Raw genomic sequence first — 57,671 nt, 5'->3', positions numbered from 1 at the left:
CGAAATGCCTTCGGCGACAACCGACAGGCCGAGTTCATGCGCCATGTTGACCATGGATTTGAGCAGCACCGCACGTTTCGGCGTCGCGTCGTCGACGAAGCTCTTGTCGATCTTGATAGTGTCGAACGGAAAGCGCGTCAGATAGGCCAGCGATGAATAGCCGGTGCCGAAATCATCCAGCGACAGGCCGATGCCAAGCTGCTTCAACTTGGTCAGCACATGGGCGGTCTGCTCGGGATTGTCCATCACCAGCGATTCGGTGAGTTCGAGCCGGAAGCAGCGCGGTTTCAGGTTGGCTCGCGCGATCACCGAGCGGACGTCGCTGACCAGGTCGCGGCGGATGAGCTGGCGGCTGGACAGATTGACCGAGACCGACAGCGGCGCATCGCCGATCTGCTTTTGCCATCCCGCCAGGTCTTCGGCAGCCTGCTGCATGGCAAACAGCCCAAGCTGCACGATGAGGCCGCAGTTTTCGGCAACCGGAATGAAATCCGCCGGCGGGATCATGCCGCGCCGCGGATGGTCCCAGCGCAGCAGCGCTTCGAAGCCTGCGACGCTGCCGTCCTCCAGCCGCACGATCGGCTGGTAGGCAAGCGTGAATTCGCGTCGTTCGATGGCGCGGCGCAGATCGGACTCGAACTGCAGCCGGTCGGTGCCGACGGTGCGGAAGGCGGGACGGAACGGCTCGATCCGGTCGCCGCCGAAGCGCTTGGCCTGATGCATGGCAAGCTCGGCATCCTTGACCATGTCCTCGGCCGAGGTCTGCGTGGCGGTCCAGGTGATCAGCCCGATCGAGGCCGTCAGCACGATCTCGCGCTTGGCGAAGGTGATCGGGTTGTTGATGGCGTGCTTGATGGCATCGGCAATGGCCGCGATGCGGGCCGGATCCTGCTCCGACAAAAGCATCAGCGCGAACTGGTCGCCGGCAAAGCGCGACAGCGAATCCTTCGGCTTGAGCAGTCGGTGCAGCCGCCGCGCGATAGTCAAAAGGATGGTATCGCCGGCCGAGATGCCGAGCCCGTCATTGACCTGCTTGAACCGGTCTATGTCGATGACGAAGACGGTCGGGCGCACCTTCTCTTCGGTGCGGGCAATCGAAATGATCGCCTCCAGCCGGTTCATGAACAGCTCGCGGTTGGGCAGGCCGGTCAGATTGTCGTGCACGGCGTCATGCAGCAGCCGTTCCTCGGATTTCTTCTGCTCCGTCACGTCGACCATGGTGCCGACGCAGCGGATGACCTCGCCGTCCGAGCCGATCACCGGCCGGGCGCGCAACGAAAACCAGTGATAGTGCCCGTCGGCGCCGCGCAGGCGAAAGTTTTGCGACACCCGGCCGCGCCGGTGCTCGAGCACCACGTCGAGTGTCGTGCGAAACGTGTCGCGGTCGTCGGCATGCAGCACCGGCAGCCAGTTGCGGGCAGGGCCGCCGAGGCTGTTGGGGGCAAGACCGAGCTGAATGCTGACGTCGGGACGAGTGACGACGCGGTCGCGCAGCACGTCCCAGTCCCACACAGTATCGCCCGATCCGGCAACCGCCAGCGCCTGCCGCTCAAGGTCGGAGAACAGGCCCTGATGCAGCGCGCCGCCGGCAAAAGCGTGCTGCATCACGGTGAAGCCGATCAGCAGGATGATGAGGATCAGCCCACCGCCCAGCGCCGGCTGAGCGATATCGTTGTCCAGCATGCCGGTGATTGCCATCCACGATCCGCATAGCCACAGCAGAACCATCACCCAACTGGGCACCAGCATGATGGCGCGGTCGTAACCGCGGATACCGAGGAAGATGATCAGGCCGAGCCCGGTCAGCGCGGTGGCGGCGAAGGACAGCCTGGCAATGCCGGCGGCAACCGCCGGATCGATGATGGCGACACCGGCGATCAGCACCAGCCCGAGAATCCAGACCAGTGCGCCGTAGCTGAAATGGCCGTGCCACCGGTTGAGGTTGAGATAGGCAAACAGGAACACCACGAAGGTCGCCGCGAGCGCCACCTCCGTTCCGGCGCGCCACATCTGCTCATTGCCCGGTGAGATCTCTATGATCTTGTTGAGAAAGCCGAAATCGACGCAGATATAGGCAAGCACCGCCCAGGCTAGGGCCGCCGTTGCCGGGAACATCGAGGTCCCCTTGACGACGAAAAGAATGGTCAGGAACAGCGCCAGCAGGCCGGCGATGCCGATGACGATGCCACGAAACAGCGTGTAGGAATTGACCGAGTCCTTGTAGGATTCAGGATCCCACAGATAGACCTGCGGCAGCTTGGGCGAGGCGAGCTCGGCGATGAAGGTAATCACCGTTCCGGGGTTCAACGTCACCCGGAACACGTCGGCGTCGGGGCTGGTCTGACGGTCGAGCGCAAAGCCTTCGCTGGGCGTGATCGCAGCGATACGGGTCGAGCCGAGATCCGGCCAGAACAGGCCGGAATTCACCAGCCGGAAATGCGGTGCGACAATCAGCCTGTCGAGCTGCTGGTCGGTGGTATTAGCGAGCGCGAACACCGCCCAGTCACCGGTCGAGCGCGCATCATTTGCCTCGACCTCGATGCGCCGCACGATGCCGTCCGGGCCTGGCGCGGTCGACACCTGAAAATTCTCGCCCTGGTTCCGGTAGATCGAGACGGCCCCCGAAAGATCGAGCGCAACGTCGTCGCGGGCGATCTTGATCGGTTCTACGGCAAACGCCGAGGATGCCGCGCAGAGCGTGACGATTGCCGCCAGCATAAAGGCAAGCAGCGACCCCTTGCGCAGAAAATTCGTCAAAATCAGTCCTTTGTTCCAACGCCCGGCGGATCGTCCGCGATTCGGGCGTATAGGTAATGGTCCTGCCAGATGCCGTTGATCCTGAGATAGGATCGTAGCAGTCCTTCGCGCCGGAATCCGGCTTTTTCAAGCACGCGGATCGACCGGGCGTTGTCGGGAATACAGGCAGCTTCGATCCGGTGCAATCGCAGCGTTTCGAAGGCGAAACGCGTCACCACCTTGACGGCATCGGTCATCAGGCCGCGTCCGCTGAAGCGCTCGCCGATCCAGTAGCCGATATGGCCGCTTTGGGCGACCCCGTGGCGGATATTGCCGAGGGTGATACCGCCGGCCAGCCTGCCGCTGCTTTTCTCGAAGATGAAGAAGGCGATCGCCGTCCCCTGCGCGTAGTCCTCGCGGTAGCGCCCGATACGATGCCGCCACGCCGTGCGGTCGAGTTCGTCAGGGGTCCATCGCGGCTCCCACGGCTCAAGAAAAGCGCGGCTTTCACTGCGCAGCACCGACCACTCGCGATAGTCGTTGGTCAGCGGTACGCGCAGCGTGACAAGCTCGCCCTTCAGTGCCGGCAGGTCGCGGCGAAAGAAAGGGAGCGCGAACACGACGCTCGAATAGGCTTAGACGGCAAGCTTACGGGCAGTGGTCTGCGTGCCCGAAAGCGAATCGAGGATTGCCTCATAGGGCGCGAGCGTACCCACCGGCCCGACGGCTGTAAGCGTCGGCTTGGTCGAAAAAAGCCGGGACGACAGATCCGTCAGCCGCTCGACAGTCAACGCCGCCAGCCGCTCCATCAGCTCTTCCTTGGCGATCGGCCTGCCGAACAGAAGCAACTGCCTGGCGATCTGGGAGGCGCGGCTGGCCGGGCTCTCGGCCGACATGATCAGCCCGGCGCGGTATTGGGCACGCGCCCGGTCAAGCTCCTCCTGCAGGATGTTTTCACCGGCCTTTTGCAGCTCGTCAATGATCACAGGCACCAGCTCGGCAATATCGCTTTGTCCGGTCGCCGCATGGACCCCGAAGACGCCGGTGTCGGAAAAACCCCAATGGAAGGCATAGACCGAATAGCACAGGCCGCGTTTTTCGCGGACTTCCTGGAAAAGTCGCGACGACATGCCGCCGCCCAGGATCATCGACAGGACCTGGGAGGCATAGAAATCGCGGACGTGATAGGCGCGGCCCTCGAAACCCAGCACGATCTGGGCGTCCATCAGGTCGCGGTCCTCGCGAAAATCGCCGCCGACATACTGCGCATATTGCGGGATGGTGCCGTCGGCCTTGCCGCGGAAGCTGCCGAGACGCTTTTCGACTTCCCGCACGAAATCGTCGTGCTTGATATCGCCGGCCGCCACCATCACCATGTTCTCGGCACCGTACTGTCGTTCGATGAAGTCGTGCAGCTGCTTCGAAGTGAAGGATTTGACGGTTTCCGGCGTGCCAAGAATCGAGCGGCCGATAGTCTGGTGGCGGAAGGCGGTCTCGGTAAAGTGATCGAAAACGACGTCGTCGGGCGTATCGTGCGCGGCGCCGATCTCCTGCAGAATCACATGCTGCTCTCGTTCCAACTCCTGCGGATCGAATTCGGATTCCTGCAGGATGTCGGAAAGGATATCGACGGCCAGCGGCACGTCGTCGCTCAGAACCCTTGCATAATAGGAGGTCGTCTCGACGCTGGTGGCGGCATTGATCTCGCCGCCGACGTCCTCGATCTCCGAGGCAATCTCGAAGGCGCTTCGCCGCCTGGTGCCCTTGAAAGCCATGTGCTCGAGCAAGTGCGCCATTCCGTGCTCTTCGTCACGCTCGTTGCGTGCGCCCGATTTGACCCAGGCGCCAAGGGCAACAGATTCGAGGCTTGGAAGGGTTTCGGTGGCGACTGTCAGGCCGTTCGACAGACGGCTTACCTCAACACCCATATGGCAATTACTCCCTAACGCGCCGCCCGCGTGTGGCGGCCGAGATAATCTTCCACCATTTTCAGGTCGGATGGAAGTACCGTGTATTTTTCCTCGGCGCTCATCAACCCGCCTAGCCATGCAGGCAGGGCAGGCGACACGCCGCTGGCGGCTTCGACGGCGGCGGGAAACTTTGCCGGGTGCGCAGTGCCCAGCACCACCATCGGCACCTCACCCGCAGCCTTGCCGGCGGCCACATGCACGGCCGCGGCCGTATGCGGGTCGAGCAGATAGCCGCTCGCCGCAAGTGTGGTGCGGATGGTGGCGGCGACCTCGTCCATGGTGGCGCGGCCGGCGTCGAATTCGGAGCGGATCCTGGCGATTTCCCCGGCCTCGATGGTGAAGGCGCCGGACTGCTTGAGCCCGTCCATGTAGCGCCGCACGGTCGAGGCATCGCGGCCGGACGCCTCGAACAGCAAGCGTTCGAAGTTCGAAGACACCTGGATGTCCATCGAGGGCGACGTGGTCGAAAAGACCCCCTTCATGCGGTATTCGCCGGTCGCCAGCGTGCGCGCCAGAATATCGTTGTCGTTGGTGGCGATGATCAGCCGTTCGATCGGCAGCCCCATCTTCTTGGCGGCATAGCCGGCGAAGATGTCGCCGAAATTGCCGGTCGGCACGGTGAAGGAAACCGGCCTGTCGGGCGCGCCGAGCGACAGGCCGGACGAGAAATAATAGACGATCTGGGCCATGATGCGGGCCCAGTTGATCGAGTTGACGCCGGACAGCGATACCCGGTCGCGAAAACCGTGGTCGTTGAACATGGCCTTTACCAGGCCCTGGCAGTCGTCGAAATTGCCTTCGATCGCCAACGCATGGACGTTTGCGGCGGTCGAGGTCGTCATCTGCCGCTGCTGTACCGGCGAGACGCGGCCGTGCGGGAAAAGCACGAAGATGTCGGTGCGGTTGCGCCCGGCAAAGGCATCGATGGCGGCCCCTCCGGTGTCGCCGGAGGTGGCACCGACAATGGTGGCGCGCTGGTCGCGCTCGGCCAGCACATGGTCCATCAGCCGCGCAAGAAGCTGCATCGCCACGTCCTTGAACGCGAGCGTCGGGCCGTGGAACAGCTCGAGCACGAAGCTGTTCGGCCCGGTCTGCACGAGCGGGCAGACGGCCTCATGGCGGAAGGTCGCATAGGCTTCGCGCACCAGCCGTTCGAACACCGGCGCCGCGATCTCGCCGCCGAGGAACGGCGACAGCACACGGATGGCAAGATCGGGATAGGCAAGGCCGCGCATGGCGCGGATCTCGGCTGCGGAAAAATGCGGCCAGGCGCTCGGCAGGTAGAGCCCGCCGTCGCGCGCCAGTCCGGCCAGCACCGCGTCGGAAAATCCAAGCGCGGGCGCTTCCCCGCGGGTACTCACATATTGCATCGTCACGTTTCCATTGCTGCCGGGAATTTTCGCCCGCCGCGAGGTGGTGGATTTCTGCGCAGGCTCAGTCGCATTTTTGCCGCGCGGTTGATATACGTCACCGGCTTTGCGAGAGGGAAGTGCAGTTCATGGCGTTTCATTCATTCAACGGTCGTTTTGTCGCGGGTCTGGCGCTCGCCGGCTTTATGCTTGCCGCCGCAGGTTGCCAATCGAGCGACAATGGAATTCTCGGCTTCGGCAAAAAGGATACGACACCGCCACCGCCACCCGATCCCAAGGTGCTTTCCAGCCAGCTGCAGGCCTATTGCCCGAAAGTGACGTTGCGTGACGGCACTGCCTTCTTCAATACCTACGCCAAGAGCGGTCCGAAGCCGAAGAAAAAAACCGATGTTGCCGCCGAGGAAGCCGCCCAGCCGGCAGCGGACGCGGCTGGCGCCGATCAGCCGGACGATTCCGCCAAGATCATCTATCAGGCTTCGATCACCGATGTGACCCGCGACTGCAGCCGCGCCAACGGCTCCTTGTCGATGAAGATAGCCGTCGCCGGCAAGGTCGTGCCTGGCCCGATGTTCACCCCCGGCACCATCACCATGCCGATCCGCATCGCGGTGATGCACGGCACCGAAGTTCTCTATTCGCAGCTTCACTCCTATCAGGTCCAGGTTACCGATCCTTCGAGTGCCACGCAGTTCGTCTTCACCGATTCCAACGTCGTCGTTCCGGAGCCGACGGCGAAGGACTACCAGGCATATGCCGGGTATGACGAGGGCGCTCCGAAAGTAGCGACAGACAAGCCGAGGAAGAAGAAAGCCGCCGCGACCAACTGAGCCGCTGCATTCGCGCCACGGCGGTTGGAGGCGGCCTCTCAGGCGTCCGCCGACCATTCCGACAGCGCGGCGATCACGCTTTTCAGTTCCGCCCAGCGGCGGATGACCGTTTCCGCGCCGGCCTCGGTCAGCGCATCGGCGTGGCCGGGATAGCTGTGCGCCGCGCCGGTGAAGCCGATGACGCGCATTCCCGCCGTCTTGGCGCCGGTGACGCCATGCACCGAATCCTCGATGACAAAGGTGTTCGCAGGATCGGCCTTGAGCTTTTCCGCGGCGAACCGAAACACGTCCGGCGCCGGCTTGGATTTCCCGGTCGGGGTTTCCAGCGAGGAAAAGATACGGCCGGCAAAGAACGGCAAAAGCTGCACCTTCTCCAGCATGAATTCGATTCGCTCCGAACGCGAATTCGAACAGACGCAGCGCGGCACTGCTACCGCGGCGACAGCCTCGTGCGCCCCGTCGATGGCACGCACGTCGCTGCGCAGCCGACGATCGACCAGCTGTTCCTCCTTGTCGATCAGCGAGGCCTGGAACGGGATCCGGGACTTTTCCTCGACCCGCATCATGATGTCCTTGAAAGTCAACCCGGCATAGACCTCGGAAATCTCCTCGGCCGATATCTCGTAGCCGGCCGAGGTCAACAGCTCGGCATCGATCCGCGCGGCGATGATTTCGGAATCGACGAGCACGCCGTCGCAATCGAAGATGACAAGGTCTGGCTGGGGCATGGTGATCCGGAAAGCGGGATGAGGGGAATGCCGAGGGCCCTTTGGTCCAAACGGCTCAGGCGGCGCGGCATACACCAACAGGCCGGGCTTCGCAAATTCGGCGGGCTGCTTCACTGAATATTTACGCTGATCGGTAACCATAACGGACAGTAAACAGTAACGCGTGCCTTGGGTGTCACAATGTCTGCCGTGCGTCTTCTCGACGAGCTTTCCGATGCTCCCCAGCAATCCGAGTGGCTGGATACGATCCTGAAGGGCGACTGCGTCGCCGCGCTCGAACGGCTGCCGGAAAAGTCGATCGACGTGATCTTCGCCGATCCGCCCTATAATTTGCAGCTCGATGGCGATCTGCACCGGCCCGACCAATCCAAGGTCGATGCCGTCGACGACCATTGGGACCAGTTCGACAGTTTTGAGGCCTACGACGCCTTCACCCGCGCCTGGCTGCTGGCGGCGCGCCGTGTGTTGAAGCCCAACGGCACGATCTGGGTTATCGGCTCCTACCACAATATTTTCAGGGTCGGGGCAAAGATGCAGGACCTGGGCTTCTGGATCCTCAACGACGTCGTCTGGCGCAAGACCAATCCAATGCCCAATTTCCGTGGCCGCCGTTTCCAGAACGCGCATGAGACGATGATCTGGGCATCGCGCGACCAGAAGGGCAAGGGCTACACTTTCAACTACGAGGCGCTGAAGGCATCGAACGACGACGTCCAGATGCGCTCGGACTGGCTGTTTCCGATCTGCACCGGCGGCGAGCGCCTGAAGAACGACAATGGTGACAAATTGCATCCGACGCAGAAGCCGGAAGCGTTGCTTGCCCGCGTCATGACGGCATCGACCAGGCCGGGCGACATCGTGCTCGACCCGTTCTTCGGTTCAGGAACCACCGGGGCTGTGGCCAAGCGGCTTGGCCGCCACTTCGTCGGCATCGAGCGCGAACAAACCTATATCGATGCCGCCATGGAACGTATCGATGCGGTCCGGCCGCTGGAAGGCGCCAATTTGACGGTACTGACCGGCAAGCGCGCTGAGCCGCGCGTCGCCTTCGTCACGCTTCTCGACAATGGCCTGGTGGCGCCAGGCGCCACGCTTTACGACGCCAAGAAGCGCTGGGCGGCAAAAGTGCGCGCCGACGGCACGCTGGCGATCGGCGACAGTGCCGGGTCGATCCACAAGATCGGCGCCGAGGTGCAGGGGCTGGACGCCTGCAACGGATGGACCTTCTGGCATTATGAGCGCAGCGGCGGCCTGACCCCGATCGACGAGCTTCGCCGCATTGCTCGGCTAGGCATGGAGCGGGCGGGCGCCTGACGGCTTCCGAGTTGCGACAGATCGGTTAATGCGAAGGCTCAACCAACTCCTGGAACCGATTCAAATCACACTTTGATCCCAAGGCGCTCAAGGTCCGCCCTGAGCGTCTTTGCATCGGTGAACAGCACCGACTGCCAGCCCGCCGCCTTGGCGCCGTCGACGTTCTTCTGGCTGTCGTCGATGAACAGCGTCGCTGACGGTTCGAGGCTGAACGCGGCGACGTGGTGGTCATAGATGGCGCGATCCGGCTTGATCTGGCGGATGTCGCCGGAAACGGTGACGCCGCGCGGCCGATTGAGGAAATCGAAGCGCTCGCGGGCCTCGGCGAGCGTATCCGCAGCGAAATTGGTGAGCATCGTCACGTCATGGCCGCTGTCGATCAGGCCGATCATGATGGCGACGCTGTCCTCATAGGCGTGAGGCACCATCTCGTGCCAGTGCCGGCGGAAATTGCGGATATTTTCGGCGTGCTCGGGATATTGCGCGATCGCCAGCGCTTCGGCCTCTTCCCAACTGCGGCCGCGATCCTGCTCGATGTTCCAATCATGCGTGCAGACATTGTCGAAGAACCATTTCCGTTCGTCGGGATCGGGGATCAAGCGACTGAAGGGCAGGTCCGGATCATAGTGGATCAGCACTTTGCCGATGTCGAAAACGATGTGGCGGATTTCAGTCATTCTTCTCTCTTTCAACGCGGCCGCTGCTTTTTCGTCGCGCCCGGCATCGCCGCTTCGATTACCTTTTTCATGACGCTCGGCAGCGCTTCCCCGGAAATTTCATGGGCCAGCGACCAGAAATGCCCGACCGGGGCGGCAACGTCGGTCTCCGCCTTGAACACGTCGAGTTCAAGCGCAAAATGGGTAAAGATATGGCCGATGCGTCCGGCCTGCTGCCAGTTGCCGGGGAGCGGGGCCGCCGCTTCCGTGGTGGCGCCGTCTATGCGCGCCGTCCAGCCGGTCGTCGGCACCTCAGTCATGCCGCCGAGCAGGCCTTTGTCCGCGCGCTTGCGCAGAAGGATGGCGCCGTCGCACCTGACGGCAACGAAGGCGGCACCGCGGCGTAAGGGTCTTTCGGCCTTGGGCAGGCGGACCGGAAAGCGTTCGGGGTCGCCCGAGATCGTGGCGCTGCAGTCCACGCGAACGGGGCACAGAATGCAGCGGGGCCGGCGCGGCGTGCAGATCGTCGCGCCCAGGTCCATCATCGCCTGCGCGAAGTCGCCGGGCCTTGTCAGGGGAACCATGCGTTCGACCTGGCCGCGTATCTCGCCCTTGGCTTCGCCCAGCGGCGTGGCGATCGAAAACAGCCGTGAGACGACCCGTTCGACATTGCCGTCGACGACCGCGGCTGGTCGGTCGAAGGCGATCGCTGCGATCGCCGCCGCCGTATAGGCGCCGATGCCGGGCAGTTCCTTCAAGCCGGACTCGCTGTCCGGAAAGCGGCCGCCTTGCCGCGCGACGAGATCGGCACAGGCTTTGAGGTTACGGGCGCGGGAATAATAGCCGAGCCCGGCCCAGGCCTTCATGACGTCTTGGGTCGGTGCCGCCGCCAGCGCCTGGACCGTTGGCCATTTCTGCATGAACGCCTGAAAATAGGATTTTACCGCCTCGACCGTGGTTTGCTGCAGCATCACCTCGGAAAGCCAGACCAGATAGGGATCGGGCCGCGCCCCGCCCGCCAGCGCGCGCGGCGAAACGCGCCAGGGCAGGTCGCGGTGATGCGCGTCGTACCAGGCAAGCAGCCGGGAGGCGATCTCGACATTGTCTCCGGATACGGCCTTGCGGGTCTGGTCGTGCAGTGCCATTGATCGAGGGTCGGCCCTAATCCATTGGTGCTGAAGCTGGAGAACGCACATGGCAGGGAAAAGGCCCTTCGGCAATCCCGTTCCGGTGAGCGATCTCGCAACCGAGATCCTCGACCCGGTGCTGCGCAAGCGGGCCGGTATGTCGATCGGACTGGTCCAGTCATGGGAAGAAATTGCCGGGCCGCGGCTTGCCGGCCGCTCGCGCCCGGAAAAGATCCAGTGGCCGCGCCGCATGCATGAGGACGATCCTTTCGAACCGGCGGTGCTGGTGATTGCCTGCGAGGGTGTAGCGGCACTGCATCTGCAGCACGAGACCGGCGAGATCATCAACCGGGTCAATGCCTTCCTCGGTTTCAATGCGATCGGCCGGATCAGGATCGTGCAGAAGCCGGTAATGGCGGGCAAGGACAAGCCGAAACCCAGTTTGCGGCCGCTGACTGCGGCCGAGAAAGCGAAGCTGTCGGGCACCGTTGGTTTGATCGAGGACGGCGGGCTGCGCGCCTCGCTGGAGCGGCTTGGCGCCACCATTCTCGGTCAAAAGAAACCGTGATCTCGCGCTATCGTGATGGTATGCCCGGATTTGGCGATTGGAATAGGGGCGGTAATGCCTTAATTCGCGCCAACTCTCGCTTTTTGTAGACTTTGCATTGCAAAATCCAACTATTGCCAGGTGATTCGTATGATCCGTTCCTTGTCCCGCAGAAACCTTTTGACTTCGCTGGCCGCAATACCAGCGGTGGCGCTGCTTGCCGCCTGCAGCGACTCGGGCGAGAAAGCCGAGGCGCAGGATGTGAAGCCTGCGGCTCCGGAACCTGCGAAGCCGGCCGCTCCGGCCGCCGCGGCGGCGCCGGAGGCTCAGGGCACGGTCGATATGGCGGCACTGCTGAAGCCCGGCGCATTGCCCGACATGCAGCTCGGCAAGCACGATGCAAAGGTCACTATCGTCGAATATGCATCGATGACCTGCCCGCATTGCGCGCATTTCGCCGAGACCACTTTTCCGGAGCTGAAGACGAAATATATCGACACCGGCAAGGCCCGTTACATACTGCGCGAGTTTCCGTTCGATCCCAGCGCCGAGGCCGGTTTCATGCTGGCGCGCTGCTCCAAGGACAACTATTTCCCGATGGTCGACGTACTGTTCAGGCAGCAGGCGAACTGGGTTGGTGTGAACAATACCAAGGACGCACTGCTGCAAATCGCCAAGCTTGCCGGTTTTACACAGGAGTCCTTCGAGGCCTGCTTGACGGACCAGAAACTTCTGGACGATGTGAGATCTGTCCAGAAGCGCGGCGCCGACGAATTCAAGGTCGATTCCACACCGACCTTTTTCATCAACGGAAAGACCTACAAAGGGGCGATGTCGATTGCGGAAATGTCGGCCATCATCGACCCTCTGCTCTGACGTTTCGGCAGCGCCGAAGCGGCGTAGCTTCGGCGTGCGCACTTCTTTGTCTTGCCGCGGGTTCTCCTTGCAAAACCGCGGCACAGTTTTGCGAAACTTGGCTATGGGCCGGCGCGAATGAAGTTCTCGCGCCTTCGCCTCCTCGGCTTCAAATCCTTCGTCGAACCCGGCGAGTTCGTCATCGAACGCGGTCTGACCGGCATCGTCGGGCCGAACGGCTGCGGCAAGTCGAACCTGGTCGAGGCGCTGCGCTGGGTCATGGGCGAAAGCTCCTACAAGAACATGCGTGCGTCCGGCATGGACGACGTCATCTTTTCCGGCTCGGGAACGCGTCCGGCCCGCAACACCGCCGAAGTCACGCTGTTCCTCGACAATAGCGACCGCACCGCGCCGTCCGCCTTCAACGACGCCGACGAATTGCAGGTCTCGCGCCGCATCGAGCGCGAGGCCGGCTCGCTCTACCGCATCAACGGCAAGGAGGCTCGCGCCAAGGACGTTCAGCTGCTGTTCGCTGACCAGTCGACCGGCGCCCGCTCGCCCTCGATGGTCGGCCAGGGCCGCATCGGCGAGCTGATCCAGGCAAAGCCGCAGGCGCGCCGCGCGCTGCTGGAGGAGGCGGCCGGCATTTCCGGCTTGCACACACGGCGCCACGAAGCCGAGCTGCGGCTGAAGGCGGCGGAACAGAACCTCGAAAGGCTGGACGACGTCGTCGGCGAGCTGGAGGGTCAGATCGAAAGCCTGAAACGCCAGGCCCGCCAGGCCTCGCGCTTCAAGAACCTGTCGGCCGACATCCGCAAGGCCGAAGCGACGCTGCTGCATCTGCGCTGGACGCTGGCCAAGACGCAGGAAGGCGAAGCGCGTTCGGCGCTGGCGATTGCCACCGCGCTGGTCGGCGACCGTGCCGCCGCCCAGATGGCTGCCGCCAGGGAACAAGGCATCAACGCCCACCGGCTGCCGGACCTGCGCGATGCGGAAGCCGCTGCCGCCGCCGCCTTCCAGCGTCTATCGATCGCCAAGGCGCAGATCGAGGAAGAGGCAGGCCGCATCCGCGCCCGCCAGGCTGAGCTCGACCGCCGACTGCAACAGCTCGATGGCGACCTTGCCCGCGAGGAGCGCATGGTCCGCGACAATGCGGATATCCTCGAACGCCTCGCCGCCGAAGAAGCCGCGCTCAACGCCGAAAACGCCGGCGCCGCCGAGCGCGAGGCCAGCACCCGCGCGGCTTTCGAGCAGGCGGCATCGACGCTTGCCTCGAGCGAGGCCAGGCTCGCCGCGCTGACCGCCGAACGGGCGGAGGCTGCCGCCTCGCGCAACCAGATCGAACGGACGCTGCGCGACACCGCTGAGCGCCGCGACCGCTTTGCCCGCCAGCTTGCCGATGTCGACCGCGAACTGTCGGAGATCGTCTCCAGAGTCGCCGGCCTGCCCGATCCCGCCGAGAAGCGGCTGCTGGTCGATCAGGCGCTGGCGCTGCTCGAAGAGGCTGAGGCAGCCGCCATTGCCGCCGAACAGGCGGTCGCCGAGGCGCGTGCAGGCGAAAGTGCTGGCCGCCCACCGGTTCAGGACGCAAAGGCCGAGCTGGCGCGGATCGAAACCGAGGCCCGCACGCTGGCCAAGATCCTCAACGCCGCCAGCGGCGATCTATTTCCCTCGGTGCTGGAGCAGATCAGCGTCGAGCGCGGCTACGAGACGGCGCTGGGTGCCGCGCTTGGCGAAGATCTCGACGTGCCGCTCGACCGCAGTGCGCCGGTACATTGGGGCCAGAGCGAAATCCAGCCTGCCGACGCCGCATTGCCCGAAGGCATAAGGAGCCTCGCCAGCGTTGTGCGTGCGCCGGCACAGCTGGCCCGCAGGCTGGCCCAGATCGGCATTGTCGAAGCCGCCGACGGAAGACGGCTGCAGACGCTGCTTGCTCCCGGTCAACGGCTAGTCAGCCGCGAAGGCGCGCTCTGGCGTTGGGACGGCTTCACCGCCAGCGCCGATGCCCCGACCGCCGCCGCGCAGCGGCTGGCGCAGAAAAACCGGCTGGCCGAGCTCGATGCCGAAGCAGTCCATGCCACGCGCACCCTGCGCGAAGCTGAACAAGCCCTTGCCCAGGCCGAACAGGCGCTTGCCCAGGCGAGCGAGGCCGAACGCAACGCCCGACAGGCCGGGCGCGACGCCCAGCACGGGCTCGACGCTGCCCGCAATACGCTGGCCGAGGCCGAAAAAGCCGGCGGCGAGCTGTCGAGCCGGCGTGCAGCACTTGACGAGGCGCGCGCACGCATTGTCGACAGCCATGAGGAAACGGCGGCGGCATTCGTCGAGGCGGAAATGCTGCTGCAGGACGCGCCCGATCTCGGCGACCTGCAGTTGCAGCTCGAGCAGTCGGCGGCCAACGTCGCCCGCGACCGCGCCGCCCTTGCCGATGCGCGTGCCGTTCACGAGGGCCTGAGGCGGGAAGCCGAGGCACGTGCGCGTCGGCTCGATGCCATCTGCGCGGAACGGCGCAACTGGGTGGAGCGCGCCGAAAACGCCTCGACACAGATCGCGGCGCTCGGCGAACGCAAGGCAGAGGCCGAGGCCGAGCGCGAGCAACTGGCCGACGCCCCCGACGAGATCGACGCCAAGCGGCGCGCCCTGCTGTCGCAACTCGCCGAGGCCGAAAGCCTGCGCAAGGCAGCGGGCGACCGCTTGCAGGAAGCGGAGAACCGGCAGTCCGAGCTGGACAAGGCTGCGACTGCTGCCATCCAGTCGCTGGCCGAGGCGCGCGAATCCCGCGTTCGCGCCGAAGAGCGGCTGACCGCCGCCGACGAGCGTCGGCTGGAAGTCGAGGCGCGCATCCAGGAAACGCTGAACACGCCGCCGCATCTGGTGATCCGCCACACCGGCCTCGAACCCGACAGCCCGATGCCCGAAATGGCCGAGATCGAGCGTCAGCTCGACCGGCTGAAGGTCGAACGCGAACGGCTCGGTGCCGTCAATCTGCGCGCCGAGGAAGAGCAGAAGGAATTGTCGGACCGGCTGGAGGCCATCGTTTCAGAGCGCGACGACATCATCGAGGCGATCCGCAAGCTGCGGCAGGCGATCCACAGCCTGAACCGTGAAGGCCGCGAGCGGCTGCTCGCTGCCTTCGAGGTGGTCAACGGCCATTTTCAACGGCTGTTTTCGCACCTGTTCGGCGGCGGCACCGCCGAGCTGCAACTGATCGAGTCCGACGATCCGCTCGAAGCGGGGCTCGAGATCCTGGCGCGACCGCCCGGCAAGAAGCCGCAGACGATGACGCTGCTGTCCGGCGGCGAGCAGGCGTTGACGGCGATGTCGCTGATCTTCGCCGTGTTCCTGACCAACCCGGCGCCGATCTGCGTGCTCGACGAAGTCGACGCGCCGCTCGATGACCACAATGTCGAGCGTTTCTGCAATCTGATGGACGAAATGGCCGCAACCACCGAAACGCGCTTCGTCATCATCACACACAACCCGATCACCATGGCGCGCATGGACCGGCTGTTTGGGGTGACCATGGCCGAGCAAGGCGTCAGCCAACTGGTGTCGGTAGACCTGCAGGCGGCCGAAGCCATGCGCGAGGCAAGCTGACGCATCAGCTTAATGGTGGTCTCCACCTCGGCTTTCGACTATAGCACGAGAAAATGGGCCGGATCTGCCGCTCCAGATACCGGCCCGGCTATGCGCGTGGAGAAGCTTGTTGCCTATACTTGTCACCGGAGCCGCGGGGTTCATTGGCAGCCACGTTTGCCACCATCTGCTCGACCGGGGAGAAGCGGTCGTCGGCGTCGACAACATGAACGACTATTACGACCTGGCGCTCAAAAAGGGGCGGCTTGCCCGCCTTCTGCCCCACAAGGATTTTTCATTCCACCAGATCGATATTGCCGAACAGGGCACGCTTGCAGCCGCTTTGGCCGGGCAAGGCATCGTTAGGATCGTGCACCTTGCAGCGCAGGCAGGCGTGCGCCACTCACTCGACAATCCGCGGCTCTATATCCGCTCCAATGTCATGGGCCACCTCGAAGTGCTCGAATTCTGTCGCGCCGAACCGGCATTCGAGCATCTGGTCTATGCCTCGTCGAGCTCGGTGTATGGCGGCAACCGCAGCGTGCCGTTCAGCGAAGCCGATCAGGTCGACAAGCCCGTTTCGCTTTACGCTGCCACCAAGAAAACCGATGAGTTGATGAGCCACACCTACGCCCATCTGTTCGGCATACCGCAGACCGGCCTGCGGTTTTTCACGGTCTACGGTCCCTGGGGCCGTCCCGACATGGCCTATTGGATGTTCACCCAGGCGATGCTCGAGGGCAAGCCGATCCGGGTCTTCAACAATGGCGAAATGTGGCGCGATTTCACCTACATAGACGATGTTGTGAAGGCGGTTGTCGCCGTGCTCGACAAGCCGCCGGCGGCTGACGTTCCGCCGAACAGGCTCTACAATGTCGGCAACAACCGGCCGGTGCGGCTGGGCGACTTCATCGACATTCTGGAAAGGCTGCTCGAGGTCAAGGCAATCCGCCACAACGAGCCGATGCAGGCGAGCGACGTCGAGAAGACTTACGCCGACATGACCGCGCTGGAGCGGAATTTCGGCTTCAGGCCTAGCGTTTCGATAGAGGACGGGCTGAAGAAGTTTGTTGACTGGTACCGGCCGTACTCGAAGCAGTGATTTGCATCGCTCGCCGTGACGCCTTCAAGCGTGACACCTTGGAGTGGGGCGCAAGTCGGTCCGCAAAAGCACCATTTTGTCCTAACATCCTGTTAACCACATGCTTGCTGAAAAGTATCCGATTAACCTTTGAGGCGCTTATGACCGCTATGTTTCGTGGCTTGCTGTTCAGTATGAGCTGTGTGGATGTGCGGATTCGGGGGCTATTTCGGTTCAGTCCGGGATGCGGAAGCTTTGCTTGCGCGCATGACGTCTGCGATCGCCCATCGCGGGCCGGATGAACAAGGGAAATTCGTAGCGCCCGAGGCTGGGCTTGGGCATGCGCGGCTGTCGGTGATTGGAATTGGTGATGGCCAGCAGCCGATGTCCGACGAAACCGGCAATTTGACGATTGCGTTCAACGGCGAGATCTTCAACTACGTGGAATTGCGCGAAGGGCTGCTGGCCAAGGGCCGACGCTTCCGCACGTCGAGCGATACCGAAGTTCTCCTGCAGCTGTATGACGAGATGGGCGAAGACTGCCTGTCGCTCCTGAACGGTGATTTCGCCTTCGCGATTTGGGATAACCGGCGGCGGCGGATGGTGCTTGCAAGAGACCGCATGGGTGTTCGGCCGCTGTTCTACACCAGCAAGGACGGGGTGCTCTACTTTGCGTCGGAGATAAAGGCCCTGCTGAAGGTACCCGGCGTCTCGGCCGAAATCGATCCGATTGCACTCGACCAGATCTTTACGCTGTGGGCGCCGATCGCTCCACGCACGGCTTTCCGCAACATCCACGAGCTGGAGCCGGCAAGCGTGATGATCGCGACACAGGGGCAAGTCACGGTCAAACCATATTGGCACCTAGACTACCCGTATCCGGATACGCCATCGAAGATCACCAATGAGGACGACGCGGCCGAGGAACTGCAGGCCCTGTTGACCGACGCGGTGAGGCTTCGCATGCGCGCCGACGTGCCGGTCGGTTCCTACCTTTCGGGCGGGCTCGATTCATCCCTCGTTTCGGCACTCGCGGCCGGCATGACTCCTCTTAAGCTGCAGACATTTTCCGTGACGTTCGACAGCGCCGAGCATGACGAAAGCGCCTTCCAGACCGAAATGGCGTCAGCACTTGGCACGCGCCATCGAACCATTGCGTGTCGTGCCGGCGATATCGCCGGTGTGTTTCCCGAAGTCATCCGCTTTACCGAGCGGCCGATCATCCGCACCGCCCCGGCCCCCCTCTATCAATTGTCTGGCCTCGTTCGCCAGGCCGGTTTGAAAGTGGTGCTGACAGGCGAAGGCGCCGACGAGGTGTTTGCCGGTTATGATGTCTTCAAGGAAGCGCGGGTTCGCCGTTTCTGCGCGCGACAGCCGGCATCGCGCATCAGGCCACAACTGTTCCGCAAGCTTTATCCCTATCTGCCGGGCCTGCAACAGCAGTCCGTGGAGTACCTGGCTGCGTTCTTCGGAACCGGCAGCGCTGCCCTGGACGATCCGCTGTTCTCGCATCGGCCGCGTTTCAAGACCACATCAGCGGCGAAGATGTTCTTTTCCGGTGACCTGCGCGCGACATTGAAGGGGTATGACGCAGCCGAGGACCTAGCCAGCCGGTTGCCTGAGGCATTTTCCCGGTGGCATCCGCTGCATCAGGCGCAATATCTCGAAACCCGCTTTCTCTTGCCGGGCTACATCCTCTCCAGCCAGGGCGATCGCATGGCCATGGCGCACGGTATCGAAGGGCGATTCCCCTTCCTTGACCATCGCTTGGTAGAGTTTGCGGCCAGACTTCCGCCGGAGATGAAGCTGAAGGGACTGGTGGAAAAACACATATTGCGCAAAGCTGCCAAGCACCTGCTTCCGACGGCCATCCGCGAGCGCACCAAACAGCCTTACCGGGCACCGGAAGCCCGCTCCTTCGTTGGAGCGGGAGAACTGGACTACGTACGCGACTCACTGAGCGAAGCGAGCATCGCCGCCGGCGGACTATTCAACGCCAAGGCGGTGGCGAACCTGCACGAGAAATGCCGCTTGCAGCCAGCGTCCGGATTCCGCGACAATGCGGCTTTCGTCGGCATTTTGTCGACGCAACTGTGGCAGAAGATTTTCACTGGCGAAAAGGTCGGTGCAGCACGAGCGGCCTGAGAAATCGAGGGAATGAAAAATCATGGTAGCAATCAAGGACAAGGTCAAAGCCTTTATCGTCGACAACTTCCTGTTCGGGGACACGTCCTACGAGCTTGCAGACTCCATATCACTGATCGAGAACGGCATCATCGACTCGACGGCCGTGTTGGAGCTCGTGGCATTCATAGAGGATGATTTCGGCATAGCGATGGTCGATGCCGACATCGTACCGGCCAATCTGGATTCGATTGACCGCATCTCAGCCTTCATCAAGGCAAAGGCAGAAGCGCTGGCAGCGTAGGCGCCATCGGCGAGGAGCGTCCGTGCGGATCGAACATTTTCTGACGGCGAAGGCCGCTGCCCATCCAGCCAAAACGGCATTGATCACCGAGCACAAAAGGCTGTGCTATGAAGAGCTGGACGATCTTTCGAGCCGTCTGGCCGCCGCCCTTTTCATGAATGGCGTCAGTCGCGACGACCGGGTCCTGATCTTCATGGACAATTGCTGGGAGGCTGCGGTTTCGATTTTCGCAGTTCTTAAAGCAGGCGCGACTTTCAGTCCGATCAATGCATCCACCAAGGCCGAAAAGCTGGCCTACATCATCGCCGATTGCGACGCAGCTGCGATCCTCACGCAAGCAAAACTGATGCCCGTGGTCGCCGAGGCGTGCGGATCGTCCGGCAAGACCGGCATCTTCGTGGCCTCCACCGTTGGTGCCGATAACCAATGCCCGGCAGGGGCCACATCCCTGGCGGATTGCTTGACGCTCCAAGCCAGGGAGATTGACCACCGCGGCGTTGACGTCGATCTTGCGATGTTGATCTACACCTCGGGCTCGACCGGCCGGCCCAAGGGCGTGATGATGACGCACCGCAATTGCGACGCGGCGGCGGGCTCCATCATCACTTATCTGCGCAACTCCCCAGACGACATCATCTTGAATGTTCTGCCCCTCGCTTTCGATTACGGCCTCTATCAATTGCTGATGACCGTCAGGCTCGGCGCCACGCTCGTGCTCGAGAAGTCCTTCGCTTTTCCCCAGGCGGTCTTTGAACGCATCCGCCAGGAAGGCGTCACCGGGCTTCCGCTCGTGCCCACGATGGCAGCGATGATCCTGCAGATGAGGGACCTGGCGCCGGGCTTCCTGCCCAGCCTTCGCTATATTTCCAACACGGCGGCTGCCTTGCCGCCGCCTCACATAGAACGCCTTCGGTTCCTTTTCCCCGGTGTCAGGCTCTATTCGATGTATGGCCTGACGGAATGCAAGCGCTGCACCTATCTGCCGCCCGAGGAGCTCGACCGCCGGCCGGGCTCGGTCGGAATAGCCATTCCGAACACCGAAGCCTTTGTCGTCAACGACGAGGGGCAACGGGTGCCGCCGGGCGTAGCAGGTGAGCTGGTCATTCGCGGGCCGCACGTCATGCAGGGTTATTGGCGAAACGAAGCTGCGACGGCACGAGCCTTGCGCCCGGGTCCGAACCCTTGGGAGAAGGTTCTCTACACCGGCGATCTGTTCAGGGCCGATGAGGAAGGCTTTCTTTATTTCGTCGGCCGCAAGGACGACATCATAAAGTCGCGGGGAGAGAAGGTGGCGCCCAAGGAAGTGGAAGCCGTGCTTCATGCTCATCCGGGCATCGCGGAAGCGGTGGTTGTCGGTGTGCCGGATCCCGTGCTCGGGCATGCGATCGGCGCAGTTATCGTACGGTCCGACCCAGCGCTTAGCGAAAAGGATATCATACGCCACTGTGCACGCCACCTTGAGGACTTCATGGTCCCCAAGGTCATCGAGTTCCGCCGCGAGCTGCCGAAGACCGATACCGGCAAGGTCAGCCGTCGGCTTGCGGCAGAAACCATGGAGGCCGCGCAATGAATGTTCGCCCGACCGAGGATGCGCGGACCTTTCTGGCGCAGGCTCTGGCAATCGACCTGATCACTGAAACGGACCGTATCGTAACGGCCTTGCGCCAGCAGTTGCGCGGGCTTCGCAAGCGGGGCCTTGTGCTCGGTCTTTCGGGCGGGATCGATTCGAGCGTGTCGGTCGCGTTGGCGGCACGAGCCGTCGGCCCCAAGAATGTGCTTTGCCTGTTCATGCCGGAAAGCGATTCCGATCCTGAAAGTCTGCGGCTCGGCCGCCTCGTCGCCGAAACTTTCGGTGTCGAGGCTGTGACGGAGGATATCGGGCCGGCCTTGCGCGCGATGGGCTGCTACCAGCGCCGCGACGCCTTCATCCGCGAATTGGTCCCGGAATACGGCGAAGGCTGGGCCTCGAAGATCGTGATCGCGAACGCGCTCGAGGGCCAAGGCTATAATATCTCGTCGCTGGTGGTGCAGGATCCCGAAGGCAAGCAGACGAAACTGAGAATGCCGTTGCCTGTCTATCTCGGCGTCGTCGCCGCTACCAATATGAAGCAGCGCACCCGCAAGCAGATCGAATACTATCATGCTGATCGTCTGAACTTCGCCGTTCTTGGAACACCGAACCGGCTGGAATATGATCAGGGATTCTTCGTGAAGAACGGTGACGGCGCCGCGGACGTCAAGCCGATCGCCCACCTCTATAAAACGCAGGTCTATGCGCTGGCGGCCCATCTCGGTGTTCCGGAGGAAATCCTGAACCGGCCTCCGACCACCGATACCTACTCGCTGGCGCAGACCCAGGAGGAGTTCTACTTCTCGCTTCCTTATGACCGTATGGATCTTTGCCTTTACGCTCTCAACAACGGCGTGGCGGCTGAGGTAGTGGGGCAGGCCGCGGGGTTGGCCGCCACACAAGTGGAACGCGTCTGGGCCGATATCATCGCCAAACGCAAGGCGACGCGCTATCTGCACCAGCGTCCGCAACTCGTCGAGGAAGTCGAAGAACTCGGTACCTGACCTGCTTCGAGACCGGCCACGTCCCAAAAAGCGCCTTAGGGTCAAAACTCAATCAGCAGGCTGCCGCCAATGGCCGAGAGGGGCGGGAGGTTGCCGTTCGTCTCATCTGCCAGACGAGCACGTTGCGCCAGGAGCGGAAGCTTAGCAGGGGTCACGCCAGCGCCCAGTTAGCGCTACGAAGCAGACCTTCAGCCTGTGCCGGAAGCGGGGCCTGGCTTACCAAGTGGCATATCCAGGAAGCGCGTCCCCCTCCTCAGCTAGGCACCGTTTTCGGCTCTACGCTATACCTGCGCGACGAGCCCCTTCCTTAATCGCAGCGAGGGCCAGAGGATTGGTGACGGGATAGGTTCGGATGAAGTTCTCGACGGTGAACCTTGGAAACTCGACGGCAATCCGCCTGGCGATCGACTGCGCCTGCGCCGGCTCTTCGAGCAGCGCGTGACACAGGGCACGGAACATCAGAGTGACGGGAATATCCGGCGGACTTTGGCACAGCGACGACAGACTGTCGGCATAGCGACCGGCGACGAACCGCGCCCGGGCGAGCTGCGCGTAGTACCAACTCGGAGCCTGCGGATTGAGGCGAAGCGCCCGTTCGGCAAGAGCACAGCCTTCTTCCGGATTTCCACACACGAGAGCTCGGCTTGAGGCAAGCATCGACAGCACATCGGCGTCATTGGGTGCCAGGGCCAGCGCCCGGTCGTATTCCTCTGCGGCCCCGCTGATATCGCCGTCAATGGCGCGGAGAGCGCCCATGTAAAGGCGCGTCATCGGATCGGTAGGGTCGAGCGCCAGAGCCTTTTCCACGCATTTTCGCCAGCGCTCGACCGAAGCGGCTGAATCTGGCGTGAAGGCATTGAAGGCGTCGACCGCATGTGCCAATCCCAACGTCATCCAGGCCCGCGCGAAGCCGGGGTCGAGTTCCACGGCGCGGGACAGCATGCGTATAGCTTCTGCCCTCGCATCGGTCGTGAATCTGTCGTGCAGTTCCACCCCGAGTAGATAGCAGTCGTAAGCACCCAGGCTCGAGGGAGGCTTCCGCCGAGCCACCTCACGCCCGAGATTGGCGAGCTTGCCGAAAGTGCCTGCCAGGGCATTGATGACGTTCTGTGTGATGCTGTCCTGCATGAGAAAAAAATCATCGGTCGACTCGTCGAACCGCGCCGACCAAAGGTTGGCTCCGGTCCGGGTGTCGACCAGCTGCACCGCGACGCGGACACGCTGTCCGATCGCCTGGAGGGTCCCTTCCAGCAGGTAATCGGCGTTCAGTTCCCGTCCAACCGAGCGTGTGTCGCTCGCCCGTCCCCGATAGGACTGCATGGTCTGGCGCGAAATGACCGCAAGGTCGGGATAGCGCGCTAGGTCGCCGATCATGTCGGCCGACAGGCCGTCTGCCAGCCGCGTCCAGCCGTCGTCGGCGCTCAGGTTTTCGAACGGCAAAACCGCAATTACCGGCGGCTTACTGTCGTCGACGGAAGAAAGGCCTGGTTTGGCACCGACGATCTTGCCCGCAGTAGCGGGGTCGATCAAGACACGGTACACGCGAACCGGCTCGGCGATACTTTTCATTTTCTGCTCGCCGAGTGAGGCAAAGCCGATCGGCACCTTTCCCCTCACATGGTCGCAGGCGGTGGCGGAAATCGCGATTCCTCCAGGTTCCGCCAGCCCTTGCAGCCGATCGGCGATGTTCACCGCATCGCCGTGGATGTCGTCACCCTCAACGATAACATCGCCCAGATTGATGCCGATGCGGAAATCAAGCCGCCGTTCTGGCTGCGTGAGAACGTTCACCTCCGCCTTCTGTTGCTGGATTTCGACCGCGCAGCGTAGGGCGTCGACCACACTGTGGAACTCGACCAGCATCCCATCTCCCATGGTTTTCACCAGTCGACCATGGTGCGCAGCGATCCTTGGCTCGAATACTTCGTTCAGGTCGGTTCGGAAAAGCGCACGCGTACCCTCGTCGTCGATCTGGCTCAAGCGGCCATAGCCGACGACATCGGCAATCAGGACGGCTGCGAGATGACGTTCCATCCCCCCAATCCTTCGCGGATTGTTACCCGCTTTCCAAGCTTACAGCAGGTCGCAGGTTGATGCCATTGCCGCCGCCCCTGAAAGACAGCTTTTCGGGTCTGTGTACCATGCTGCATGAGAGCCCGAATGTCGGACAAGGGTCAGATCGCGTCATGCGACGCTCCCAACTGGATGACGGCAAAGGGTCGAACTCGGTCGTTCAGAGTGATTGGGTTTTGACCCAAGCATTTTGCAGCCAAGTGGAAACGCGCCTAAAATAAATAGATAGAGCGGGATGCTCGGTTCAACTTGAAAGCATCCCGCCTCAGCTGAAACGGCTGCCGATCAGCCGGCTCCACTGCTCGCCCGCAAGCCCGTTCAGGAAAACTTGCGAGTTCTTCATGGCGTCCAGAAGCTCTGGATCGCGTGAATGCACCACCGTTGAGGCAACGGTCAGGAAAGCAATGCGTCGTCCAAGCATCGCCTCCAGAAGTGCAGGTTGAATGCGTCCGCGCAGGCCGCTGACGCCGCGCGCGGCGGCGTGATCGATCAGACAGTCAATCACCGGGCCCGCCTGGCCGGGGAGGGCAAAGATCTGCAGCACGCGACCAATTTCATACTTTCGTGCGTAATAGGCGAAAGCGCCGACATTGGTGCCGACTGGCGACGTCACACAAACGTAGACAAGCTCGCCCAGATCCGGCTTTTGTGCCGCATCGGTCAGGATGTGGTCGAGTTGGCCTTCCGTCCAATCTGGGCGCAGGGCGAATTGAGCGGTAAACGGTTCGATGAGCCTGGCAAATGCGTGGCTGTCGATTTCGGATGTGCGAAACGCTCCGTGGCCTGCCCCGTCCACCGCCACACCCGACCAACGTCGTTCGCTGGACGTCATCCTTCTGCAGTAAAATCGGTCGACTGTACGCGCCAGCGGATTGAGCATTCGCGCAAGCGCCATGCGATTGGCGGAAAGGCTGAGCATGAAGGCCGCGGGGCGCATCACGCGGACCCAGTCAAGGCTGTATTGCGGCAGGACCACGCCGCGCAGCCGGGTCCACAATTTCACGGAAATATCGTTGGCCGTCTCGCTGAAGGAGATGTCCTGCGGACCATCCAGGTAAGCTTTCAGCAAGCGGGCGCCGGCCAGCGGGTCGTGCTCATGGTCCTCGACCATGAGCGAGCTACAGATGGCCGCGCGTAGTTGTCGGCCGTTGAACGTCATAGACAGGACGTGGACGCCGACAAATCCGGAGACGCGACCGGCGTCGTTGACATGGACAAGCGACCGGAGGTTGTCTGCGCAACCGGGCGCATCCAGATAAAACCGTTTCATGTATTCCACGAGAGAGGCCGGCGCTTCGGTCCTCTCCTTCAACAGCACGCGCTGAAACATGTTCGCAACTGCCGGGAGGTCGGCGCCTTGCAAGGCGCGAATGACGCTCAAGCCCGGCTCCCGCCACCAAAGTCCCATCCACCGAGCTTCCGGGCCAGGGCGACGCGAGGCACGAGAACATCGGGCGCGCGTTCCAACTCGACGCCCATGAAGCCGTGCAACCTCGGCCAGTTGCGATCGCCCCGGTGACCGAACGGAGTGCTGAATTGCTGCGGCAAGATGGAACCCTTTGCTTGACCGACGAAAAACCGGCGTCATTGCTGCTAGCAGATTCAGGTAAACCGATATTAAAGTCGTTGCTTTGAATGGTAGCGAACCGGGTTTGTCCGGCGCGCTCAGCGAATGTGGATTGATTACGCATTCCACGGCGAACCATAGCGGCTACCCAAAAGTTTCCGGCCGATCTAGCAAGAACGCTCGGGGCACCAGCATGTGTCATCGGATGTGATCGGCCATCGCAGGCGCCGTTCGGCGATGCCGAGTTGGCAAGATCACCCGTTTACATCTGACATGTTAGCGTGTTAACGCTACGCCCACATTGATTTCAACGGAGATCGCATTGGCTTCCCGCTTTGGTCTTTCGGTTGCCCTGACCACACCCTTCGACCCGTCGGGGCAGATAGCGCTCGCGCCGATGATCGCGCATGCCCGAGCCTGCCTTGGCGCCGGCTGCAGCAGCGCGACGCTGTTCGGCACCACCGGCGAAGGAGCCTCGGTCGGCACCGACGAGCGACGGATCGTCACCGAGGCCATGCTGGCGGCCGGTATTCCGCCACATCAGCTCGTCGCCGGAGTGCTGGTCGATGCAGCCGAAGATGCCGCCGATCAGGCCCGGCACGCTTTGCAGCGCGGCGTTCGCAACATTCTGCTCGCTCCGCCGAGCTACTTCAAGAATGTCGGCGAGGACGGGCTGTTCGGATGGTTTTCCGCCGTCTTCGCCGCACTCGGTCCGCTGGCGCGCGACGTGCTGCTCTATAACATCCCCTCAGTCACCATGGTGCCGCTCCCGCTTGGGCTGATCGGCCGGCTGCGCGCCGCTTTTCCCGCTGTGGTGGCCGGGGTGAAGGATTCCGGCGGGGACTGGAGCTACAGTGAGGCGCTGCTTGAGGCGCACGGCGATCTGGTGATCCTCATCGGCGACGAACGGCATCTGGCGAGAAGCGTCCGCCGCGGCGGACAGGGCGCGATTTCCGGCATGGCTAATTTTGTTACCGGCGAAATCCGGGCAATGGTCGAAAACGGGGGCGACGACCCACGCGTCGAAGACTTCGTGCTCGAATTGCTCAAATACCCGGTCACGCCGGCGGTGAAGGTCATGGTCGCGCGCAAGACCGGCGACGAGCGCTGGCTGGCGGTCCGCCCGCCCCTAGAGGCGATCGATCCACAGGGACAGCGGCAGCTTGCCGCTGCCTACGACAGGCTGTTTGCGACAGAGGCGGCCTGACCGACAAGGCCGGGCCGACCGACAAGGAAGCGAGCTGAAGTGGAAGACGGCAGCGAACCGATCACTCTCCGGGAGAAGGCCTATGCCAGCTTCACGCGGCATTTGCTGGCCCGCGATCTGCGGCCGGGGCAGTTCGTGTCACAGCGCGAACTGGTCGCTTTCACCGGGCTGCCGCTGGGTGCCATTCGCGAGATCGTCCCGCGTCTCGAGGCCGAGGGACTGCTGACCACCATCCCGCAGCGCGGCATGCAGATCGCGCATATCGATATCAATCTGATCCGCGAGGCGTTTCAGTTTCGGTTGTTCATGGAACGCGAGGCAGTGGCGCTATTCACGACCAGCGCTTCTGATGCCGAACTTGCCCGCATGCGGCGCGAACATGAAGAGATGCTGGCTCAAGCTCTCGGGCAGGCGCCGACGCCGGAAATGGAAGCCAAGGCCCAGAACATCGACTGGGCGATGCACGACACCTTCATCAATGCGCTCGGCAACGAGATTATCGCCAAGGCCTATCTGGTCAACTCGGTGAAAATCCGGCTGATCCACCAGGAGCGTTTCCGCATCGACGGTCGTGTGGTGCCGGTGATGCGCGAACATTTGGCAGTCATCGAAGCCATGGAGAGCCGCAATCCGCAAAAAGCGGTTGAAGCGATCAGTCTGCATATCGACAATGCGCGCCGGCTGGCGCTCCAGATCTGAGGAAATATAGCCGCGCCGCGGTTCGCGGCGCATCCACAACGACAGCAACCGGGAGGAAGAAATGTCGTCCAATCTGTTCAACCCAACCAGGAGGCAACTCCTTGCCGGAACCGCGGCGCTAACCGCTGCCGGCCTTGTGGGGCTTCGCCCCGGCTTTGCCGCAGGCGTTGACTGGAAACGCTTTGCCGGGACGACGCTTGACGTCAATCTGGTGAAAAGCCCGCGCAGCGACACCATCCTGAAATATCTCGCCGAGTTCGAGGAACTGACCGGCATCAAGGTCAATGCCGAGGCAACGCCCGAGCAGCAGCAGCGCCAGAAGACGGTGATCGAGTTGAGCTCGGGCAAGCCGAGCTTCGACGTCGTGCATCTGAGCTACCACGTGCAGAAGCGCCAGTTCGAGAAGGGTGGCTGGCTGGCCGATATCGCCGGCTATCTCGCCGATCCGTCGCTCACCGACCCGGCGCTGGTCGAAAGCGACTTCGCCGAAGCCGGCATGCTGTTTGCCAAGGACGGCCAGGGCGTGCTGCGCTCGCTACCGTTCTCGGTGGACTACTGGATCCTGTATTGGAACAAGGAGCTGTTCGAGGCCAAGGGCCTCAAATACCCAGAGACCTTCGAACAACTGGCGGCAGCCGCCGAAGCGCTGACCGACCCCTCGACCAATACATACGGCTTCGTCGCCCGCGGGCTCAAGAACGCAAACACGCCGGTGTGGACGTCGCTGATGCTCGGCTACGACATGACGCCGCTAGATGACAAGGGCAAGCTGCGCACCGAGGCTCCCGAGGCGATCGAGGCTGCCGCGCTCTATCAAAGATTGATGACCAAGTCCGCCCCTCCGGGCGTTACCGGGTTCAACTGGGCCGAAGCACAGTCGGCCTTCCTGCAGGGCAAGATCGGCATGTGGCTCGACGGCGTGGGTTTCGCCCCGCCGATGGAAAATCCGGAAAAATCGAGGGTGGTCGGCAAGGTCGGTTACGGCGTGATGCCCAAGGGTCCCAAGGCGCATGCCTCGGGCACCTTCGGCGACGGGATTGGCGTTACCGCCGCCAGCGAGAAGAAGGAGGCTGCCTATCTGTTCTGCCAGTGGGCGGTATCGCCAACTATGGGTGCACGGCTGTTGCAGGCCGGGGCCGGCGTTCCGTTCCGCAAATCCGTGCTGGAGGATCCCAAGGTGCGCGAAGGCGTCACCATGCCGGCAAGCTGGCTTGATGCCGTGGTCGGCTCGGGCAATATCAGTCGGCTGGCACTGCCGGTCATCATCCCGGTCACGGAATTCCGCGACATCTATGGCGTGGCGCTGACCAACATGATTGCCGGCGCCGATCCCGCCGCGGAGCTGAAGAAGGCCACCGAACAGTTCCAGCCGGTTCTCGACAGGAGCGAGCAGGGCTGATGTCGGCCACCACCCCAGAACAGACCGGGGTGACAATGCCGGTTATCGACGGGAGCCAGACGATCCGGCTGGCTCCCAACTACTGGCCTTTCGTTGTCCCCGCACTCGTCGTCGTCGGCGCCGTCATCGTTTTCCCCTGGGCTTTCACCCTGTGGATGAGCGTCAATCGCTGGACGCTCGGCCAGTCGCGGAGCTTTGCCGGGATGGAAAACTATCTCCGCCTGGCCAGCGACCCACGTTTCTGGGAATCCCTTGTTCATACGTTGACCTACACCTTCCTCTCGGTTGCAGCGCCGATGCTGCTGGGCACTCTGGCCGCCCTGATCTTCGATGCCAGGTTTCCGCTGCGCGGCTTGCTGCGCGGCGTCTTCGTCATGCCGATGATGGCGACACCCGTTGCCGTCGCACTGGTTTGGACAATGATGTTCCATCCTCAGCTTGGCGTGCTCAACTACCTGCTGTCGCTGGTCGGCATCCCGGCTCAGGAATGGATATTCAACGCCAACACGGTCATCCCGTCGCTGGTTGCGGTCGAGACCTGGCAGTGGACGCCGCTGGTCATGCTGATCGTGCTCGGCGGGCTGGCCTCGGTGCCGCGCGAGCCCTTCGAAAGCGCCGAGATCGACGGCGCCAATGCCTGGCAGCAATTCCGCTATCTCACTCTGCCGATGATCGCGCCGTTCCTGATGATCGCGGTCATCATCCGCACCATCGATGCGCTGAAGAGCTTCGACATCATCTACGCGATGACCCAGGGCGGGCCGGGCACGGCGTCGGAGACCATCAACATCTATCTCTACAACACCGCCTTCTCCTACTACGATATCGGCTACGGTTCGGCCATGGCCGTGGTGTTCTTCGTCGTCATCGTGGCCCTGTCTTTTGTCCTGCTGATGCTGCGCCAACGCTCGCAGTGGATCGATACGGAGGGCAAATAGATGAGTTCACGGCTGCTCAACCAGATCGGTCTGTTCTTCGCTGCCCTGGTTTTCGTCTCGCCGGCGATCCTGTTCTTCCTCTGGATGATCTCGCTGTCGCTGAAATTCGAGATCGACAACGGTGCCTATCCGCCGATCCTGATCCCCGAACGCTTCGCCTGGTCGAACTATGTAAAGGTGTTCGAGGAGAACAATTTCCTGCTCTATCTCTGGAATTCGGTTCTGGTGACCGGCACGGCGACCTTGCTGGCGCTGCTGATCGGCGTACCGGCCGGCTATGGCATCGCACGGCTCAAGGCTGAACGATCGGCGGTCGTCATCATGATCGCCCGCATGACGCCTGGGCTATCCTATCTCATCCCGCTGTTTCTGCTGTTCCAATGGATCGGGATACTCGGCACGCTGTGGCCGCAGATCATCATCCATCTGGTGGTGACGGTGCCGATCGTGGTGTGGGTGATGATCGGCTATTTCGAGACCACGCCGATGGAACTGGAAGAGGCGGCCAACATCGACGGCGCCAGCTCCTGGCAGGTTTTCCGGCTGGTTGCCCTGCCCATCGCCAAGCCGGGCATCGTCGTCGCCTTCATCCTGTCCGTGATCTTCTCGTGGAACAATTTCGTCTTCGGCGTGGTGCTCGCCAGCCGTGAGACGCGCACACTCCCGGTCGCCGTCTACAACATGCTGTCCTACGAGCAGGTCAGCTGGGGGCCGCTCGCCGCGGCGGCGCTGGTGGTGACGTTGCCGGTGCTGATCCTGACCATGTTCGCGCAAAGGCAGATCGTCGCGGGGCTGACCGCCGGCGCCGTCAAGGGCGGCTGAGGGCGCGTCCTGACATCACTCTTTTCCAGGAAAGATCCAATGGCATCGGTAACAATCAACAACGTGCAGAAGGCCTTCGGGGCCACCAAGATCATTCACGACGTCAGCGTCGATATCGCCGACGGAGAATTCGTCATCCTGGTCGGCCCGTCGGGATGCGGAAAATCGACGCTGCTGCGCATGATCGCAGGCCTTGAGACGATCTCCGGCGGCAAGATCGCCATCGGCGAGCGTATGGTCAACAATCTGCGGGCACGGGACAGGAACATCGCCATGGTGTTCCAGAATTATGCGCTCTATCCGCATATGACTGTGGCCGACAATATGGGCTTTGCCCTCAAGATCAAGAGAGCCGACCCGGCCGACACCGCTGGCCGGGTCCGGAAGGCAGCCGGCATCCTCGGCCTGGAAAAGCTGCTTGACCGCTATCCGCGCCAGCTTTCGGGCGGCCAGCGCCAGCGCGTCGCGATGGGCCGCGCGATCGTACGCGACCCACAGGTCTTCCTGTTCGACGAGCCGCTCTCCAACCTCGATGCCAAATTGCGCGTCCAGATGCGCGGCGAGATCAAGGCCCTGCACCAGCGGCTGGGTACCACGACGATCTATGTCACGCACGACCAGATCGAGGCCATGACGATGGCCGACAAGATCGTCGTGCTGCATGATGGCCTGGTCGAGCAGATCGGCGCGCCGCTGGACCTCTACGACCATCCGGCCAACCTCTTCGTTGCCGGTTTCATCGGCTCGCCCGCCATGAACTTCATCGCCGGCCGCATCGAGGAGGGCGTGTTCCGCAGCGCCGGCGGGTTGATCCTGCCGTTGCCGGAAGGCGCCCAGCCGGCGGATGCCGCAGGACGCGAACTCGTCTACGGCATTCGCCCGGAACATATCCGGGCGACGGGGCAAGGCGTGCCGGGCACGATCACGCTTCTCGAGGCGACAGGCTCGGAAATCTTCGCCAGGGTCGACTGCTCCGGTGAAGAAATTTCCTGCCTTTTCCGAGAAAGGCTTGCGCTCAAGCAAGGCGAAGGGGTGCGGATCGAGATCGACCGCGCATGTGCGCATCTGTTCGACGCAGCAACCGGTCGGCGCATCTGACTCGGTGGTCCGGTAATGCGTCGTCGGCCTAGGTCGGCAACGCGAATTCACCGGCGAGTTCGATGGCGCGGCCTTCGCGGGCCGATCTCTGGGCGGCAAGACCCATGACGACGGCCCACCAGCCGTCTTGCAAGGTCACTTCCACCTTGCCTTGTCCGCGCACCGCAGCGGTGAAGCGGGCGTGCTCGAAATAGGTCGAACCGTTATGGTCGCCTGCCTCGAGCAGCCGGGGGTCGACGGGAATCTCCAGCAGTCGTGGTCCAGGCGGATTGCGCGGACTAACGATCAACTGGGGCACTGGCGCAGGGCCAAGGTGGGTCGGCCAGAAACGGCCTGGTCCGGGCACCAGACATTCGATCTTTCCGTCGCCGCCGACAGCGCAGAGTTCCTCCTGGTAGCGGCTGCCCTCGGCAAACATGCACAGTTCCAGCATGGCGCGCGCGCCGCTTGCGAAATCAACCAGCACATAGCCATGGTCAAGGATATCTGGCCTCTCACCGCCATAGCGTTCGTCGAGATGGTTTACGGCCTGTCCAGCGCTCGCCATCACGCGGACGGGGTCCGATCCGAGGATCAGCCGCATCAGGTCGAAGAAGTGGCAGCACTTCTCGACGAACGTGCCGCCGGTGTTGCGGTTGAAGCGGTTCCAGTCGCCGACCTTGGCCAGAAACGGGAAGCGGTGCTCGCGGATCGTCAGCATGCGGATGCCGCCGGTGGCGTGGCGCGCCTGCTCGACGAATACGGCGACGGGGGGCATATAGCGATATTCCATGGCCACCCAGACGAGCGGAAGCCGAGCTTTCAACGCCGCGATCCGCCCCTCGTCGGCGCCCTCGGTGAAGAGCGGCTTTTCCACCAGTACCGGCAGTGGTCGAAGTGCGGCGATCTGCTCCATCTGACCGAGGTGCTGGTGGTTGGGGCTGGCAATCAAGACGCAGTCCACCTCATCCATGGCCAGCAGTTCGGCGATCGATGCCGCCGATCGCGCGCCCGACGCCGTCGCCAGCGACGCCGCCAACATGCCGGGGTCCGGCTCGACGATCGCGGCCACATGCGCATCGGGCAACAGAGCGATATTGCGGATATGCTCGCGGCCCATCATGCCGCAGCCGATGATGCCGTAGCCGATCGATGATCTGGTCACGCTGCGTCTTCCTCCGGCCTATCTGAAACGCGTGACGTACCGCGCCGCGCCCGGATCGAACCAGCTGCGGGAATATTCCGCGCTGGCGCCGTCGCCAGCCCAGGCGATACGTTCTATGAACCCCACGACCGTCCCCGGCGGTGGCCTGAATTCGAGCGGGGCCCAGTCCGGGGCGGGTGCGACGGCAACATGGTCTTCGGCGCGAACGATCGAAAAGCCGAGCGCGAGCCGGTAGTGGAGATAGAGGGATTCCGACAAATCCTGGCGCTTGAGCCGCTCGGCGCGGCTGACGTCCAGCCAGATCTCCTCGACCGCGGCCGGCTCGCCGTCGAGCCGCCGCAGCCGGCGTATACGGTGGGCTTCGCCGGAGCTGCCGAATTGCGGCAGGTCGGCGGGCTTGGGCAGCCGCTCGACGGACAGCACGTCGGCGCTCGGCAGGCCGCCACCGCCGATGCGCTCCAGGCGAAAAAAGGCATAGACCCCGAGCAAGTCGCCGCGCGCCCGCACATAGTTACCCGAGCCCTGGATGCGGTCGAGAAGGCCCTTTTCGGTCAAATCTGCCAGCGCCCTCCTGAGCGTGCCGACGGCAATCCCGAGGCTCGCGGCCATCTCGCGCTCGGGCGGCAGCCGCGCCCCGTCGGCCAGCCGTCCGGCCGCGATTTCGCGGATCAGCATTTCGCTGGTCTGCAAGTGCACAGGCAAGGGCCCACGCATCTGGCTGGATCGGTGGCCGGGGTCAGCCCTTGTCAAATGCATCCCGCGTTCCAATCACATCCCGGTTTCGGGTTCGCTCAAATTGATACAGTATTGATCTACAACAAAACGAATGCTACGCAAGCCCTATTCGCAGCTCCGGACCTCTTTGAAGAATGGCCCGGGCTTCTTTTTTGAAGAGTGGCAATGAGCATCGTCCCAATCACCTCGCCGGATCTCGATGCAGCCGAAGTCTCGTGGTTCGCCGCACTCTGCTCGGACGACTATCGCTATCTCGGTGTGCCGGACGGCGCGTTGCGCTCGAGCTGGGCGCATTGCTCCGAGATCGTGAAGACGTCCGAGGAACTAGGTTTCCGCAACATCTTGTGTCCGTCGTCCTATCAGGTCGGCCAAGACACGCTGAGCTTCGTAGCCGGCTGCGCGCCGATCACCTCGAAGATCAATCTGCTCGCCGCTGTGCGCTGCGGCGAGATGCAGCCGATCATGCTGGCGCGCACGATTGCGACGCTGGATCACATGCTGGAAGGCCGGCTGACGGTGAACATCATTTCGTCTGACTTTCCGGGCGAGACGGCCGACAGCGCCTACCGTTATCAGCGTTCGCGCGAGGTTGTGCAGATCCTGCGCCAGGCCTGGACCAGGGACAGCATCGATTTCGAGGGCGAGGTCTATCGCTACAAAGGACTCTCGACGGCGCCAGCGAAGCCCTATCAGCAAAATGGCGGCCCGCTGCTCTATTTCGGCGGTTATTCGCCCGACGCGCTCGAGCTTTGCGCCGAACAGTGCGATGTCTACCTGATGTGGCCGGAAACCAGGGAGGAACTTGCCGGCCGCATGAAGGCCGTCCACGAACGCGCCGAGCGCCATGGGCGGACGCTCGACTACGGCCTGCGCGTCCACATGATCGTGCGCGATACCGAGGCCGAGGCAAAGGAATATGCCCGGGAGCTGGTTTCGAAGCTGGACGACGAGCAGGGCAGGGCGATCCGCGAGCGCGCGCTCGACGCCCGATCGCTCGGCGTATCGCACCAAGCCAGGAACCGCCAGATCGCCGATGCCGAAGGCTATGTCGAGCCGCATCTGTGGACGGGCGTCGGGCGGGCGCGCTCTGGTTGCGGCGCGGCGCTCGTGGGCTCGGCCGATCAGGTTCTGTCGGAAATCGAGACGTATATGAAGATGGGGATCCGCGCCTTCATCTTTTCCGGCTACCCGCATCTCGACGAGGCGCGTCATTTCGGCACCAAGGTGTTGCCTCAGCTCAAGACATGCTCGCTCCCGCACGCCTATGGCCGGGTGCCGGAACGGATCCCGGCGACACCACTGGGAACGGGGGAGCGCCGCTGATGGAGCATGTCGTGTGCGATCCACGCCTTTTGCGCAATGCCTTCGGGCGCTTCGCCACCGGCGTCACGGTCGTCACCACCGGCACGGCCGACGGCCCGGTCGCAATCACTGCCAACAGCTTCTCATCCGTGTCGCTCGATCCGCCGCTGGTGCTCTGGTCTATCGGCCGCCACTCGCGCCGGTTCGAAGCCTTCGCCAATTCCGCGCACTACGCCATTCACGTGCTGGCGGAAGATCAAATCGATCTGTGCTGGCGTTTTTCGAAGTCGGGGACGGACTTTGCCGATCTTGACCTGTCGTGGAGCGAGCACGGCGTGCCATTGCTGCCGCGCGCACTGGCGCGGTTCGAATGCAGCGTCGCCGACCGCTTCCCGGCTGGCGACCATATGATCCTGCTTGGACGTGTCCTTGAACTGCAGACGCAAGAGGGTTTGCCGCTGCTCTTTGCTGGCGGCAAGTCGCGCGCTCAAGAGGCCAGTTGATGACCGCCGGCGCCGCTTCGGGCTGGTGCCGTCGACTGGCGCACCACGAGATTGCAGGCAAGTTCGACGCGACGCGGCGGCGACCCCGAATGGGCCATATCGTCGAGCAGCAGGCTAAGCGCCGCCGATCCGATCTCGCGCATGGGAATGTGCATCGCCGTCAGCGGCGGGTTGCAGAAGGCAGCGAGCGGCAAGTCGTCCATACCGACCACGGACACATCGCCAGGCACCGAATATCCGGCCTCCTGGACGCCGGCGATGGCACCAAACGCCAAGCTGTCGCCGGCCGTCAGCACGGCGGTGAAATCGAGGCCACGGGCCGCGATGCGCTCGGTCACGGCCCTGCTCGCAAGTTCCGGCAGCCAGTCCTGCACCTCAACCACGAAGTCGTCGAAGCCGGCAATTCCGGCTGTGATCAGCGCGTCGCGCCAACCTTCGTAGCGCCGCTCGATCGTGCGCCGGCCACGCCGCATCAGGAACAGGATGCGGCGGTGGCCGAGGCCGATCAGATGCTGCGCCGCAAGCATGGCGGCAGAGCGATTGCAGGGCGTCACGCTCGAATGGCGCATCGAGGGATCGTCGCCGTTGACGAGCACGATCGGCTTGGCGAATCCGGCTGTCAGCGTCAGCACATCGTCATCGTCCAGCGTCAGAAACAGGCAGCCGGCGACGCTGTCGTCGCGCTCGGATTCACGCAGCAGCGCGATTTCGTCCTCGGGCGCCGAAACCGGCCGGGTCACGAGTTCGACGCCCAGCAACCGGGCGCGCTCGTTGAGTCCATCAAGGACATGGTAGGTGAACTGATTGCGGGCACTGTCCACCATTGCCACGCTGCTTGCGGCCAGGATGACCTTGCGGCCGGCAACCGAGGCGGGAATGGCATAGTTCATCGACTTCGCCGTTTCGATGATCCTGGTGCGAAGCTCGTCCCTCACGCCGCCGACACCGCTCAGCGCACGGGAGGCGGTGCTGACCGACACGCCGCAACGCGCCGCGATCTCCTCAAGTCGAATGCGGCGGCTGGGGCGGCCGCGCTTGCCCTGGATATTCATCCGCTCGGTCACCTCCGGCAAAGTCATCCGATTAATGCAAAAAATTTTCAGATTGCGCAAGAAAAATGGCTGTGAAACAGTTCTGATGAAGCGGGAGAAACGGGAGGAGTGATGCCGCTATCGGCCGAACGCCTGAATTCCGCGCTTGCCAGCCTCGTGGCGGGCATGACCGGCTTGCGTCATGACGGGCGGTTCCATGAGCCGAATCTCGACGGCACGCCGGGCGATTATGTCAGCTTCGACAGCTGGGAATGGCCGCAAGGCGTCGGGCTCTACGGGCTGGTTCGGCTGTGGGCGCAGACCGGCGACGATCGGCTGCTGCAGACGATCGAGGCCTGGTACGACCGACGCATCGCTGCCGGTCTCCCTGCGATGAACGTCAACACCACCGCGCCCCTTTTGGCGCTAAGCGAATTGTGGCGGCGCCGGCGCCAGCCGCGCTTCGAGCCGGTGCTGCGCGAATGGGCCGAGCGCGTGGCCACCGCCTTGCCGCGGACGCCCGAAGGCGGTTTCCAGCATGATGTTTCGGACCGGGTCAATGACGACGAATTGTGGGACGACACGCTGTTCATGGTGGCGCTGTTCCTCGCATCCTACGGCCAGGCTGCCGGCCAGCGTCGCTTCGTCGAGGAAGCAGAAAGGCAATTCCTGGTCCACGCCCGTTATCTCGCTGACCCGGCATCAGGGCTGTGGTTTCACGGCTGGACGTTCGCGGGACGGCACAATTTCGCCCGCGCGCGTTGGGCGAGAGGCAATGCCTGGATTACCGTCGGCATCCTGGAACTGGTGGAGTTCGCCGAAATTGCACCTTCGGTCCGGGCCTATCTGCTCGGCGTGCTGGACACGCAGATCAACGCCCTGCTCGAGGTGCAGGCAGGTTCGGGCGCATGGCACACTCTGCTCGACGACCCGACATCTTACGAGGAGATTTCCGCCACGGCCGGCTTCGGCTACGGGTTGATGAAGGCCGCGCGGCTCGGAATCGGCTCGACAGAGTGCCGTGCCGCCGGCCTCCGCGCCTTGGAAGCCGTGGTGGCCAACATCGATGACAAAGGTGTGGTGGCGAACGTGTCCTATGGCACACGCATGGGCGCCGACCTGCAGTTCTATCGCGATATACCCATCCATCCGACGGGCTACGGGCAGGCGCTGGCCATTCTGTGCCTGACCGAAGGGGCGCGGCATCTGCAGTCGAAGGTGGAGGCGGCATGATGCGGACGCTCTATGGCGCGTCGCCGGGCGATATTGCCGGCATGGACACGGACCGGCTGAGGGCCGAGTTCCTCGTCGACGGCTTGTTCCGGCCTGGCGCGATCGAATTCGTCTACACCCATGTCGACCGCATGATCGTCGGTGGCGCGGTGCCGCTGGCCAACCCGCTGGCATTCGGCAACGGGGCCGAAGTCGGCACCCCGCTCTTCTTTGACGCGCGCGAGATGGGCATCGCCAATCTCGGCGGCAATGGCACGGTCGCGGTGGACGGCCGGCGCTTTCACGTGGCTAACCGCGACATCGTCTATGTCGGACGCGGAGCGCGTGAGGTGACGCTGGAGAGCGACGATCCGGAGAGGCCGGCACGCTTCTACATGAACTCGGTGCCGGCCGGCGCCGATGTTGCGCACCGTCTCATCGTCACCAGCGAAGCCAGGCCGCTTGTGCTCGGCGAGGAGGCCCGCGCGAACAGGCGCACGCTACGCATGTACATCCATCCCGAAGTGGCCCCGTCCTGCCTCTTGCTGATGGGGATCACCGACCTCGCGCCGGGCAGTGTGTGGAACACCATGCCGCCGCATCTGCATGAGCGGCGCATGGAAGCTTATTGCTATTTCGACCTCGCCGAGGCCGACCGTGTAATCCATCTGATGGGCCGGCCAGACAAGACGCGCCACCTGATGGTCGCTGACGGCGACGTCGTCCTGTCGCCTGCCTGGTCTATCCATATGGGTGCCGGCACCGGCCCCTATGCCTTCGTCTGGGGCATGACCGGCGAGAACCAGGCCTACACCGATGTCTATCCAGTTGCCGTGAAGGATTTGCGATGAGCGAGGCCGCGCAAAGCGTTCGGACGGATTTTACGCTGCGCCGGCCGCTCATGGCGGGGCAGCCAATCGTCTATTGGCGGCTCGGGTCTATCGCCGAGCAACGCTACGACGTGGCCGACCAGCCCATGCAAGGCGAGATGGACCCCTTCTTCTTCCTGACCAAGCACAAGAATTTCATTCCCCATGAATATCCGTGCCGCACGCAGTTCGCAGCGGAACGACGCGGCAAGCGACCACAGGTCAGCGCCGAATTCGGCGCCGAGCGCATCTGGCTGCCCTTCGCCTCGCCGCGCATCGACCTATCGGGCTTCTGGTTCCGGCCGACGGTGCTTGGAACCTGGGCCGAGACCACCATCGAGGCGGCCTCGACTGGCGAGGCGCTGGTGCGGCTGCGCACATGCGGCGGCGCCACACTCTTTGCCAATGGCGAGGAAGCCGGCTGGATGGCGCCCTACGGCCGCAATCTGGAAAGTGCAGAGCATTTCAAGATCGCGCTGAAGGCCGGCCGCAACGACGTCCGGATATGGTTCGACGATCTCGCAGAGCGCGACGCCCGCTACTATTTCCAGCTCGATTATCTATCCGGTCCGGCTGCTTCGGTGGCACTGCCGATCGAAGTCGAGAGCGGCGTTGCCGATGCGATGGAAGCAGCCCTTGACGACATGCATTTCGACCGTCCCGCCTATGACGGCGGCGAGGTGGCGCTCGTCACCGGCGTGGCCCTGCCGCGCGACGCGCAAGTCGAGATCGAGATCGAAGGCGATTTCATGTCGATCGAGACGCCGGTGCGCTTCGCCTTCGATCTGCCGGCGGGCCAGACGCGGCTGCCGATCGCCGATACCGAGCAGCTGCCGGCCGACTTTCGCCATTTCAAGGTGGCGCTGACGGTCGCAGACCATGCCGTATCGCGTGTCTTCGGCGTCGAGATATGCCACGCGCGCCGTCAGGGCGATGCGCCGGAAACGCTTACCGCGCGTATAGATGAAGCCCTGCGCGAGGTCGCCGGTCACGCCGAGGCCGATACGGTGCGCGCGCTGGCGCGCCTGGCGATCGGGCGGCAGGGCGCCGAGACCGACGCCATGATCTCCGGCACGCTGCCGGCGATCGAGGATTGTCACGATTGCGCCGACTTCATCCTGGTGCCGCTGCTGTGGTGCCGCAAGGCCTATGGCGATCGGCTGGAAGCGAGCCTGCGCGCGCGCGTCGACAACGCCATCCTCGGCTATCGCTACTGGATGGACGAGCCCGGCAATGATGTGCAGTGGTACTTCTCCGAGAACCACGCGCTGCTCTTCCACACCGCCGCCTATATTGCCGGGGGCCTGTTGCCTGATGTGCGGTTCGTGCGGTCGGGCCGCCTTGGCCGCGAACAGTCCGCGGTTGGAGCCGCGCGTGTACGCGCCTGGCTCGACCATTTCGAGGCATGGGAGATGGCCGAGTTCAACTCGGCGCCTTATTTCCCGATCGACCTCAAGGGCCTGTGCGCGCTTTACGCGCTGGCCCCGGACAAGGACATCGCCGAACGTGCCGGCAAGGCAATCATACGCCTGCTTGAAATCGTCGCCCGCTCGGCGCATCGCGGCATCCTCACCGGGGCGCAGGGCCGCTCCTATGAGCACACGCTGCGCGCCGCGCGTTCCCTGGAATTATCCGGCATCTGCCGCATGCTTTGGGGCAAGGGCAACTACGGCATGCGCTTTCACGCGCTGCCGCAGCTGGCATTGTGCCTGCGGGATCACGATTTGAGCGTTCCGGACGGGTTGGCAGCAATTGCTTCCCTCACCGACGATACGGCGTGGGAATGGACTTTTGCGCAGGGACAAGACCGCTTCGCGCGGCTCTACCACTACAAGACGCGCGACCATGCGATGGGCAGCGCCGCTGGCTACCGCTGGAACCAATGGGGTTATCAGGAGACCGTCATTCACGCCCGGCTGGGCAAGAATCCGGATGCGCAGATCTGGATCAACCACCCCGGCGAAGTGCTGCAGTCGGGATATGGCAGACCATCATATTGGGGTGGCTCAGGCACTTTGCCCCGGCTTCACCAATACCGCGACCTCGCCGTCGTCAGCTTCTTCTGCTCGGATGAACAACCCGACTTCACGCACGCCTGGTTTCCCGCACGTGCCTTCGATGCCGTGCAAGTGGGTGGCGATCGGGCGTTCGCGCAATCGGGCGACGCCTTCGTCATGCTGAAGACGGATGTTCCGCTCACGCAGGTAGTGGCCGGCCCGACGGCCGGCAACGAGTTGCGGGCGGCGGGACGCAGGACGACATGGATCATTCGCCTCGGTGACCAGAATGCCAATCGGCCGGCCCTCGACGCCTGGACTGCCGTTTTTGGGGACCTGTCGGTGCGGTCGGGTCCCGGCGGCGAGTTGATCGTCGAGGATCCGGAATACGGCACGGTGCATTTCCTCGCCGACGCAAGGATCGTGGCTGAGGGACGTACACTCGATCCGGCCAACTGGACCGTGCGCGGTGAGGCGATGCGCATGAAGCACAGAGAGTAGGGAGGAGATCGGCTGCGACGCTCAAGAGGAGGAGGGCGTAGCAGGCTTGAACCATCGGGGCGCCGCCCCGCTAAAGGAGGAGACGAAGCATGAATAAGACCCGCACTTTGCTGGCCGCGCTATCGGTCAGCCTGCTCGCATCGACCAGCGCGTTTGCCGGCGACGTGCGCATCATGTGGTATTCGGACGGTGTCGAGGGCGATGTCATCCAGGACATTCTGAACCGCTTCATGAAGGACAATCCCGACATCCACGTCACGCTCGACAACGTCGCCTACAAGGTGATCCAGGAGCAGTTGCCCATCCAGCTCGAAGCCGGCCAGGGTCCGGACATCGCCCGCGTCACAAACATCAAGGAGCTTGCCCAGCACTGGCTCGATCTCAGGCCACTGGTGGCCGATCCGAAATATTGGGAGGACAATTTCGCTGACACGCTGGACTGGATGCGCCCCGACGGCTCCAACGCCATCCCGGGTTTCATGACCCAGCTCACGCTCACCGGCGGCTTCGCCAACAAGACGCTGTTCGAACAGGCCGGCGTGCCGCTGCCCGGTGACAAGGCGACCTGGGACGACTGGGTCAAAGCCGCCGCCGAGGTGGCGAAGAGCCAGCAGCTTCCGGCTGCCTTCGCCATCGACCGTTCCGGTCACCGCATTTCGGGTCCGAATGTCTCCTTCGGAGCGAACTATATCGGCCCCGATGGCATGCCGGCGAAAGTGGACGACGGCACCAAGGCTTTCGTCGGCAAGCTCGTCGACTGGACCGCCAAGGGCCTGATGCTGAAGGATACCTGGGTTTCGGCGGCAGGCTCGACCTATCGCGCGGCCGCCGACGACTTCATCAACGCCCAGATCCCGTTTTATTATTCGGGTAGCTGGCAGGTCGCCAATCTATCGACCAAGATCGGCGATAGTTTCGACTGGGTGGCGACCGGCTCGCCTTGCGCTACCGCAGGCTGTTCGGGCGTGAAGGGCGGCGCGGCGCTGGTCGCCATCAAATACACGAAGAATCCCAAGGACGTCGCCAAGGTCATGGATTATCTGGCCCGTGAAGACGTGGTAAAAGAGTTCAGCGAGCGCACGCTGTTTCTGCCCGCGCACAAGGGCGTCGTAGACAAGGGCGGGCTGAAATGGGTCTCGGCCGACAAGAACGTCGGTCCGGCGCTCGACAAGTTCGTCAAGGCGGCGGCTGAAACCCTGCCGGCGGCCGATGCGCTGCCGCCGTGGAAGTGGGCCAACGCTTACTTCGCCGCGCTGGTGACGCGCGTCAGCCAGGTGATGGCCGGCGAGCTCAGCCTCGACGATGCCTGGGGCAGGATCGACCAGGATATCGCCGACAAGGTTGCCGAGGCGAAGTGACCGCCGCCGCGACACTGAAGGCAGGGATTGGCGCCGCCCTCGCGGCGCCGGTCGTGTGGCTGGCGTCGATCGTCAACGTGCCGCTGAAGTTCTGGCAGCGAGCGACGGGCACCGGCGGCATGGCCGCGTTCTTCCTCGCCCCAAACATGGCGATCTTCGGCATTTTCGTCCTGGTGCCGATGATCATCAACTTTTTCTATTCGGCCACGTCGGGAACGGCCTACTTCCTGCAGGACCGAACCTATGTGGGGCTCGAGCAATATCAGCGCCTGCTCGATTGCGGCAACTACCTGGACACTGCCACTTGCCACGAGGATCTCTTCTGGAAGGCCGTGCACAATACCGGCCTGTTCGTCGTCGTGCAGGTGGCGCTGATGACGGTCGTGTCGATGGCGACAGCGTTGATCCTCAACCGCGAGATCGTCGGGCGCAGCTTCTGGCGCGCGGTGTTCTTCTTTCCGGTGCTGTTGTCGCCCGTCGTCACCGGCCTGATCTGGCGTTGGATCCTGCAGCGCCAGGGCCTGCTCAACCTGATCGTCCATGATCTGGGCGGCGAGCCGCACAACTGGCTGACAGACCGTTTCTGGGCTTTCACCGCCGCGGTCAGCGTTTCGGTTTGGGCACATATGGGCTTCTATACGCTGATCTTGCTTGCCGGATTGCAGGCGATCCCGCGCGACCTTTACGAAGCGGCCGAGATGGACGGCACGAAGCCGGCGCGGGTGTTCTGGCGCATCACGCTGCCGCTGCTGATGCCGAATCTGCTTGTCGTTATCGTACTGGCGCTGATCCGCGCTGTGCAGATCTTCGACGAAGTCTATGTGCTGACGGGTGGAGGGCCGGGAACCTCGACCCTCTATATCACGCAGTACATCTATGAGATCGGCTTCGCCTCCCTGCTGCGCAACCCGGGGCTGGCTTCGGCGGCTTCGATCCTGATGGGGTTGGTGCTGGTCGTGCTCACCTTGGTTCAGCTGCAGGTCGGACGCCGGGGTGAGCGGAAAGGAGCCCGCGAATGAGCGGCGTGATGACATTCCTGACCCGCCGGCGCGGCGGTCGCGGCTGGCACTGGACGGATATCGTGAGCTGGCTGTGGCTGCTCGGCGGCGTTGTCATCATGTTCGGCCCGGCCGTCTGGCTGGTGGGTTCGTCATTCAAGACGCCGGCACAGCTCGCCGAGTTCCCGCCGACCATAATGCCTTATGTCAGCCAACACGCGAGGGTCGAAGGCTACGACAAGCCGCTGACCCTCTACAGGGTGAAGTTGCCGGATGGTTCGACCAAGGTGCTGGCCGAGGTGCGGCGCATCGGCATCGTGGCGCAAATGGTGGATCCGCAGGCGCCGAACGATATCGTGAAGGTCAACATCGCCGACCGGCAGCCGGTGCGCGAAATCGGCTTCGCGACGGAGAATTACACCGAGCCCTTCGTCCATTTCGACTTCCTGCGCTATCTGCGCAATTCGGTTTTTGTGACGGCAATGGCAACGCTGATCACGCTGCTCACCAATTCGATGGCCGCCTTCGCCTTGTCGAAATACAAGTTCCGCGGTCGCGATCTGACGATGCTTGTGATCGTCGGTACGCTGATGGTGCCGCTGTCGGTCATCCTGGTGCCGCTCTATTCGGTGGTGGGCGCCGTCGGACTGCTCGATTCGCTGTGGGGCGTGATTTTGCCGACCGTGGCGACGCCAACCGGCGTCTTCCTGCTGCGCCAATATATGCTGACCATCCCCGACGAGCTGCTCGATGCGGCGCGCATGGACAACGCTTCCGAATGGCAGATCTACTGGCGCATCGTATTGCCGCTTGCAGCACCGGCGCTCGCCGTGCTGGCGATCTTCTCGGTCGTCTGGCGCTGGAACGACTTTCTGTGGCCGCTGGTGGTGCTGTCGCGCAAGGAACTCTACACACTCCAGGTCGGCCTCAACACCTATGCCGGCCAGCTAAACGTGCAGTGGCACTACATCCTGGCGATGACCGTGGTGACGATGATCCCCGTCGTCCTCGTCTTCGTCTTCCTGCAGCGTTACATCACTTCCGGCATTGCCGGCACCGGGCTGAAGTGAGGATGTCATGGGACGGATAACGCTGACCAACATCGATCGCGCTTACGGCAAGATGAAGATCTTGCACGGCATCAACCTCGACGTCGGTGACGGCGAGATGCTGGTCCTCGTCGGCCCGTCGGGTTGCGGCAAGTCCACGCTGCTGCGGTTGATTGCCGGGCTCGATCGGCCGACCGACGGCAAGGTCGAGATCGACGGGGTCGACGTCACTAACGTTTCGGCCGCGCAACGCGGTCTGGCGATGGTGTTCCAGTCTTACGCGCTCTACCCGCACATGAGCGTGCGCCAGAACCTCGCCTTCGGGCTTGAAAACATTCGTATGCCGAAGGCCGAGATCGACGCGCGGATCACGGAAGCGACGCGCATGCTGGAAATTGCTCCCTATCTAGACCGCCGGCCCGGTCAATTGTCGGGCGGCCAGAAGCAGCGCGTGGCGATCGGCCGTGCGGTGGTGCGCAATCCGACCGCCTTTCTGCTCGATGAACCGCTGTCCAACCTCGATGCCGAACTGCGCATCACCATGCGCGCTGAACTGGCGGGCCTGCACCGGCGGCTGGCAACCACGATGGTCTACGTCACCCATGACCAGATCGAGGCGATGACGCTGGCGGACCGCATCGTGGTCATGCGCTCGGGGCGGATCGAACAGGTCGGCCGGCCGCTCGATCTCTACAACGCGCCGGCCAACCTGTTCGTCGCCGGCTTCATCGGCGCGCCGCGGATGAACCTGCTGCCGGTGAAGGTGCGTTCGGCAAGCGGCGCCGAGGTGCGTGTCGAAGGTCCAGGCGGGCTGTCGGCCTCGATCGCCGCCGACGGGGTCGCGCTGAAACCGGGAGACGACGCGACGCTTGGCATCCGGCCACACGACATCCAACTTTCGAATGGCGGCAAGGGATCGGTGGAAGCGCGGGTAACGCTGGCCGAGGCGTTGGGACCGGAAACAGTTGTCCACGCCACCATTGCCGGCGACAGCAAACTTATCGCCGTTCTCAAGCAGCAGGGCGTTGAATCGCAAGGGCCGCCGATCAACCTCGCTCTGCCGCCGGAGCGCATGCATCTCTTCGATGCCGCCGGGCTGCGTGTCGCACCGCGTTAGCCGGCGGCAAGATAGTGGGTTGCTTTTCATGAACCCTCGCAACTGCGCACAGCGAATGCGTGTTGCGCTTGTCAAAATAGGTGAACGTTAAGACAACCGAACTCTTCAAGAGGGCGCTCTCTGCGATCATTGCTGCCACAGGATGATCCGGAAACACTTCAAAGTGGATTTTCTCGTGGGCGGTCTTCGGCACTACGGAGATCCGCGCCGGCACGTTCGCGCGCCTGAATCCGGCTGACTGATAATACGACCTGTGCTGAGGTTCAGTACGAACTACCGATCAGGTTCTGTTGTCCGGCTTCGTCATCCAAAGGACCGGGATGCGCCTGATCACGCTTGCGCCATTTGGCATTCTGCTCTTCGCAGGCGCGATGTGGCTGCTGTCTGCTTCGACGAGCGGTAGCGTCTTACCTGTCCGGCTCGTATTCCCAGTGATATGTGTTGATGCATCGATCCGCGTCGCTCCTCGCGCGAGGCCATCGTAAGGGCCCCCGTAGCGGCGATATCTCCGCGCAATGCATGGATTTCCATGAGATGCAGCCGAGGCATGGCGGAACTAGATTTAGGCGGTGAGTTCGCCTGTCCAGATATTGAAAACAAGTGCTATATCAAGCGCTGACCGTCCCCAGGCTTTTTTGTCCGACAGGAGAAGCCAATGACAGCAGCGTCCAACTCACTTGGCGAAATCGACCCCGAAGCAACGCTTGCGCTGCAAATCATCGAGAGCATGCCCGGCCACGCGTGGGCAGCCGATGCCGCCGGAAGATTCACCTATGTCAGCCCAAACACCCTGGCGTTCCTCGGCAACACGCATGAGGGTCTCAACACTTCCGAAGACGACGATGAGTTCGGCTGGCGTCGAGCCGTCCATCCCGACGATTATGATCCTGTAGCCGCCAGATGGCGGCATTGCCTCGAAACCGGCGATCCCTATGATACCGAGCATCGCCTGCGGCGCGCCGATGGCGTCTATCGCTGGTTTCGAAGCTCAGGACGACCTTTTCGCGATAGCCAGGGGCGCATCATTCAATGGTACGGCACGACAATAGACATTGAGGACCAGAAGCGGGCCGAGTCAGCATTGCGCGACCGGGAGCGGGAACTCTCGCAACTCGTGGACATGGTCCCGAGTCACATCTGGCGGCTCGATCCCGACGGCGAGCCGATCTTCTTCAATGGGCGCATGGTCGACTTTCTCGGCCTCGACGTAGCGGATCTGGACCGACCGGGCATGAGCCGGCTGGCGGTGATGATACAGGCCGCCGTTCATCCGGACGACGCGGCAGCATTCGGCGATGCACTCCGTGGTTGCTTCGCTACCGGTGCGAGCTTCGCGATGCGCTATCGCCTGCGCCGTGCCGATGGCGTCTATCGCTGGATGTCGAGCCGGGCGGAGCCGATGCGCGATGACGCCGGCCGCATCGTCCAGTGGTACGGCCTCTGTCACGACATAGACGATCAGATGCACGCCGAAGCGGCGTTGCGGCAGAGCGAGCAGCAACTTCAGCACATGATCGACGCGGTGCCGGTCCGCATCTGGAGTGTGATGCCGACCGGCGGGCCGGTCTACTTCAACAAGCGATACCAGGACCATTTCCGCTCCGTTATCGCGAACTTTGATGTGCTCGGCGAGCCGGGCATCGAAACGTTGCTGCACGAGGTGATTCATCCCGAAGATGCGCCCGAGGTGCAGCGCACGTTGTTGACCTGTTTCGAAACTGGCGGCGGCTCCGCGATGCGGTTTCGCTGGCGCGAAAAAGACGGCACCTATCGCTGGGCAGAGTGCAGGGTCGAGCCGCGGCGCGATGACGACGGAACGGTCGTGCAGTGGTACGGGGTTTCTCTCGACATCGACGATGAGGTGCGCGCGCAGGCCGCGTTGCGCAAAAGTGAGCGGCGCCTTCAGCAGCTGATCGACACCGTGCCCGCTTTGATCTGGAGTACGACACGGGAAGGGACGCCTTCCTACGTCAACAAACGGTTCACCGATGTAACCGGGGCCACGCTCCACGACATCACCGCCCCGGACGGGTCGCCGTCGCTGAGCGTGATCCACCCAGACGATATCGACACCGCACGGCAGGCGATCCGCCATTCATTCGCAACGGGCGTGCCTTACGTTCAGAGATATCGCCAGAGGCGGGCCGACAGCGGCTATCGCTGGACCGAGACTCGCGCCGAGCCGCTGCGCGACGAAGATGGCAGCATTCTCCAATGGTACGGCGTGAGCGTCGACATCCATGACCTGGTGACCACGCAAGCCGCGTTGCACGACCGGGAACGAGAGCTCTCGCAGCTCGTCAACATGGTTCCGAGCTACCTCTGGCGGCTGTCTCCCAACGGTGAGCCGACCTTCTTCAACAAGCGCCTGATAGATTTTCTCGGCCTGGACATAGCGGACGCGGAAAAGCCGGACACGAGCCTGCTGGCGGCCTTCATTGCCACCGTCGTCCATCCCGACGATGCAGCCAGCCTGAAGGAAGCACTCGACAGCTGCTTTGCCACCGGCGAGCGCTTCTTCATGAAGTATCGCCTGCGCCGTGCCGATGGCGTTTATCGTTGGATGGAGGGCCGCGCGGAGCCGCTGCGGGACCAGGGTGGACGCATCGTCCAATGGTACGGCCTTACGCACGACATCGACGATCAGCTGCGCGTCGAAGAGGCGCTGCGCGAGAGAGAACGCGCTCTCTGGCAGCTCGTTGAAACGCTGCCGGCAATGATCGATTGCGCCGCGCCGGATGGCGAACCGATATATCGCAGCCAGCAGCTCCGCGAATTCCTCGGATACAATCTTGAGGAATTGGACGAAGCGGGAAAGTCCCGGCTGGCTGGCACACTCGACGCCGGTGTTCATCCCGACGACCTGACAGGTGTCAAAGAGAGATATGCCCATTGCCTGTCCACAGGCGAGCCGTATGCGCGACGGCACCGTCTGCGGCGCTTCGATGGTGAATATCGCTGGGTCGAGACGCGCGCCGCGCCGATGCGCAACGCTGAAGGCGCCATAGTGCAGTGGAACGTTATCTGCCTCGACATCGAAAATGAGGTGCGGACACAAGAGGAGCTTCGGCTGGCACAAGAGAGACTTGCGCGTGCGAGCCAGGCGGCGAGCCTTGCCGAACTCTCCGCATCCATCGCTCATGAGGTGAACCAGCCGCTGGCCGCCATCGTAGCCAACTCCAACGCATGCCACCGTTGGCTGTCCGCCGAGCCCCCGAACGTCGAGCGCGCGAAGATCACGGCCGAGCGTATCATCCGCGATGCCAACTCGGCGGCGGATGTCGTCAGCCGCATCCGTGCCTTGTTCAGACCTTCGCTTGAAATGAGAACCAGCACACCGATCCCCAGCGTCGTTGCCGAAGCACGTGACCTTATGGCCGAGGAAGCCATGCGGCGTCGCGTTCGCATGGACATCGACGTCGAAAGCAACCTTCCGCTGGTTGCGTTCGATCGCGTCCAGATTCAGCAGGTCCTGGTCAACCTCATTCGCAACGGCATGGAGGCGATGGACAACACGGCGGGCGACAAGGTTCTCGGAATGCGCGTGCGCCGGATAGAGGACACGATCCAGACCGAGGTCCGCGACCGAGGCCCGGGTATCGAACGTCCCGACAAGATATTCGAGCCGTTCTTTACAACGAAAGGGAACGGAATGGGCATGGGGCTCGCGATCTCCCGTTCGATCATCGAGTCTCACGGCGGACGCCTTTGGGCGGAGAATAGCGTGCCGCGTGGGGCGACATTCATCTTCACCCTCCCGGTTGAAGCGAAAGCTGCGCAATAACTGGCGGCGCTCAGTAAGCGCTTGGTTTTTTCGGCTCTCGGTGAAGGGGCGCCGCCGCCCCGTGCAATGCATGGATTTCCATGAGGTGCGGTTGGGGCGTGGCGGGATTAGGGTGGCTACGTGAGTCCGTCAGCCCAGTCCAGCTATCAAGAGCAAGTGCTACACGAAGCGCCGACAATCTCCAGAGTTTGTTTGTCCGTCAGGGGCACCCGATGACGATAGCGCCCAACTCACTTGGCGAGACCGATTCCAGCGCAACGCGCGCGTTAACGCATGACTTGGACCGATCCGGACCGGGAAGTGGCCGATCTTTCGCGACGAATGAACCGGGCCTGATTCGCGGCAACATGATCAGTGATCTTGAAAGAGGCAGGTTGTCGCGCGTCTGGTCGCACCGTCCCCAATTCTTACATCTGGGGCTTTTTATTACGGCCTATGTCCTGGGCTGCGGCTTCGCCCAGTCGCTCGCAATCATACCTGGAACAGGGATTTCCATTTGGCCTCCGAGCGGGCTTTTCATCGCTACGCTTGTCTTCGCCTCCAGGTATAGCTGGCCGTGGTGGGTGCTGGGGGCCTGTGTGGCAGAACTGTTCAGCAACTTCTTGTGGTTCCACACTCCGCTGCCCGCGGCCTTCCTGATCTTTGCCGGCAACGCTCTTGAAGCGGTGGCCGGCGCATGGCTTGTGAACCAGACCTGCAAGCGCCCAGTTCGGCTGGAAACGTTGCGGGACGTTCTCGCATTCGTCGCACTGGCCGCTGGAGTTGCGCCAGTTGCAAGCGCGACGGTGGGAAGTGCGGCGCTTTCGTGGTTTGGCATACAATCGCAAACCTTTGCGACGGCTTGGCCGCTGTGGTGGATCGGAGACGCGACGGGAGTCCTGATCGTAGCGCCACTGGCGCTGGTCGTGTTCCAGAACTGGCGCGGCAAGGCGCAGCTCTCGGCGGCGCGGTGGATGGAAGCTTGCGTCCTGGGGCTGATCTTTCTTGGTACCGCCGCCCTTTCCTTGAGCGGCTATCTGCCCTTCGCCTACATCATCATGCCGCCTCTTCTTTGGGCCGCGGTGCGCTTTGAGTTCCGAGGCGCCGCCGTAGCATTGACCGTTCTCGCTCTGATCACGGCGGTATTCACGATATCCGGCGCCAGCCAATTTGCCGGCGATCCCGAGTCCCAGAAGCACAACCAGATCATGCTGCAGCTTTTTCTGGCCATCTCTGCATTTTCGGCGCTCGTCGTGGCCGCCATTTCCAGGCAGCATCAGGCGGCGGTGCTCACTTTGCGCCAAAGTGTGGAGACCTTGCGGGAGCGGGAGCGAGAACTCTCGTTGCTGGTCGAAATGATCCCCGCTCACATCGCCCGTATGGCGCCCAACGGCGAACCAACCTTCTTCAGCAAACGCACGACAGACTATATCGGCCTCAACGACATCGCGGACTGGGACAAGCCGGGCACGAGCCGCCTGGCGACCGTGGTCGCGGCAGCCGTCCATCCCGACGATGGACCCAGGATGAGAGAATGGCTCAGCCGCTCGCTCGCCACCGGCGAACCCTATCCCATAAGGTATCGCCTGCGTCGCGCGGACGGCGTGTACCGCTGGAGGGAGGGCCGCGCCGAGCCGCTGCGGAACCAGAGTGGGGCGATCGTGCAATGGTACACGGCCAGCATTGACATCGACGATGAGGTGCGCGCGCAGGAGGCATTACGCGACCGGGAGCGGGAGCTCTCGCAGCTTGTCGACATGGTTCCGAGCCATGTTTGGCGCCTGACGCCGGACGGCGAGCCGACCTTTTTCAACAAGCGAATGGTCGACTTTCTCGGCCTTGACGTAACGGATTTGGACAAACAGGGCATCAGCCGGCTGGCGGCGATGATAGCGGCCATCGTCCATCCGGACGACGCAGCAGCATTCGGCGATACGCTCAGTCACTGCCTCGCCACCGGTGAGCGCTTCTCCATGAGGTATCGCTTGCGCCGCGCCGATGGCATCTATCACTGGATGTCGAGCCGGGCGGAGCCGATGCACGATCACGCTGGGCTGATCGCGCAGTGGTACGGTCTCTGTCACGACATAGACGATCAGATGCAAGCCGAAGAGGCCCTGCGGCGGAGCGAATTGCAGCTTCAGCAGATGATCGACGCTGTGCCGGTCCGCATTTGGAGCGCGGTGCCGACCGGCGGGCCGGTCTACTTCAACAAGCGATACCAGGACCATTTCCGCGCCGTCATCGCCAATTTCGAAACACTCGGAGAGCCGCGCATCGAGGAATTGCTGCAAGAACTGGTTCATCCCGAAGATGCTCCCGAGGTGCTGCGCACGTTGCTGAGCTGTTTCGAAACAGGCGGCGGTTCCGCGATGCGGTTTCGCTGGCGCGAAACAGATGGCTATCGCTGGGCGGAGTGCAGGGTGGAGCCGCGGCGTGATGAAGACGGGGCGGTTGTGCAATGGTACGGGGTTTCCCTCGACATCGACGAAGAGGTGCGCGCCCAGGAAGCGCTGCGACAAGCCTCCGACAAACTCGCGCAAGCCACTCAGGCTGCAAGTCTCGCCGAGCTTTCCGCTTCGATCGCGCACGAGGTGAATCAGCCGCTGGCCGCGATCGTCGCCAATTCCCATGCATGCCACCGTTGGCTGTCCGCCGCCCCTCCGAACGTCGAACGCGCGAAGATTACGGCCGAGCGCATAATCCGGGACGCTAATTCGGCGGCGGACGTCGTCGGCCGCATCCGCGCGCTGTTCAAGCAATCCACCGAGACGAGGACCAATGCGACGCTCAGCAGTGTCATCGCAGAGGCACGCGACCTCGTGGCCGAGGAAGCGATGCGTCGGGGCGTTCGCACCAGCGTTGATGTCGGAAGCGACATTCCGCTAGTCGCGTTCGATCGCGTCCAAATCCAGCAGGTTCTGGTCAATCTCATCCGCAACGGCATGGAGGCGATGGACTCTGGTGCGGATGACGGAGTTATCAGCATCCGCGTGCGCCATATCGGGGATGTTGTCCAGACGGAAGTCAGAGATCGCGGCCGGGGCGTCGCGTTTCCCGACCGGATATTCGAACCGTTCTTTACCACGAAAGAGCAAGGGATGGGCATGGGACTGGCGATCTGCCGTTCGATCATCGAGTCGCACAGCGGGCGTTTATGGGTCGAGAAGAACGAACCACGTGGAGCGACGTTTATCTTCACGTTGCCGATTGAAGCGAAAGCGGCGTCATGACGACGGACGGCCAAATTGTCTTCATCGTAGATGACGATGAACGCATCCGGGAGGCGCTCAGTGAGCTGCTGGCTACACACGGCATGTGTGCCCTAGCGTTCGGATCGGCGGGCGATTATATCCGCGCTGACAAGCCGGACGTCCCTGCCTGCCTCATCCTCGATATCGAGTTGCCGGATATTAACGGCCTCGATCTGCAGCGGCAGATTGCCGAGGGCGATCATCCGCCGATCGTTTTCCTGACGGGACATGGCGATATCCCGTCCTCGGTGCGTGCGATCAAGCACGGCGCCGTGGATTTCCTGACTAAGCCCTTCAGCGATGCAGACCTCATGGCCGCAATCCATGCGGCGATTGCCCAGGATCGGGTACAGCGATCGGAGCGCGCCGAGCTGGGCGTGTTGAAGCAACGTTATCTCGAGCTGACGCCGCGCGAACGTGAGGTGCTGCCGCTGGTGGTCAGTGGTCTGCTCAACAAGCAGGCGGCCGCTGAACTGGGGATCAGCGAAGTTACGCTGGAAATTCATAGAAGGAACGTCATGCAGAAGATGGTCGCGGCGTCGCTCGCCGACCTCGTTCGCATCGCCGAGCGATTGGGAATACCGATCACGCACTCGCGCCGGGCAGGGGGGAACTGAGGGTGAGCAAGCGGAGGCCTGTCGTGGCGATTGTCGACGATGACCCAAGACTGCTCGAGTCGCTGGAGGACCTTCTGGAGTCCGCCGGCTATGTGGCCCGCAGCTTCTCGTCGGCAGGGTCGTTGCTGGTCAGCGGCCTGTCTGGATTGGACATGCTTATCACCGACATCGGGATGCCAGGCATGGACGGCTTTGAACTTCGCGACTTGGTCAAGAAGGCGCGTCCGGATCTGCCTGTGTTCCTGATCACCGGCCGCCACGAGATAGTGGATCAGCACCGCGCCAAGGGCATTGGCAGGCTTTTCCGCAAGCCGTTCGATGGCCAGGCACTGCTTGCGGCGATCGGCGACGCTTTGCGCAACCCAGAAACGGAGGCTGAACATGAGAGTTGACCAATTGCCCTTACCGAGATCGACGCCGTCATCACAGCAGCGAAGGGCTGAAGCCGAGCAGCCGCTGGTCATTATTGTCGATGATGATGCCTCTGTTCGGGAGGCGCTGTCTGAATTGATCCTGTCGGCGGGTTTCCTGCCGGTGTGCTTTACCTCAACCCGTGAATTGCTTGACGCCGACGTGTTGGAGAGCCCCGGCTGCTTGATCCTCGACGTGCGCATGCCGGGGACGAGCGGTCTCGATCTGCAGCACCATCTTGCGAAAAACGGCAACCCCAAACCCATTATCTTCCTGACCGGGCATGGCGACATCCCGATGACTGTCCAGGCGATGAAGGCCGGCGCCGTGGACTTTCTCACCAAACCGGTGCGGGATCAGACGCTGCTTGACGCTGTGATCGCCGGCATTGCGGTGGATGCCAAGCGGCGGGCGGATGCCGTGATCGTCAAGCGCAACATCGAGCGCGTCGAGACGCTGACGCCGCGCGAGCGCGAGGTCCTGCGTGAAGTGGCGCGCGGACGCCTCAACAAGCAGATCGCCTTCGACCTCGGCATCAGTGAAGTGACGGTCAAGCTTCACCGCGGCAATGTCATGCGCAAGATGGAAGCCGCTTCCATCGGTGAGCTGATCCGGGCGTGGGAAACGCTGCCCGCGCCGATGCGCGAGGTCTAGATTTTGGCACAAGCCGATCCATGCCCCATCCAATAGGATCGCCCGGCGCGCCCGGCCATTTCAGGTGCTTTCTCAGCGCGCCCAGGCCTCCTGCCTGTTGGTACGCTCGTGCTGCTGCGGGTGATCCCGATGTACATCGGTGGTCCTGTTGGTGTTTCGCGGCAAGGCCGCGCCAAACATCGGTTACCACTGAGCGGCGCCCTTTGGCGGCGCCAGTCTGACCGACAAAGTCGCAACATTTCATGCAACAGCAACTGACGCCGGCCATGCCGCGTCGGTCCCCGCGCCGCTACCCAAGCCTAAATTGACGTGTGTCTATAAGAGCTTGCCTCAGCCCGGCCCTATCTTCGGCGTGCCTGCCCTGCACTTTGGCATCGTATGACAGATGCTTCCGTAGAATAGGTTCGCGGCCCGGATCGATGCATCCTGTTCCTCGCAAGCCATCACGACCGTCGCGTTTCTACCGCTCCTCGCTCGCTCCTCCCCGAACGCGACCGCACAGGCCGACTCGACGGTCGTGATGGTGAGCAGGATGCTCAAAGCACATGGATGGATATGATGAACAAAGACGGACTTTTCTCCGTCGGCGGATCTCGCCGCGATGTCTTGTTGGCAGGCCTGATCTCTACGGCAGCCGCCGGACTGCCCCGCGCTGCTTCGGCAACGAGCCGAAAACAAAACCTTCCCTCTTTCCCCTCAATCAAAGGAACCAAGACGATGAGCACCATCACGACCAAGGATGGCACCGAAATCTACTACAAGGATTGGGGCAAGGGTCCTGTCGTCACGTTCTCGCACGGCTGGCCGCTGAATTCCGACGCCTGGGACGGCCAGATGCTCTTTCTTGCCCATAACGGCTTTCGGGTCGTTGCGCATGACCGGCGCGGCCATGGCCGATCGAGCCAGGCCACGTCCGGCAACGACATGAACGGCTATGCGGACGATCTTGCAGCCGTGATCGAGGCGCTGGATCTCCGGGACGCCACGCTGGTCGGCCATTCCACCGGAGGAGGCGAGGTTGCTCGCTATATCGGACGGCACGGGACGAAGCGGGTGGCCAAGGCTGTTCTTATCGCCGCTGTTCCGCCGATCATGGTGAAAACGCCGGCCAATCCGGAAGGTCTGCCGATCGAGGTATTCGACGGCATAAGGGCTGGCCTCGTCAAGGATCGTTCGCAGTACTACCGGGACCTCGCACCGTTGTTTTATGGCGCGAACAGGCCAGGCGCCAAGGTTTCCCAGGGGACTCTGGATCAGTTCTGGCTCTGGAGCATGCAGGCGGGTCTCGTGAACGCGTACGAAAGCGTCAAGGCGTTCTCCGAGACCGATTTTACCGAGGACCTCAAGAAGTTCGACGTACCAACCCTCGTCCTGCATGGCGAGGACGATCAGATCGTCCCCGTCAAGGACTCGGCAGTCAAGTCGGCCCGATTGATCAAAGGCGCAAAGGATATCTATTACCCCGGCGCGCCCCACGGGATCACGGCCACGCACCAAGATCAGGTCAATGCTGACCTGCTCGCCTTCATCAAAGGATAGCACGCCCTCAGTCACGACCGCATGTTCTCCGCAATTCCTTGGAGCCGCCGATGACCACCTTTGGCAATATTTCGCGCGCCCTGAACCGCATTTCGGGTGGCGCGCCAGGTCAAACCTTGTGCGCTCGCATAGCCGAGCGGTGGCCTGAATGCTGGTTCTGTCGGCTCATGTCCCGGATTGTGGAACCGAACCACTGCGCCATCGAGCTGGAGCGCTGGCAGAGGCGCGAAACATATGCTGCGCCACGGCTGCCACTCGGGCAACTGCGCCTGTGCAGCGCGGAGGCGATCGCCGGCGTTCGACAGTACGTCGCGCTGTCGGGGGTCGCCGCCGCGCGCTTGTTCTGCCTTGAAGGCCAAAGCGCTCTCCAAGACGTCAAACTGGCTAAGCGCCGGGAGTTTATCAATCGGTAGCCGTTTGCGATTGCCGCTCATTTTGGCGGTCTCAATTCGGCGTGAAATTTTCTTGGCGAGCAGTTGCGACTATCGCAGCAGCACCGGCACTATTTTTCGAAGGCAGGAACGAAATGGGCGCACTCTCGGGCAAGATCGCAGTGGTCACCGGCGGAAACAGCGGGATCGGACTATCGGCTGCAAAAATCTTTGCGGCCGAGGGCGCGCAAGTCGTCATTACCGGCCGCCGGCGGCAGGCGGTCGAGGAAGCGGTCGCACAGATCGGGGCAGGCGCGCTGGGCATTCAGGGAAATGTGGCCGACGTGTCGCACCATGACGAGGTAGCGCAACAGATCCGCCAGAGGTTCGGGGCGCTCGACATCTATATGGCGAACGCCGGCATAAACACCATCACGCACTCGGCCGACGTCTCCGAGGCAGAATATGATGCGCAATTTGCCGTCAATACGCGGGGCGTCTTCTTCGGCGTCCAGAAGCTGATTCCGGTCATGCGGAATGGCGGCGCAATCATCCTCACAGGCTCGCTGGCCAGCGAGAAGGTTCTGGACGGTCATGCTGTTTACGCGGGCTCGAAGGCGGCCATAAATGCCTTTGCGCGCGGTTGGGCGATCGAACTGAAGTCTCGCGGCATCCGGGTCAACGTGCTCAGCCCAGGTCCGGTGGATACGGCTATTCTCGATAAGCTAGGCGTACCGTTTGAGCAGCGCGGGCTGTTTGAAAAGGCGATGGCGGAGGCAATACCCCTGGGCCGGATGGGGCAGCCGGAAGAGCTGGCAAAAGCTGCTCTGTTCCTTGCCTCGGACGCGAGCAGTTTCGTCACGGGCATCAATCTGCGGGTCGACGGCGGGATGGCAGTGCTCTGAGCCACGACTGCGATGTCGCGCCAATAGACTGGCGAATAACGCCGGAGCAATCGGTCTTCCTCACGACGATTTTCCGGGAAGCTGCCGCACGAATCCCGCCAAATAGGTCGGAGGCGAGACGTTTTGTCGACGTGGTGCAAATTGAGCCACGTAAATGGCAAGTCGCATTGCAGGGATCGACGCGCAAGAGAGAAGTCGGCTCGCCGATACGGCGGAGGGACCGAGGTCACGCCCCGGTCCTTCAAATTTTTCTGTAGGTCGGGATCAGTGACCCCAGATGCCCTGGCCATATTCATCGTTGGGAACAGTCGGCTTGCGTGCGGTTTTCGGCACCCCGATATCGTTGTTCATTTTTTGGATCGAGGATGTATACATGTTGTCAGAGGCAGTCGCAGGCTGCTGGGCTCCGTTTGATCCATAGTGGTCGCTTCCGGCAGTGGCGCTTCCTGCTGTAATAACAAACACGGCGACAGCAAGGACTGTCATTTTCATTTCAGTAACTCCATTGATAGTTTGGATGGTATTCACACATGCAAATATAAATGTCGTGACGCAGCGACACGATCAGACGGTCCGGCTGTTTGACTCATACCAAGGCATTGGGCGATGCGGGCCGAAGGCCAGGAACTATGTCGTTGACGAGAGGAGGCTTTGCCGCCGTGTTCAGTTGTGTGCGTCAAGTTCTGCAAAATGGCGTGGCATTGCGGTGACGTCGGCGTGTCCGCCGCGCAGCCCCCGTGTTTAGCGGA

At 62.7% G+C, this 57,671-nt stretch carries 46 protein-coding genes (1 of these 46 running past the window's edge); 33 read left to right on the top strand and 13 right to left on the bottom strand.

The features are described from left to right. The 4 genes in view from NKJ73_RS24490 to thrC are tightly spaced (at most 15 nt apart) and all read right to left on the bottom strand, a layout consistent with a single transcriptional unit that may run on beyond the window. Window positions 1-2,757, bottom strand: partial view of an EAL domain-containing protein gene (locus NKJ73_RS24490; protein WP_023674148.1) — the 5' portion only. Its footprint begins 132 nt before the window's first position; the window shows 2,757 of its 2,889 coding nt (coding positions 1-2,757); its start codon is at window positions 2,755-2,757; its stop codon lies off the left edge, out of view. Between the two features lie 2 nt (window positions 2,758-2,759). Then, on the bottom strand, window positions 2,760-3,356 hold the full coding sequence (locus NKJ73_RS24485) for a GNAT family N-acetyltransferase (RefSeq protein WP_023674149.1): 597 nt from the start codon (window positions 3,354-3,356) through the stop codon (window positions 2,760-2,762). Window positions 3,357-3,371: 15 nt separating this feature from the next. After that, window positions 3,372-4,664, bottom strand: coding sequence for a M16 family metallopeptidase (locus tag NKJ73_RS24480; protein WP_023674150.1), 1,293 nt, complete (start codon window positions 4,662-4,664; stop codon window positions 3,372-3,374). Between the two features lie 14 nt (window positions 4,665-4,678). Then, entirely contained in the window at window positions 4,679-6,076 is a 1,398-nt protein-coding gene (gene thrC, locus NKJ73_RS24475; RefSeq protein WP_023674151.1) for a threonine synthase, read from the bottom strand. A 128-nt stretch (window positions 6,077-6,204) separates the two neighbouring features. On the opposite strand from thrC, the gene NKJ73_RS24470 reads away from it, so the two are divergent. Continuing rightward, window positions 6,205-6,903: a hypothetical protein gene (locus tag NKJ73_RS24470; protein ID WP_023674152.1), complete on the top strand. Its 699-nt coding sequence runs from the start codon at window positions 6,205-6,207 to the stop codon at window positions 6,901-6,903. 38 nt (window positions 6,904-6,941) lie between these two features. Here the strand turns inward: NKJ73_RS24470 and NKJ73_RS24465 are convergent, their stop codons facing one another. Further along, window positions 6,942-7,631: an HAD family hydrolase gene (locus NKJ73_RS24465; protein WP_023674153.1), complete on the bottom strand. Its 690-nt coding sequence runs from the start codon at window positions 7,629-7,631 to the stop codon at window positions 6,942-6,944. A gap of 180 nt (window positions 7,632-7,811) precedes the next feature. On the opposite strand from NKJ73_RS24465, the gene NKJ73_RS24460 reads away from it, so the two are divergent. Beyond that, a complete protein-coding gene (locus tag NKJ73_RS24460; protein WP_023674154.1) occupies window positions 7,812-8,945 on the top strand; it encodes a site-specific DNA-methyltransferase in 1,134 nt (377 codons plus the stop codon). A 65-nt stretch (window positions 8,946-9,010) separates the two neighbouring features. Here the strand turns inward: NKJ73_RS24460 and NKJ73_RS24455 are convergent, their stop codons facing one another. Then, on the bottom strand, window positions 9,011-9,622 hold the full coding sequence (locus NKJ73_RS24455) for an HAD family hydrolase (protein WP_023674155.1): 612 nt from the start codon (window positions 9,620-9,622) through the stop codon (window positions 9,011-9,013). An 11-nt stretch (window positions 9,623-9,633) separates the two neighbouring features. Continuing rightward, a complete protein-coding gene (mutY, locus tag NKJ73_RS24450; RefSeq protein WP_023674156.1) occupies window positions 9,634-10,746 on the bottom strand; it encodes an A/G-specific adenine glycosylase in 1,113 nt (370 codons plus the stop codon). 49 nt (window positions 10,747-10,795) lie between these two features. On the opposite strand from mutY, the gene NKJ73_RS24445 reads away from it, so the two are divergent. The 8 genes from NKJ73_RS24445 (at window position 10,796) to nadE (ending at window position 21,789) form a co-directional block, all read left to right on the top strand. After that, window positions 10,796-11,296 (top strand): DUF721 domain-containing protein, encoded by a 501-nt coding sequence (locus NKJ73_RS24445; RefSeq protein WP_023674157.1) that lies wholly within the window; start codon window positions 10,796-10,798, stop codon window positions 11,294-11,296. A gap of 129 nt (window positions 11,297-11,425) precedes the next feature. Then, window positions 11,426-12,151 (top strand): DsbA family protein, encoded by a 726-nt coding sequence (locus NKJ73_RS24440; protein ID WP_352571386.1) that lies wholly within the window; start codon window positions 11,426-11,428, stop codon window positions 12,149-12,151. Window positions 12,152-12,268: 117 nt separating this feature from the next. Next, window positions 12,269-15,727 carry a chromosome segregation protein SMC gene (gene smc, locus NKJ73_RS24435; protein ID WP_352571385.1) on the top strand — a complete coding sequence of 1,153 codons (3,459 nt, stop codon included), beginning with the start codon at window positions 12,269-12,271 and terminating at the stop codon, window positions 15,725-15,727. 109 nt (window positions 15,728-15,836) lie between these two features. After that, a complete protein-coding gene (locus NKJ73_RS24430; protein WP_352571384.1) occupies window positions 15,837-16,808 on the top strand; it encodes an NAD-dependent epimerase/dehydratase family protein in 972 nt (323 codons plus the stop codon). A gap of 186 nt (window positions 16,809-16,994) precedes the next feature. After that, on the top strand, window positions 16,995-18,932 hold the full coding sequence (asnB, locus tag NKJ73_RS24425) for an asparagine synthase (glutamine-hydrolyzing) (RefSeq protein WP_352571383.1): 1,938 nt from the start codon (window positions 16,995-16,997) through the stop codon (window positions 18,930-18,932). 19 nt (window positions 18,933-18,951) lie between these two features. Continuing rightward, entirely contained in the window at window positions 18,952-19,215 is a 264-nt protein-coding gene (locus tag NKJ73_RS24420; protein ID WP_352571429.1) for an acyl carrier protein, read from the top strand. Window positions 19,216-19,237: 22 nt separating this feature from the next. Continuing rightward, on the top strand, window positions 19,238-20,785 hold the full coding sequence (locus NKJ73_RS24415) for a class I adenylate-forming enzyme family protein (protein ID WP_352571382.1): 1,548 nt from the start codon (window positions 19,238-19,240) through the stop codon (window positions 20,783-20,785). Further along, window positions 20,782-21,789 (top strand): NAD(+) synthase, encoded by a 1,008-nt coding sequence (gene nadE, locus NKJ73_RS24410; protein ID WP_352571381.1) that lies wholly within the window; start codon window positions 20,782-20,784, stop codon window positions 21,787-21,789. Before NKJ73_RS24415 ends, nadE begins: the two co-directional genes overlap by 4 nt. A gap of 276 nt (window positions 21,790-22,065) precedes the next feature. Here nadE and NKJ73_RS24405 read toward each other — a convergent pair whose 3' ends face one another. Further along, complete coding sequence (locus tag NKJ73_RS24405) at window positions 22,066-23,823, bottom strand: adenylate/guanylate cyclase domain-containing protein (RefSeq protein WP_352571380.1); 1,758 nt, start codon at window positions 23,821-23,823, stop codon at window positions 22,066-22,068. A gap of 304 nt (window positions 23,824-24,127) precedes the next feature. Further along, window positions 24,128-25,243 carry a hypothetical protein gene (locus NKJ73_RS24400; RefSeq protein ID WP_023674166.1) on the bottom strand — a complete coding sequence of 372 codons (1,116 nt, stop codon included), beginning with the start codon at window positions 25,241-25,243 and terminating at the stop codon, window positions 24,128-24,130. 508 nt (window positions 25,244-25,751) lie between these two features. On the opposite strand from NKJ73_RS24400, the gene NKJ73_RS24395 reads away from it, so the two are divergent. The 6 genes from NKJ73_RS24395 to NKJ73_RS24370 all read left to right on the top strand — a co-directional run bounded on the left by NKJ73_RS24395 (window position 25,752) and on the right by NKJ73_RS24370 (window position 31,592). Beyond that, on the top strand, window positions 25,752-26,636 hold the full coding sequence (locus NKJ73_RS24395; RefSeq protein WP_031211068.1) for a dihydrodipicolinate synthase family protein: 885 nt from the start codon (window positions 25,752-25,754) through the stop codon (window positions 26,634-26,636). Window positions 26,637-26,675: 39 nt separating this feature from the next. Further along, window positions 26,676-27,335: a GntR family transcriptional regulator gene (locus NKJ73_RS24390; protein ID WP_023674176.1), complete on the top strand. Its 660-nt coding sequence runs from the start codon at window positions 26,676-26,678 to the stop codon at window positions 27,333-27,335. A gap of 61 nt (window positions 27,336-27,396) precedes the next feature. Continuing rightward, window positions 27,397-28,734, top strand: coding sequence for an extracellular solute-binding protein (locus tag NKJ73_RS24385; RefSeq protein ID WP_352571379.1), 1,338 nt, complete (start codon window positions 27,397-27,399; stop codon window positions 28,732-28,734). 35 nt (window positions 28,735-28,769) lie between these two features. After that, a complete protein-coding gene (locus tag NKJ73_RS24380; protein ID WP_352476784.1) occupies window positions 28,770-29,672 on the top strand; it encodes a carbohydrate ABC transporter permease in 903 nt (300 codons plus the stop codon). Beyond that, window positions 29,673-30,494: a carbohydrate ABC transporter permease gene (locus NKJ73_RS24375; RefSeq protein WP_023674179.1), complete on the top strand. Its 822-nt coding sequence runs from the start codon at window positions 29,673-29,675 to the stop codon at window positions 30,492-30,494. A gap of 39 nt (window positions 30,495-30,533) precedes the next feature. Then, a complete protein-coding gene (locus tag NKJ73_RS24370; RefSeq protein WP_352571378.1) occupies window positions 30,534-31,592 on the top strand; it encodes an ABC transporter ATP-binding protein in 1,059 nt (352 codons plus the stop codon). A gap of 28 nt (window positions 31,593-31,620) precedes the next feature. Here NKJ73_RS24370 and NKJ73_RS24365 read toward each other — a convergent pair whose 3' ends face one another. Continuing rightward, entirely contained in the window at window positions 31,621-32,694 is a 1,074-nt protein-coding gene (locus NKJ73_RS24365; protein ID WP_502902176.1) for a Gfo/Idh/MocA family protein, read from the bottom strand. A 60-nt stretch (window positions 32,695-32,754) separates the two neighbouring features. Continuing rightward, the gene (locus NKJ73_RS24360) at window positions 32,755-33,411 is read right to left on the bottom strand and encodes a GntR family transcriptional regulator (RefSeq protein ID WP_352571376.1); all 657 of its coding nucleotides are present in this window, start codon (window positions 33,409-33,411) and stop codon (window positions 32,755-32,757) included. Window positions 33,412-33,636: 225 nt separating this feature from the next. Here NKJ73_RS24360 and NKJ73_RS24355 point away from each other — a divergent pair, with 225 nt between their 5' ends. Together NKJ73_RS24355 and NKJ73_RS24350 are read left to right on the top strand one after the other, a co-directional pair. After that, window positions 33,637-34,794 carry an LLM class flavin-dependent oxidoreductase gene (locus tag NKJ73_RS24355; RefSeq protein ID WP_352571375.1) on the top strand — a complete coding sequence of 386 codons (1,158 nt, stop codon included), beginning with the start codon at window positions 33,637-33,639 and terminating at the stop codon, window positions 34,792-34,794. Further along, window positions 34,794-35,276: a flavin reductase family protein gene (locus NKJ73_RS24350; protein ID WP_023674185.1), complete on the top strand. Its 483-nt coding sequence runs from the start codon at window positions 34,794-34,796 to the stop codon at window positions 35,274-35,276. The genes NKJ73_RS24355 and NKJ73_RS24350 overlap by 1 nt, the downstream gene beginning before the upstream one ends. Here NKJ73_RS24350 and NKJ73_RS24345 read toward each other — a convergent pair. Next, window positions 35,261-36,328: a LacI family DNA-binding transcriptional regulator gene (locus NKJ73_RS24345; RefSeq protein ID WP_352455781.1), complete on the bottom strand. Its 1,068-nt coding sequence runs from the start codon at window positions 36,326-36,328 to the stop codon at window positions 35,261-35,263. The two genes, NKJ73_RS24350 and NKJ73_RS24345, sit on opposite strands and share 16 nt — an antisense overlap. 111 nt (window positions 36,329-36,439) lie before the next feature. Here NKJ73_RS24345 and bglB point away from each other — a divergent pair, with 111 nt between their 5' ends. The 15 genes from bglB (at window position 36,440) to NKJ73_RS24270 (ending at window position 56,922) form a co-directional block, all read left to right on the top strand. Continuing rightward, the gene (gene bglB / locus NKJ73_RS24340) at window positions 36,440-37,540 is read left to right on the top strand and encodes a beta-galactosidase BglB (RefSeq protein ID WP_352571374.1); all 1,101 of its coding nucleotides are present in this window, start codon (window positions 36,440-36,442) and stop codon (window positions 37,538-37,540) included. Further along, complete coding sequence (kduI, locus tag NKJ73_RS24335; RefSeq protein ID WP_352571373.1) at window positions 37,537-38,370, top strand: 5-dehydro-4-deoxy-D-glucuronate isomerase; 834 nt, start codon at window positions 37,537-37,539, stop codon at window positions 38,368-38,370. Before bglB ends, kduI begins: the two co-directional genes overlap by 4 nt. Continuing rightward, window positions 38,367-40,886 carry a hypothetical protein gene (locus tag NKJ73_RS24330; protein WP_502905401.1) on the top strand — a complete coding sequence of 840 codons (2,520 nt, stop codon included), beginning with the start codon at window positions 38,367-38,369 and terminating at the stop codon, window positions 40,884-40,886. Before kduI ends, NKJ73_RS24330 begins: the two co-directional genes overlap by 4 nt. Before the next feature lie 89 nt (window positions 40,887-40,975). Continuing rightward, window positions 40,976-42,244 (top strand): ABC transporter substrate-binding protein, encoded by a 1,269-nt coding sequence (locus tag NKJ73_RS24325; protein WP_352571372.1) that lies wholly within the window; start codon window positions 40,976-40,978, stop codon window positions 42,242-42,244. Further along, on the top strand, window positions 42,241-43,263 hold the full coding sequence (locus NKJ73_RS24320) for a carbohydrate ABC transporter permease (protein WP_023674191.1): 1,023 nt from the start codon (window positions 42,241-42,243) through the stop codon (window positions 43,261-43,263). The genes NKJ73_RS24325 and NKJ73_RS24320 overlap by 4 nt, the downstream gene beginning before the upstream one ends. After that, complete coding sequence (locus NKJ73_RS24315) at window positions 43,260-44,312, top strand: carbohydrate ABC transporter permease (RefSeq protein WP_023674192.1); 1,053 nt, start codon at window positions 43,260-43,262, stop codon at window positions 44,310-44,312. Before NKJ73_RS24320 ends, NKJ73_RS24315 begins: the two co-directional genes overlap by 4 nt. 7 nt (window positions 44,313-44,319) lie before the next feature. Next, window positions 44,320-45,408, top strand: a complete 1,089-nt coding sequence (locus tag NKJ73_RS24310) for an ABC transporter ATP-binding protein (protein WP_023674193.1) — start codon at window positions 44,320-44,322, stop codon at window positions 45,406-45,408. 655 nt (window positions 45,409-46,063) lie between these two features. After that, entirely contained in the window at window positions 46,064-49,192 is a 3,129-nt protein-coding gene (locus NKJ73_RS24305; protein ID WP_023674194.1) for a PAS domain-containing protein, read from the top strand. Window positions 49,193-49,566: 374 nt separating this feature from the next. Beyond that, window positions 49,567-52,404, top strand: coding sequence for a sensor histidine kinase (locus NKJ73_RS24300; RefSeq protein WP_352571427.1), 2,838 nt, complete (start codon window positions 49,567-49,569; stop codon window positions 52,402-52,404). Then, on the top strand, window positions 52,401-53,042 hold the full coding sequence (locus NKJ73_RS24295; RefSeq protein ID WP_023674196.1) for a response regulator transcription factor: 642 nt from the start codon (window positions 52,401-52,403) through the stop codon (window positions 53,040-53,042). Before NKJ73_RS24300 ends, NKJ73_RS24295 begins: the two co-directional genes overlap by 4 nt. A gap of 2 nt (window positions 53,043-53,044) precedes the next feature. After that, window positions 53,045-53,434 carry a response regulator gene (locus NKJ73_RS24290; protein ID WP_031211076.1) on the top strand — a complete coding sequence of 130 codons (390 nt, stop codon included), beginning with the start codon at window positions 53,045-53,047 and terminating at the stop codon, window positions 53,432-53,434. After that, entirely contained in the window at window positions 53,424-54,107 is a 684-nt protein-coding gene (locus NKJ73_RS24285; protein ID WP_031211078.1) for a response regulator transcription factor, read from the top strand. Before NKJ73_RS24290 ends, NKJ73_RS24285 begins: the two co-directional genes overlap by 11 nt. A 558-nt stretch (window positions 54,108-54,665) precedes the next feature. Then, entirely contained in the window at window positions 54,666-55,646 is a 981-nt protein-coding gene (locus tag NKJ73_RS24280; RefSeq protein WP_502899049.1) for an alpha/beta fold hydrolase, read from the top strand. Window positions 55,647-55,696: 50 nt separating this feature from the next. Further along, window positions 55,697-56,059, top strand: a complete 363-nt coding sequence (locus NKJ73_RS24275) for a hypothetical protein (RefSeq protein ID WP_352571371.1) — start codon at window positions 55,697-55,699, stop codon at window positions 56,057-56,059. Window positions 56,060-56,172: 113 nt separating this feature from the next. Next, the gene (locus NKJ73_RS24270) at window positions 56,173-56,922 is read left to right on the top strand and encodes a glucose 1-dehydrogenase (protein WP_023674202.1); all 750 of its coding nucleotides are present in this window, start codon (window positions 56,173-56,175) and stop codon (window positions 56,920-56,922) included. Window positions 56,923-57,186: 264 nt separating this feature from the next. On the opposite strand, the gene NKJ73_RS24265 is transcribed toward NKJ73_RS24270, so the two are convergent. Continuing rightward, window positions 57,187-57,414, bottom strand: coding sequence for a DUF680 domain-containing protein (locus NKJ73_RS24265; RefSeq protein ID WP_352571370.1), 228 nt, complete (start codon window positions 57,412-57,414; stop codon window positions 57,187-57,189). Window positions 57,415-57,671: the final 257 nt, after the last annotated feature.

The sequence above is a fragment of the Mesorhizobium sp. M0074 genome (genome assembly GCF_040322975.1).
In the GTDB taxonomy this organism is placed as follows: Bacteria; Pseudomonadota; Alphaproteobacteria; order Rhizobiales; family Rhizobiaceae; genus Mesorhizobium.
The sequence above is the reverse complement of the archived record's forward strand: the minus strand, read 5'-3'. Positions and strand labels throughout refer to the sequence as shown.

Bases quoted from the DNA above. Each gene is read 5' to 3' on its own strand.
- NKJ73_RS24345 (WP_352455781.1), bottom strand. From the start codon at position 36,328: ATGAATATCCAGGGCAAGCGCGGCCGCCCCAGCCGCCGCATTCGACTT.
- thrC (WP_023674151.1), bottom strand. From the start codon at position 6,076: ATGCAATATGTGAGTACCCGCGGGGAAGCGCCCGCGCTTGGATTTTCC.
- NKJ73_RS24275 (WP_352571371.1), top strand. From the start codon at position 55,697: ATGACCACCTTTGGCAATATTTCGCGCGCCCTGAACCGCATTTCGGGT.
- NKJ73_RS24480 (WP_023674150.1), bottom strand. From the start codon at position 4,664: ATGGGTGTTGAGGTAAGCCGTCTGTCGAACGGCCTGACAGTCGCCACC.
- bglB (WP_352571374.1), top strand. From the start codon at position 36,440: ATGCCGCTATCGGCCGAACGCCTGAATTCCGCGCTTGCCAGCCTCGTG.
- NKJ73_RS24385 (WP_352571379.1), top strand. From the start codon at position 27,397: ATGTCGTCCAATCTGTTCAACCCAACCAGGAGGCAACTCCTTGCCGGA.
- NKJ73_RS24330 (WP_502905401.1), top strand. From the start codon at position 38,367: ATGAGCGAGGCCGCGCAAAGCGTTCGGACGGATTTTACGCTGCGCCGG.
- NKJ73_RS24370 (WP_352571378.1), top strand. From the start codon at position 30,534: ATGGCATCGGTAACAATCAACAACGTGCAGAAGGCCTTCGGGGCCACC.
- smc (WP_352571385.1), top strand. From the start codon at position 12,269: ATGAAGTTCTCGCGCCTTCGCCTCCTCGGCTTCAAATCCTTCGTCGAA.
- NKJ73_RS24440 (WP_352571386.1), top strand. From the start codon at position 11,426: ATGATCCGTTCCTTGTCCCGCAGAAACCTTTTGACTTCGCTGGCCGCA.
- NKJ73_RS24280 (WP_502899049.1), top strand. From the start codon at position 54,666: ATGAACAAAGACGGACTTTTCTCCGTCGGCGGATCTCGCCGCGATGTC.
- NKJ73_RS24360 (WP_352571376.1), bottom strand. From the start codon at position 33,411: ATGCTGATCCGCGAAATCGCGGCCGGACGGCTGGCCGACGGGGCGCGG.
- mutY (WP_023674156.1), bottom strand. From the start codon at position 10,746: ATGGCACTGCACGACCAGACCCGCAAGGCCGTATCCGGAGACAATGTC.
- NKJ73_RS24455 (WP_023674155.1), bottom strand. From the start codon at position 9,622: ATGACTGAAATCCGCCACATCGTTTTCGACATCGGCAAAGTGCTGATC.
- NKJ73_RS24285 (WP_031211078.1), top strand. From the start codon at position 53,424: ATGAGAGTTGACCAATTGCCCTTACCGAGATCGACGCCGTCATCACAG.
- NKJ73_RS24265 (WP_352571370.1), bottom strand. From the start codon at position 57,414: ATGAAAATGACAGTCCTTGCTGTCGCCGTGTTTGTTATTACAGCAGGA.
- NKJ73_RS24375 (WP_023674179.1), top strand. From the start codon at position 29,673: ATGAGTTCACGGCTGCTCAACCAGATCGGTCTGTTCTTCGCTGCCCTG.
- NKJ73_RS24305 (WP_023674194.1), top strand. From the start codon at position 46,064: ATGACAGCAGCGTCCAACTCACTTGGCGAAATCGACCCCGAAGCAACG.
- asnB (WP_352571383.1), top strand. From the start codon at position 16,995: ATGTGCGGATTCGGGGGCTATTTCGGTTCAGTCCGGGATGCGGAAGCT.
- NKJ73_RS24295 (WP_023674196.1), top strand. From the start codon at position 52,401: ATGACGACGGACGGCCAAATTGTCTTCATCGTAGATGACGATGAACGC.
- nadE (WP_352571381.1), top strand. From the start codon at position 20,782: ATGAATGTTCGCCCGACCGAGGATGCGCGGACCTTTCTGGCGCAGGCT.
- NKJ73_RS24465 (WP_023674153.1), bottom strand. From the start codon at position 7,631: ATGCCCCAGCCAGACCTTGTCATCTTCGATTGCGACGGCGTGCTCGTC.
- NKJ73_RS24350 (WP_023674185.1), top strand. From the start codon at position 34,794: ATGGAGCATGTCGTGTGCGATCCACGCCTTTTGCGCAATGCCTTCGGG.
- NKJ73_RS24315 (WP_023674192.1), top strand. From the start codon at position 43,260: ATGAGCGGCGTGATGACATTCCTGACCCGCCGGCGCGGCGGTCGCGGC.
- NKJ73_RS24365 (WP_502902176.1), bottom strand. From the start codon at position 32,694: ATGATGGGCCGCGAGCATATCCGCAATATCGCTCTGTTGCCCGATGCG.
- NKJ73_RS24405 (WP_352571380.1), bottom strand. From the start codon at position 23,823: ATGGAACGTCATCTCGCAGCCGTCCTGATTGCCGATGTCGTCGGCTAT.
- NKJ73_RS24310 (WP_023674193.1), top strand. From the start codon at position 44,320: ATGGGACGGATAACGCTGACCAACATCGATCGCGCTTACGGCAAGATG.
- NKJ73_RS24460 (WP_023674154.1), top strand. From the start codon at position 7,812: ATGTCTGCCGTGCGTCTTCTCGACGAGCTTTCCGATGCTCCCCAGCAA.
- NKJ73_RS24355 (WP_352571375.1), top strand. From the start codon at position 33,637: ATGAGCATCGTCCCAATCACCTCGCCGGATCTCGATGCAGCCGAAGTC.
- NKJ73_RS24445 (WP_023674157.1), top strand. From the start codon at position 10,796: ATGGCAGGGAAAAGGCCCTTCGGCAATCCCGTTCCGGTGAGCGATCTC.
- NKJ73_RS24380 (WP_352476784.1), top strand. From the start codon at position 28,770: ATGCCGGTTATCGACGGGAGCCAGACGATCCGGCTGGCTCCCAACTAC.
- NKJ73_RS24470 (WP_023674152.1), top strand. From the start codon at position 6,205: ATGGCGTTTCATTCATTCAACGGTCGTTTTGTCGCGGGTCTGGCGCTC.
- NKJ73_RS24270 (WP_023674202.1), top strand. From the start codon at position 56,173: ATGGGCGCACTCTCGGGCAAGATCGCAGTGGTCACCGGCGGAAACAGC.
- NKJ73_RS24325 (WP_352571372.1), top strand. From the start codon at position 40,976: ATGAATAAGACCCGCACTTTGCTGGCCGCGCTATCGGTCAGCCTGCTC.
- kduI (WP_352571373.1), top strand. From the start codon at position 37,537: ATGATGCGGACGCTCTATGGCGCGTCGCCGGGCGATATTGCCGGCATG.